Origin of the sequence: Rhizobium azibense (assembly GCF_004342325.1) — a bacterium.
Classification (GTDB): domain Bacteria; phylum Pseudomonadota; class Alphaproteobacteria; order Rhizobiales; family Rhizobiaceae; genus Rhizobium; species Rhizobium etli_B.
Window position 1 is genome coordinate 112105 of sequence record NZ_SMBJ01000004.1, and the last position, 55972, is coordinate 168076.

Annotated in this window: 56 protein-coding genes (2 of these 56 running past the window's edge); 30 read left to right on the forward strand and 26 right to left on the reverse strand. The window is 59.7% G+C overall.

Going from position 1 to position 55972, the window contains the following annotated elements; genetic code table 11:
• From EV130_RS10935 to EV130_RS10955, 5 genes are all read left to right on the forward strand, one after another.
• Positions 1-853: the 3' portion of a TadA family conjugal transfer-associated ATPase gene (locus tag EV130_RS10935; RefSeq protein WP_074060069.1), read on the forward strand. The gene continues 602 nt to the left of window position 1, outside the view; the window shows 853 of its 1455 coding nt (coding positions 603-1455); its start codon lies beyond the left edge, outside the window; its stop codon occupies positions 851-853.
• Positions 850-1803: a type II secretion system F family protein gene (locus EV130_RS10940; protein ID WP_074060068.1), complete on the forward strand. Its 954-nt coding sequence runs from the start codon at positions 850-852 to the stop codon at positions 1801-1803. Before EV130_RS10935 ends, EV130_RS10940 begins: the two co-directional genes overlap by 4 nt.
• Before the next feature lie 7 nt (positions 1804-1810).
• The gene (locus tag EV130_RS10945; RefSeq protein ID WP_074060067.1) at positions 1811-2755 is read left to right on the forward strand and encodes a type II secretion system F family protein; all 945 of its coding nucleotides are present in this window, start codon (positions 1811-1813) and stop codon (positions 2753-2755) included.
• A gap of 16 nt (positions 2756-2771) precedes the next feature.
• Complete coding sequence (locus tag EV130_RS10950; protein ID WP_132660274.1) at positions 2772-4076, forward strand: ATP-binding protein; 1305 nt, start codon at positions 2772-2774, stop codon at positions 4074-4076.
• 64 nt (positions 4077-4140) lie between these two features.
• A complete protein-coding gene (locus tag EV130_RS10955; protein WP_132660276.1) occupies positions 4141-4719 on the forward strand; it encodes a hypothetical protein in 579 nt (192 codons plus the stop codon).
• Positions 4720-4846: 127 nt separating this feature from the next.
• On the opposite strand, the gene EV130_RS10960 is transcribed toward EV130_RS10955, so the two are convergent.
• Positions 4847-5368 carry a tetratricopeptide repeat protein gene (locus EV130_RS10960; protein ID WP_074060064.1) on the reverse strand — a complete coding sequence of 174 codons (522 nt, stop codon included), beginning with the start codon at positions 5366-5368 and terminating at the stop codon, positions 4847-4849.
• 288 nt (positions 5369-5656) lie between these two features.
• Here EV130_RS10960 and EV130_RS10965 point away from each other — a divergent pair, with 288 nt between their 5' ends.
• The gene (locus EV130_RS10965; RefSeq protein WP_074060063.1) at positions 5657-6178 is read left to right on the forward strand and encodes a hypothetical protein; all 522 of its coding nucleotides are present in this window, start codon (positions 5657-5659) and stop codon (positions 6176-6178) included.
• A gap of 202 nt (positions 6179-6380) precedes the next feature.
• Here EV130_RS10965 and EV130_RS10970 read toward each other — a convergent pair whose 3' ends face one another.
• The 6 genes from EV130_RS10970 to EV130_RS10995 form a co-directional block, all read right to left on the reverse strand.
• A complete protein-coding gene (locus EV130_RS10970) occupies positions 6381-7262 on the reverse strand; it encodes an SDR family NAD(P)-dependent oxidoreductase (RefSeq protein ID WP_074060062.1) in 882 nt (293 codons plus the stop codon).
• Positions 7259-8047 (reverse strand): hypothetical protein, encoded by a 789-nt coding sequence (locus EV130_RS10975; RefSeq protein WP_074060061.1) that lies wholly within the window; start codon positions 8045-8047, stop codon positions 7259-7261. The genes EV130_RS10970 and EV130_RS10975 overlap by 4 nt, the downstream gene beginning before the upstream one ends.
• A 10-nt stretch (positions 8048-8057) precedes the next feature.
• Positions 8058-8645, reverse strand: coding sequence for a protein-S-isoprenylcysteine O-methyltransferase (locus tag EV130_RS10980; protein ID WP_074060060.1), 588 nt, complete (start codon positions 8643-8645; stop codon positions 8058-8060).
• Between the two features lie 77 nt (positions 8646-8722).
• The gene (locus tag EV130_RS10985; RefSeq protein ID WP_074060059.1) at positions 8723-9304 is read right to left on the reverse strand and encodes a hypothetical protein; all 582 of its coding nucleotides are present in this window, start codon (positions 9302-9304) and stop codon (positions 8723-8725) included.
• A 154-nt stretch (positions 9305-9458) separates the two neighbouring features.
• Positions 9459-9596, reverse strand: coding sequence for an ABC transporter (locus EV130_RS33310; RefSeq protein ID WP_074060058.1), 138 nt, complete (start codon positions 9594-9596; stop codon positions 9459-9461).
• 169 nt (positions 9597-9765) lie between these two features.
• Positions 9766-10353, reverse strand: a complete 588-nt coding sequence (locus EV130_RS10995; RefSeq protein ID WP_074060057.1) for a L,D-transpeptidase — start codon at positions 10351-10353, stop codon at positions 9766-9768.
• Positions 10354-10621: 268 nt separating this feature from the next.
• Between EV130_RS10995 and EV130_RS11000 the strand changes: the two genes are divergently transcribed.
• A complete protein-coding gene (locus EV130_RS11000) occupies positions 10622-11380 on the forward strand; it encodes an SDR family NAD(P)-dependent oxidoreductase (RefSeq protein ID WP_074060056.1) in 759 nt (252 codons plus the stop codon).
• 24 nt (positions 11381-11404) lie between these two features.
• On the opposite strand, the gene EV130_RS11005 is transcribed toward EV130_RS11000, so the two are convergent.
• Complete coding sequence (locus EV130_RS11005; protein WP_074060055.1) at positions 11405-12310, reverse strand: GntR family transcriptional regulator; 906 nt, start codon at positions 12308-12310, stop codon at positions 11405-11407.
• Between the two features lie 231 nt (positions 12311-12541).
• On the opposite strand from EV130_RS11005, the gene EV130_RS11010 reads away from it, so the two are divergent.
• The 7 genes from EV130_RS11010 to EV130_RS11040 all read left to right on the forward strand — a co-directional run bounded on the left by EV130_RS11010 (position 12542) and on the right by EV130_RS11040 (position 20505).
• The gene (locus EV130_RS11010) at positions 12542-14044 is read left to right on the forward strand and encodes a UxaA family hydrolase (protein ID WP_132660278.1); all 1503 of its coding nucleotides are present in this window, start codon (positions 12542-12544) and stop codon (positions 14042-14044) included.
• Between the two features lie 29 nt (positions 14045-14073).
• Positions 14074-15093: an aldo/keto reductase gene (locus EV130_RS11015; protein WP_074060053.1), complete on the forward strand. Its 1020-nt coding sequence runs from the start codon at positions 14074-14076 to the stop codon at positions 15091-15093.
• Between the two features lie 10 nt (positions 15094-15103).
• On the forward strand, positions 15104-15550 hold the full coding sequence (locus EV130_RS11020; protein ID WP_074060052.1) for an RbsD/FucU family protein: 447 nt from the start codon (positions 15104-15106) through the stop codon (positions 15548-15550).
• A gap of 208 nt (positions 15551-15758) precedes the next feature.
• Positions 15759-16745, forward strand: a complete 987-nt coding sequence (locus EV130_RS11025) for an ABC transporter substrate-binding protein (RefSeq protein ID WP_074060051.1) — start codon at positions 15759-15761, stop codon at positions 16743-16745.
• 118 nt (positions 16746-16863) lie between these two features.
• Positions 16864-18414, forward strand: coding sequence for a sugar ABC transporter ATP-binding protein (locus tag EV130_RS11030; protein WP_074060050.1), 1551 nt, complete (start codon positions 16864-16866; stop codon positions 18412-18414).
• Between the two features lie 29 nt (positions 18415-18443).
• On the forward strand, positions 18444-19418 hold the full coding sequence (locus tag EV130_RS11035; RefSeq protein WP_074060049.1) for an ABC transporter permease: 975 nt from the start codon (positions 18444-18446) through the stop codon (positions 19416-19418).
• 67 nt (positions 19419-19485) lie between these two features.
• Complete coding sequence (locus tag EV130_RS11040) at positions 19486-20505, forward strand: zinc-binding alcohol dehydrogenase family protein (protein WP_074060048.1); 1020 nt, start codon at positions 19486-19488, stop codon at positions 20503-20505.
• Here EV130_RS11040 and EV130_RS11045 read toward each other — a convergent pair.
• Complete coding sequence (locus EV130_RS11045; protein WP_074060047.1) at positions 20502-21221, reverse strand: copper homeostasis protein CutC; 720 nt, start codon at positions 21219-21221, stop codon at positions 20502-20504. The genes EV130_RS11040 and EV130_RS11045 overlap by 4 nt on opposite strands.
• 32 nt (positions 21222-21253) lie before the next feature.
• Positions 21254-22465 (reverse strand): LysR family transcriptional regulator, encoded by a 1212-nt coding sequence (locus tag EV130_RS11050; protein ID WP_132660510.1) that lies wholly within the window; start codon positions 22463-22465, stop codon positions 21254-21256.
• A 413-nt stretch (positions 22466-22878) separates the two neighbouring features.
• Between EV130_RS11050 and osmF the strand changes: the two genes are divergently transcribed.
• The 6 genes from osmF (at position 22879) to EV130_RS11085 (ending at position 29612) form a co-directional block, all read left to right on the forward strand.
• On the forward strand, positions 22879-23787 hold the full coding sequence (gene osmF, locus EV130_RS11060) for a glycine betaine ABC transporter substrate-binding protein OsmF (protein ID WP_074060044.1): 909 nt from the start codon (positions 22879-22881) through the stop codon (positions 23785-23787).
• Between the two features lie 61 nt (positions 23788-23848).
• A complete protein-coding gene (locus EV130_RS11065) occupies positions 23849-25015 on the forward strand; it encodes an ABC transporter permease (protein ID WP_132660280.1) in 1167 nt (388 codons plus the stop codon).
• Positions 25012-25956, forward strand: coding sequence for an ABC transporter ATP-binding protein (locus EV130_RS11070; protein ID WP_074060042.1), 945 nt, complete (start codon positions 25012-25014; stop codon positions 25954-25956). The genes EV130_RS11065 and EV130_RS11070 overlap by 4 nt, the downstream gene beginning before the upstream one ends.
• Entirely contained in the window at positions 25953-26702 is a 750-nt protein-coding gene (locus EV130_RS11075) for an ABC transporter permease (protein WP_074060041.1), read from the forward strand. The genes EV130_RS11070 and EV130_RS11075 overlap by 4 nt, the downstream gene beginning before the upstream one ends.
• A gap of 47 nt (positions 26703-26749) precedes the next feature.
• Complete coding sequence (locus EV130_RS11080) at positions 26750-27145, forward strand: VOC family protein (RefSeq protein WP_074060040.1); 396 nt, start codon at positions 26750-26752, stop codon at positions 27143-27145.
• Between the two features lie 10 nt (positions 27146-27155).
• The gene (locus EV130_RS11085) at positions 27156-29612 is read left to right on the forward strand and encodes a glycoside hydrolase family 2 protein (protein WP_132660282.1); all 2457 of its coding nucleotides are present in this window, start codon (positions 27156-27158) and stop codon (positions 29610-29612) included.
• 91 nt (positions 29613-29703) lie between these two features.
• On the opposite strand, the gene EV130_RS11090 is transcribed toward EV130_RS11085, so the two are convergent.
• A complete protein-coding gene (locus tag EV130_RS11090; RefSeq protein ID WP_074060038.1) occupies positions 29704-30096 on the reverse strand; it encodes a PRC-barrel domain-containing protein in 393 nt (130 codons plus the stop codon).
• A 230-nt stretch (positions 30097-30326) separates the two neighbouring features.
• On the opposite strand from EV130_RS11090, the gene EV130_RS11095 reads away from it, so the two are divergent.
• The 3 genes from EV130_RS11095 (at position 30327) to EV130_RS11105 (ending at position 35250) form a co-directional block, all read left to right on the forward strand.
• Entirely contained in the window at positions 30327-32030 is a 1704-nt protein-coding gene (locus EV130_RS11095) for a long-chain fatty acid--CoA ligase (RefSeq protein ID WP_074060037.1), read from the forward strand.
• Between the two features lie 138 nt (positions 32031-32168).
• Entirely contained in the window at positions 32169-33794 is a 1626-nt protein-coding gene (gene pgi, locus EV130_RS11100) for a glucose-6-phosphate isomerase (protein WP_132660284.1), read from the forward strand.
• A 520-nt stretch (positions 33795-34314) separates the two neighbouring features.
• On the forward strand, positions 34315-35250 hold the full coding sequence (locus tag EV130_RS11105) for a HEPN domain-containing protein (RefSeq protein WP_074060035.1): 936 nt from the start codon (positions 34315-34317) through the stop codon (positions 35248-35250).
• Positions 35251-35739: 489 nt separating this feature from the next.
• Here EV130_RS11105 and EV130_RS11110 read toward each other — a convergent pair whose 3' ends face one another.
• Positions 35740-36561, reverse strand: coding sequence for an alpha/beta fold hydrolase (locus EV130_RS11110; protein ID WP_132660286.1), 822 nt, complete (start codon positions 36559-36561; stop codon positions 35740-35742).
• 211 nt (positions 36562-36772) lie between these two features.
• Here EV130_RS11110 and EV130_RS11115 point away from each other — a divergent pair, with 211 nt between their 5' ends.
• Positions 36773-37240 (forward strand): hypothetical protein, encoded by a 468-nt coding sequence (locus EV130_RS11115; protein ID WP_132660288.1) that lies wholly within the window; start codon positions 36773-36775, stop codon positions 37238-37240.
• Positions 37237-38040 (forward strand): alpha/beta fold hydrolase, encoded by an 804-nt coding sequence (locus EV130_RS11120; RefSeq protein ID WP_132660290.1) that lies wholly within the window; start codon positions 37237-37239, stop codon positions 38038-38040. The genes EV130_RS11115 and EV130_RS11120 overlap by 4 nt, the downstream gene beginning before the upstream one ends.
• Position 38041: 1 nt before the next feature.
• On the opposite strand, the gene EV130_RS11125 is transcribed toward EV130_RS11120, so the two are convergent.
• Positions 38042-38968: a carbohydrate kinase family protein gene (locus tag EV130_RS11125; protein ID WP_132660292.1), complete on the reverse strand. Its 927-nt coding sequence runs from the start codon at positions 38966-38968 to the stop codon at positions 38042-38044.
• 90 nt (positions 38969-39058) lie between these two features.
• On the reverse strand, positions 39059-39748 hold the full coding sequence (locus EV130_RS11130; RefSeq protein ID WP_074060030.1) for an orotate phosphoribosyltransferase: 690 nt from the start codon (positions 39746-39748) through the stop codon (positions 39059-39061).
• 154 nt (positions 39749-39902) lie between these two features.
• Between EV130_RS11130 and EV130_RS11135 the strand changes: the two genes are divergently transcribed.
• Positions 39903-41174, forward strand: a complete 1272-nt coding sequence (locus tag EV130_RS11135; RefSeq protein WP_074060029.1) for an MgtC/SapB family protein — start codon at positions 39903-39905, stop codon at positions 41172-41174.
• Here EV130_RS11135 and EV130_RS11140 read toward each other — a convergent pair.
• Positions 41171-41836 (reverse strand): TetR/AcrR family transcriptional regulator, encoded by a 666-nt coding sequence (locus tag EV130_RS11140; protein WP_074060028.1) that lies wholly within the window; start codon positions 41834-41836, stop codon positions 41171-41173. The two genes, EV130_RS11135 and EV130_RS11140, sit on opposite strands and share 4 nt — an antisense overlap.
• A gap of 96 nt (positions 41837-41932) precedes the next feature.
• On the opposite strand from EV130_RS11140, the gene EV130_RS11145 reads away from it, so the two are divergent.
• A complete protein-coding gene (locus tag EV130_RS11145; RefSeq protein WP_074060027.1) occupies positions 41933-42757 on the forward strand; it encodes an NmrA family NAD(P)-binding protein in 825 nt (274 codons plus the stop codon).
• Positions 42758-42759: 2 nt separating this feature from the next.
• On the forward strand, positions 42760-43242 hold the full coding sequence (locus tag EV130_RS11150) for an anthrone oxygenase family protein (protein WP_132660294.1): 483 nt from the start codon (positions 42760-42762) through the stop codon (positions 43240-43242).
• A 92-nt stretch (positions 43243-43334) separates the two neighbouring features.
• Here EV130_RS11150 and pyrC read toward each other — a convergent pair whose 3' ends face one another.
• The 5 genes from pyrC to EV130_RS11175 form a co-directional block, all read right to left on the reverse strand.
• Positions 43335-44378: a dihydroorotase gene (gene pyrC / locus EV130_RS11155; RefSeq protein ID WP_074060026.1), complete on the reverse strand. Its 1044-nt coding sequence runs from the start codon at positions 44376-44378 to the stop codon at positions 43335-43337.
• 94 nt (positions 44379-44472) lie between these two features.
• Positions 44473-45099, reverse strand: coding sequence for a nucleoside triphosphate hydrolase (locus EV130_RS11160; protein WP_074060025.1), 627 nt, complete (start codon positions 45097-45099; stop codon positions 44473-44475).
• A complete protein-coding gene (locus EV130_RS11165) occupies positions 45096-45878 on the reverse strand; it encodes an ATP-binding cassette domain-containing protein (protein WP_074060024.1) in 783 nt (260 codons plus the stop codon). The genes EV130_RS11160 and EV130_RS11165 overlap by 4 nt, the downstream gene beginning before the upstream one ends.
• A 2-nt stretch (positions 45879-45880) precedes the next feature.
• Positions 45881-46945: an ABC transporter permease gene (locus tag EV130_RS11170; RefSeq protein ID WP_074060023.1), complete on the reverse strand. Its 1065-nt coding sequence runs from the start codon at positions 46943-46945 to the stop codon at positions 45881-45883.
• Between the two features lie 154 nt (positions 46946-47099).
• Positions 47100-48119 carry a sugar ABC transporter substrate-binding protein gene (locus EV130_RS11175; protein WP_022713541.1) on the reverse strand — a complete coding sequence of 340 codons (1020 nt, stop codon included), beginning with the start codon at positions 48117-48119 and terminating at the stop codon, positions 47100-47102.
• Positions 48120-48353: 234 nt separating this feature from the next.
• Here EV130_RS11175 and EV130_RS11180 point away from each other — a divergent pair, with 234 nt between their 5' ends.
• Positions 48354-49601, forward strand: coding sequence for an ROK family transcriptional regulator (locus tag EV130_RS11180; protein ID WP_074060022.1), 1248 nt, complete (start codon positions 48354-48356; stop codon positions 49599-49601).
• Positions 49585-50061, forward strand: coding sequence for an RbsD/FucU family protein (locus EV130_RS11185; RefSeq protein ID WP_074060021.1), 477 nt, complete (start codon positions 49585-49587; stop codon positions 50059-50061). Before EV130_RS11180 ends, EV130_RS11185 begins: the two co-directional genes overlap by 17 nt.
• Positions 50062-50064: 3 nt before the next feature.
• On the opposite strand, the gene EV130_RS11190 is transcribed toward EV130_RS11185, so the two are convergent.
• The 6 genes from EV130_RS11190 to EV130_RS11215 all read right to left on the reverse strand — a co-directional run.
• Complete coding sequence (locus tag EV130_RS11190; RefSeq protein ID WP_074060020.1) at positions 50065-51102, reverse strand: proline racemase family protein; 1038 nt, start codon at positions 51100-51102, stop codon at positions 50065-50067.
• Between the two features lie 11 nt (positions 51103-51113).
• A complete protein-coding gene (locus EV130_RS11195; RefSeq protein WP_132551102.1) occupies positions 51114-51824 on the reverse strand; it encodes an SDR family oxidoreductase in 711 nt (236 codons plus the stop codon).
• A 9-nt stretch (positions 51825-51833) separates the two neighbouring features.
• Complete coding sequence (locus EV130_RS11200; protein ID WP_132660296.1) at positions 51834-53084, reverse strand: NAD(P)/FAD-dependent oxidoreductase; 1251 nt, start codon at positions 53082-53084, stop codon at positions 51834-51836.
• A gap of 77 nt (positions 53085-53161) precedes the next feature.
• A complete protein-coding gene (locus EV130_RS11205) occupies positions 53162-54415 on the reverse strand; it encodes an alpha/beta hydrolase (RefSeq protein ID WP_425375568.1) in 1254 nt (417 codons plus the stop codon).
• 435 nt (positions 54416-54850) lie between these two features.
• Complete coding sequence (locus EV130_RS11210) at positions 54851-55486, reverse strand: TetR family transcriptional regulator (RefSeq protein ID WP_132660300.1); 636 nt, start codon at positions 55484-55486, stop codon at positions 54851-54853.
• A 15-nt stretch (positions 55487-55501) separates the two neighbouring features.
• Positions 55502-55972: the 3' portion of a class I SAM-dependent methyltransferase gene (locus EV130_RS11215; RefSeq protein ID WP_074060015.1), read on the reverse strand. It continues 192 nt past the right edge of the window; the window shows 471 of its 663 coding nt (coding positions 193-663); the start codon falls outside the window, past its right edge; the stop codon is at positions 55502-55504.

Below are 55972 nucleotides of genomic sequence, written 5' to 3' on the forward strand. Positions count from 1 at the left end.
CGTCGCCATCAGGCCGATCTCGGTCGACGGTCCACTCGTTTCCATCAGAAAATTTACCCGCAAGCCGCTGACGATGGAGCGCCTCGTGGAATATGGCGCCATGGCTAACGCCATGCGCGTCCTTCTCAGCGCCGCGGTCAAAGGCAAGGTGTCCATGGTCATTTCGGGAGGCACGGGTTCGGGCAAGACGACCTTGCTGAATGCGCTGTCGTCGCAAATTTCCCCGAAGGAGCGTTTGATCACCATCGAAGACGCGGCCGAACTCCAGTTGCAGCAGCCGCATGTCGGCCGGCTGGAAACTCGGCCGCCGACGCTCGATGGGCGCAACGAAATTCGCCAGCGCGAGCTTCTGAAAAACGCGCTGCGTATGCGTCCCGACCGCATCATCGTCGGCGAAGTGCGCGGCGACGAGGCATTCGACATGCTGCAGGCGATGAACACCGGTCACGAGGGTTCGATGACGACCATTCATGCCAACACGCCCCGCGACGCCGTCGGCCGGCTTGAACAGATGGTCGGCATGGCGGGGATGCCAATGTCGCAGCTGAGCATTCGCTCGCAGATCTCGTCCGCCATCACGATCATCGTTCAGGTTCAGCGCTTGAGCGACGGGAGCCGCAAGATCGTCTCGATTTCGGAAATCACCGGCATGGAAGGCGAAGTCGTGCAGATGCAGGAGATCATGAAATTCAAAAAGACCGGAACCGATGACGACGGGCGGATCCGCGGGGAATTTCGCGCCACGGGCATCCGGCCACGCTTTATCGAGGAATTTGCCGAACTCGGGATCGAGATTCCTGCGGCGATCTTCGATCCCGGTAAGCCGCTGCAAACGGGGCCTGTTGAACAATGACCCTGATCCTGCTTTACGCGGCCGTATTCATCGCAGCCCTTGTTGGCGTCGAAGCCATCGTGCGCGGCTACTTCAGGACATCGGAACGTCACCGCGCTCTGAACCACCGCCTGAGCCTGCTCGACGTCAGCGATGATCACCGAAAGACCTACCGGCATATGCTCAAGGAGCGCGGTGCCGACGGTAGCTGGCGGCAAATCCCCTCATTGCAGCGAATGCGGCAGTTCTACGTCCAGTCCGGCATCAAGTTCGATGCCAGGCGATTTGGCCTTTTCGCGATCGCCGGCGCACTTTTGATATGGCTGGTCGTTCAGTTTCTGGTGCCGAGCAATCTCGTCAGGGTACCGGTCTTTCTGCTGATCTGCCTTCTCATCCCTGTGCTCGTCGTCTGGCGCACCCGGGCGAGTCGCATGCGAAAGTTCGCACTGAAACTTCCCGAAGCGCTCGATGTCGCCAACCGCAGCCTGGCGGCCGGCCACCCGCTTCCTGCGGCGATTGCTCTGGTGGCGCGCGAGATGCCTGATCCGATCGGCAGCGAGTTCGGCCTTCTCTCGGACGAACTCACCTATGGAGTGGCCCTTGACAACGCCCTCGTAAACCTGGCCGACCGAGTGGGCGTCGAGGATCTGAACCTTCTCGCAATATCGCTGAGCGTACAGGCCGGAACCGGCGGCAATCTCGTCGAAATCCTGCAGAACCTTTCCAAGACACTGCGCGACCGGACGATGCTGAAGGCAAAGGTCAAGGCAATCTCCTCGGAAGGGCGCATCACGGCGATCTTCATGTCGCTCTACCCGTTTCTGCTCTACGGGATGATCAAGGCATTGTCGCCGACCTACTTCGATCCCCTCTGGGACAGCGGCCACGGAACCATCGTGGTGTGTGTACTGCTGGCCCTCATGGCGGTCGGGAATGTCATTCTCTACAAGCTGGTCAACTTCGAGTACTGAGGCCGTCATGTCGAGTGAATATGGAATTTACTTCATCGTCTTCTTTTCAGTGCTGATATTTTCAGCAGCGGCATCCGAACTGGTTTTTCGGCGACGCGAGGTCGGGGCGCGACTGTCGGAAGCCACGACGGCAGCAGGCGAGGAATTCCACCTTGGCGATACGACGATTGCCGACCTCGGCGAAGCGGAAAACCGCCTGATCCGTCGCTATTTCGAGATTACCCGGCGTGATACCAATCAGAACTCCACCCAGAACCGCCTGATCCGCGCCGGATTTTTCGACGCCAGCGCAGTAACAATCTTCCAGGTTGTTCGCGCGCTGATCTGTATCGGCGTGTTTGTCGCGGCGGTCTGGGCATTCAACCGCTTCGTGCCCGAGATGTCGGGGATCGCTACGCTGATCATCGCCATGTTTGCCGCCGGCGTGAGCTTTATCCTGATCAACATCTATATCGACCGGCGCGGCGGCGCCAAGGAGCGCGAGTATCGCCGGCTTTTTCCAGATTTCATGGACATGCTGATCGTCTGTCTCGATGCCGGGATGAGCATTGAAGCAGCCGCCAACCGCGTAGCCCGGGAATTCGTCGACAAGCAGCAGGACTTCGGCCTGCATCTCTCGATCATGATGCTGGAAGTGCGCGGCGGACGCCGCTTGCGCGATGCATTGGCCAATCTTGCGACACGATTGCGGATAGATGAGGCGCGGGCGCTTTCGGTACTGTTTCGCCAATCGGAGGAGCTAGGAACGAGCGTTACGCAGACGCTACGCGTCTACAGTAAGGAAATGCGCGATCTTCGCATCGTGCGGGCCGAGGAAAAGGCCAATGCCCTGCCGATCAAAATGTTGCTGCCGCTCGGAGCCTTCCTGTTTCCGGTGAGCTTGATCATCGTGCTCGTGCCCATTGTCATCCGTGTCGTCAGTATTCTCGTCGGCTTGAAGCCCGGCGGTTGAGCCAAGCGAGGTCCGTATGCAGTATTCGCCCGATCAGAATCGTCAAGATGTCGTAGTACCCCTCGATCCACGGATGCCGATGGCCCCGGCGAGCCTGGAGGCGACCGGCCTGGAATCGTCGTTCCTCCTAAGGCTGGCGGCAAAATGTGCGGCCGAGCAGGATACAGTCACTGCATCTCACCTGGCTGACCGCATGAAATTGCCGAAAGTGCTGGCCAATATCCTGATCAAGGAACTTGTGAAGCTCGCATTCCTGGAGGCTCGTGGCCTGGCCGGTGAGGATGTGAGATCCGATATTCGCTATACGCTTTCCACCAATGGCTTCGAATATGTCCGCGCGGCGTCGCGTCAATCCCAGTATGTCGGACCGGCGCCGGTATCGCTGGACGCATTTTGCCGACAAGTGGGGTTGCAATCCATCCATGACGAGCGCGTGACCCCAGAGCGGCTGATCGAGAGCCTTGAAGGGCTGGTGCTTTCGAATTCGCTGATCGAAAAACTAGGTCCGGCCATGAACTCGGGTCTCTCCATCCTGCTTTACGGACCGCCCGGAAACGGAAAGACGAGCATTGCCGAGCGGACGTCGCAACTGTTTCGCCAAACGATCTTTGTGCCCCATGCCATCGAGGTTGGTGGCCATGTCATCAGTTTCTTTGATGAAGCTGTGCATCAACGCGTTGCCGGGGCTGACGCAAAACCGTATCCGAAGGCCGATCAGCGATGGATCGAATGCCGTCGTCCGGTGGTCAAGACCGGCGGGGAATTGACGCTCGACCTGCTCGATCTCACCTTCAACGAAGGACCAAATGTCTATGAAGCGCCGGTGCATCTGAAGGCATCCGGCGGCGTTTTCATCATCGACGACTTCGGTCGCCAGCAGGTGGCGCCGCAAGCGCTGATCAATCGCTGGATCGTGCCGCTTGAGCGCGGATACGACTTTTTGACGCTGCACACCGGCAAGAAGTTCAAGGTTCCATTCGACGAGCTGGTCGTCTTTTCGACGAATATCGCCCCGAGGGATCTTTCCGACGAGGCTGGTCTGAGACGCTTGAAGTACAAGATCTTCGTGAACAACCCGTCGCGCGACGAATATATCCAGATTTTCAAGTCGTATGCCGGCGGTGCGGCGATAGATGTCAGTGGTATCGATCTGAACGTCTTTTATGATCGCAAGTACCACGGCGCCATGCTGGCGTCCTGCTATCATCCGAAGTATCTTCTCGACTTCGTCGGGTCATACTGCGATTTCAATGGGGTCCCTAAGGTCGCTTCTCTGGATATGCTGGAACGGGCCTGGGAAGGGGTGTTTGCTCTGGAATGAGTTGCCAGCGTTATTGAGGAATACCTGAAACAATGACCTGATGACGTGCGGGGGAGAAAAGCCAATGACCAGCATCCCGAATCTCGACGCCGAAGTGGACGAGGCAAGGCAGCGCGTTATGCGCACGACCGCAGAGCAGAGGCATCCAAGAAACGGGCCGCTCATCGCCATGGTCGTGATGCTTTTGCCGATCAACGCAGGCATCCTGATTTATACTGCCAAGAACGCAGGGGATCTGCGCGAGAGCCGCGAAACGATTGTCGCGCTCAAGAGGTCGATCGATGGTCTGAAGGCACAGGTAGACAAGCAGGGGCGCATTTTTGTAGAAAATGCAAAGGCTGATGACGTGGCAGTCATCCGCCAGCAGACTGAAAGCTTGCAAAAGACGATTTCCATCATGAATGAACGGATGCGCTCCGGTTCGTTTGCTTCGCGCGGTAGCGGAGCTTTGGTACTGAGTGCGCCTGGCAAGGAACCGACCCAGTTTTTCGCGCCATCGCCCGCTGCCCCGCCGGCTGGAAATCAGAGCCCGGATGGAGGTATAACGTCCATCGATGCTCAGGGTGTTTCGGTCGACAACCTGCCGCGCTACGAGCGAACGGTCTCGCCGGAAGGGAAGCTTATACTCCGGAAGGTGCAGTAAGCGGCGACTCCACCGAATCAGCGATGCAAACGCCGGCGACGCAGATCGTCGTTCTACGTGCCGGTTCGGCAACGATGCCAGTCCGTCGACGGAGTGTCGACTGGGAGCCCGGATTGGCGAAAGCCTATCACCGTTGTGCGAATTTCGTGCTGTTCTTCAACAATTCGAGGTTCCGGGCAGTCACCTCGTTTGCGGGATCGAGTTCGTAGGCTTTGAGAAAGTACCGCCTGGCATTGGGAAGGTCGCCGCGCAAGAGGTGCGAGTACCCAATGTTGTTGTAGTAAACAGGCGTCTTGCCGATCATCCTTGCGAGTTCCCGGTAAGCGCGGTCGGAAGTATCGAAGCGGCCGACCATGTCCGCAGAGGCGGCAAAGCCGAGCCAGGCGGCAGGATCTTCGGGAAAGACGTTAACCGCGCGCTTGTAAATGGCGTATGATTTTCCGTAGTTCTTTTCCTGAAACTGCAGCTTGCCAGTGGTGATCAGTTCGTCGTTCTTGTAAAAGGCGACGGCCGAATCATCCTCGACGGTCTTTGCGCTATCGCCGTAGGCAGCCAGGCTATCAAGGCCGGACGACTGGCATCCGACCAGGACCGCTCCACTCGCAAGCAGGAATGCAATGCACCTGATCTGAGCTCTAACCTGCAACATTAGCAATTTGATCCCCCGATTATTCAGGCATCCTAGCCAAGCATTCGGATGTGTCCACGAGAAATCTTCTTGAAAAAAAGCTAATAACTCAATAATTTAGGGAACCAGTCGCAAAATAGCGACAAATGCGCAGCCTGTTGTGAGGCAAAATGAGCCAGTTTTTGGACGCGCAGGATTCGAAAGACGCGCTTCGCGGATTGTGATTCGTAGAGTAAAAATTAATCGAACGTCACCTATATTGTTCCTGTCGGTCATCGCGTGACCGTAAGCCAAAGGACGAATTGTCATATGCGGACCGCTCTATTCACGCTGGTGCGACTGGGGCCATCCTTGGCTTATGCGACAGCGTCGGTCTTCCTCATCAGCATGCTGCTCTTGGAATATTCTCCCTCGAGCGCTTCCGCCTGGTGGCTATACATGACGATCCTTCCGATCATGCGCGAGCCCATCTACCTGCTTTTTGCGGTACCTGGAGTGGGGATCCGGATCGCTATCGCACTGCTGATACTTGCGTCCGTCTTCGGTATTCAACTTGCCTTGCAGCCTCAGCGGTACCTGCGGTCAGGTTTCATCCATGCGCATGTCGCGCTGATCGCGACCGGCCTGACCATGGGGCGGGCGGCCGTGGCGCACGCCGGCATTTCCAGCTTCTCATTGCCGCAATTGCTGCGGGGCGACTGGTCTTTCCTGCCGCTATCTTATTCACCGCTCGGAACCTTGCTATTTGTCCTCGTGCTGTCGGCCTGTATCTGCTGCCACTTGAGAATCCTCGGGCACACATATCGGTCGGGCGAAGAACAGGCGGATTGAGCGCGATTTGATGCCTCATGTCCGCGCCGTTTGCCCATTCAGCGTCTGCATTTCTTCGCGGTAGGGGTCTGTTTCTCGCTGTTTTGCGTCCGCCTGATGGAATTCGCGAGGGGGGCGGCTTGGCAGCGTTTGTCCGCTCTAGGTGTTGCTGCTCTATGCGCAGTGACCAGTTGCGTGCGTTCGCTCGCCTTGAGCTTGCCCCTCAGGGGCCTGCCGTCGTCACTGCGCGATGGCCAAGGCGGCGGCATTCCTTGAAGGTCTTTCCTGAACCGCATGGACATGGATCGCCGCTGCGCCGCTGCAGGCGGCCGATCAGAGGAAGCGTTGCTGCTGAAGGCAGCAGGGCGGCCACAAGGGCGACAAGCTTGGCCGAGATGCCAGGCACGACAAGCCGACGGCCGGATCTGAAGCCGCGCCAGGCGCACTCTGCCACAGTCTCCGAATCCAGTTTCGGCAATATCTTGAAAAGCTGTGCCCGGCCGGCGCCCGATTTTTCGAGGAACTCGGTAGACACCGGTCCCGGCGCAACGCATGTGACGGTGACGCCCGTGCCTTGCAGCTCCTGATGAAGCGCTTCCGAAAAGGAGCGCACGAAAGCTTTGCTCGCATAATAAAGGGCCATGTTCGGCCCCGGCGTGAAACCGGCGATGGAACCTAGATTGAGAACGCCGCCGCGCCCGCGCGCTGCCATTTCCGGCAGAAAGCGAAGGGTCAATTCACTGAGGGCTCGTATGTTGAGATCGATGATGCCAAGCTGATCATCGACCGGAAGCAGCGTCGCTGCACCGCGCAATCCATATCCGGCGCTGTTGACCAGAACATCGCAATACAATTCGTTTGCAGTCAGGAACTCCTGCAAGCGCGCCGAGGCATCGGCCGCAAGGAGATCCAATTCCAGCGTGAATGCTTCGCCGCCGGCCGCCCCCACCTCTGCCGCGGCGCCAAGCAGGCCTTCAGACGATCGCGCAACGAGCACAACGACAGCCCCGTGCTCCCGGGCGGCAACTTTGGCAATTGCCCTGCCGATGCCGCGCGACGCACCGATGACGACGGCGGCCGGACGAAACTCATTCTGCATGATCATATTGCCGTCCCTGAAGCCGTCTTATCGAGAGCGGCAGCACCCTGTGGGGCGATGCTCTTCACTTCGCTGGCGACTTCGCCGTTCAATATCTTTTCGAACCGTTCCAGCGCCCGCGCGACATTGGCACCATCCATGACCCTATGGTCGTAGTGGATCCGGACCGTGACCGATCCATCTGCCGAGATCGGGCCGTAGTTGAAGAGCGTGGTCAAAGGCGAAAGAGGGTTGAGGGACTCTGCCCCGAGACCGGAATAGACCGACAGCTGGAAAGTGCCGAACCGGCGGGCACGCTGCCGCCCGATGTTCAGCCCGAGCCACATCAACAGCCACCTCAAAGGCGCCGGTGCACGGGCGAACTTCAATGCACGCCGGAACTCCTTGATTTCCAGGACCGGGCGCGAGCGCGCCACCTGGATCAAGGCTTCGAGTTCGGCGATCGGCCGCCGCTCGGGGGCCTTGATGGAGCTCAGCAGGACGATCCGCTCGCCGTCATGTTCGCGCTCGTGGGCAATCGAGGCCACGCTTTCTGGATACTCGTAGAGCTGAGCTCTCGGGAACTTGATGTAAGCGCGCCTGAGGTCCGGTGTCTCCCGGGAGAGAAGCGCGTATCCCTTCAAGAAGAGTACGGTCCAGGACGGCCTGCTCGGCTGGGCCATTCTGGCCTTCTGAAGCGGGGCAAGGTTCATCTGCCGCTGCACGGTGACCCGTGGTACTCCGATCGAGAACCGCATCAGATCTCCGACAAGGCGCCGTGCCGCCGAAAGCTTGATGATACGGCCCCGCATCATGCCTCCTCTAGTAAAGAAAGGGAATAATCCGCTTGGTCCTGTCCATATAGGCGCGATACTGCGGACCGAAAATTTCCAACATCATACGCTCTTCCTTGTCCACCCGCAGAAAAAATAGGACTGCAAAGCCAACCAGGCCAGCCAGCCCGACGAACCAGTTCGACAGCAGAAAAGCCTGGCCGAGGCCCATCAGCAGGAAAGACGAGTACATGGGATGGCGGACGAAAGCGTAGGGACCGCTGGAAATCAGTTGATGCTGGTCGCGAATCTCCAGCGTGATCGACCAGTTGCGGCCGAGTTCCTTGTGGGTCCTGCGAAAGACCCACATGGCGGCGGCAAAGAGCACCGCTCCGACGGCCACCGCCAGGGCGCTGGCGGGATAATCGGCTGCTTGCGGCATGCCGGTGGCGACATAGAACCCCGGCACGATAGCAAGACCGAGCAGCGCCGAGGCAAGCCCGATCTTCTCGATGGACGAACGGCGGTGACTGACGACACGCACGCGCTTGGCGCGGCGCTCGAAAGGATATCGGATGACATACCAGGCAACGACGCCGAGCACCCACAGGATCTTGCCGACAACAGCTATGCTCAATTTAAGTCTCCAGAGCCCTTCTGCGTCCTGCAACCGACTGGATGGAGAATCGGTATAACAGCTTGCCCGCCTCGCACTTACGTATTCATTTCGCGAAGCTGCGTCACGAATTCTTGCGGACGGAGCCAGATGCTGGGGGCCTTATAGCCCATCGAGCGAGCGATTTCTGCTACGAAAGCATTGCAGTTGTAAACCGTAGCCTGCCAGAACTTGGATTTGGCCTTCAGCTTGCGGATGAAGGCAACGGTTTCATTGTATTCGGATGGAGTGAGAAGAACGCGCCAGCTCGCCGACCTGTAGGCCTCCTCCAGGTCGCCGTCACTGGCCCCGGTTTCGGCCGGTACCGGCACGAAGTGGCCGAGCACGTAGGGGCCGGTATCGTTGGTCGCCGGAGCAAGCCCCGCGACCTCCGGATTGACCATCCCGCCAGCTTTGTTCAACCGCCCGAATATCACGTAGGTGTGGCCGTAGCTCAGCGCGTAGCGCGAGCGGAATTCGACAAAGTACTGGCCATCTGTTTTCTGCGATGATTCGCTGACATAGCCCCCCCGCGCATCCGAAACGAAACGCGGCTGCGGTGGCTTGTCTTCTGTCTGGCATGATGTAAGCGCGAGAGCGAATAGAATTACAAGTGATAGACGGCCCTTTGCAAGCGTCATCGCTACACTTCATCTCCCGGTATCGAGCGAGCATCGACGCATGCCCCGCTTGACGCCAATCTTTGCGCTGCAAGCTGCAAGGCAGGTCCAGCCCGGACTGCACGACGTGGGGAAGGGCCACGAATGCCCCCTCCCATTCAGCAACAGTTAGTTGCTACTTATATACTGGTGCCGGTGCCGTTTCCGCTACGGGCGGCGGGGCTTTCCCCTTGCCCTTACCGATCGACCCGCAAGCGCTCAAGCTTGCAACGGAAAACAACGCAACTAGGCACATGATCAGAATTCTGCTCATCAGTAGTCCTCTCCTTAGCACGGAATAGGTTATCGAAGGCAACGCTTCTACTAATAGCCGCAAAATACGCCTAAGCCAAGTGCAGAAAGGACACACCTTGCCTCTGCGCAACCTCCAGCGCCCCATAATGCCTAACAGACCGTGGCGTTATCGTTGCAAAATGTAAGCATCATATGACCAATACTGGCGTGCCCACCGGAGTCCTGCTGTAGAGGTCTACGATGTCCTCGTTGGTCAAGCGAATGCATCCATTGGAAACCGCCTGCCCGATCAGCCAGGGCTCGTTCGTTCCATGCAGCCGGAACAAGGTGTCCTGTCCGCCCCTGTAGAGATAAAGGGCAGCGGCGCCAAGGGGATTATGGGGTCCGCCCGAAACACCGCCCGCATACTGCGCCAGGTGCGGTTTGCGCCGAATCATGCTGGCTGTGGGCATCCATGAGGGCCACTCCGCCTTCCGCCCGACGGTCGCCCTTCCCTTGAGCGTCAGCCCCTCCTCGCCGACTGCAACGCCATAGCGCAGGGCCTCGCCGCCGCCTTCGACCAGATAAAGGTAGCGCTCGTAGGTGTTGACCACGATCGTTCCAGGCGGCTCGCTTCCGTCGTATGGCACGCGCCGCCGCCGGTAACGAGAACTGATTCGCGGCGTCGACGAAAACATCGACCCCACCTGCCATCCCGTCGTTGATGCACATCCAGATACCATCAACGCCAGACCGCCCAGCAGGAGCCCCCGGCGCGCAACATGTTTTTTTTCCATCTCTACCTGCTAAGCAATCATCGACCCTGTTCTTGTCTTAACATCCCGGCGCCAGCCGGCCAAGCCTCGCGCCAAAGGTGAAAGCTGCAAACGCCCTCGTCCACCTTGAACCTGCGCCGCCGTCCCTCAAGGGGCCGGGGCGCTGACCAACCGGAAGCGTTCAGGGTGAAGCAGAACGGGCGGCTGCCGTTGCTTGCGCTCATGAAAGGTCTTGCATCGATGGCATGCCTCTGCTCGACTAGAGGCAGGGGAAATGAGGAGAAACATGATGACGACGCCTGACTTTACGGGGAAAGTCGCGCTCGTAACCGGCGGAGGGTCCGGTATAGGTGCAGCCATTTGCCGCCAGCTCGCCGACGAGGGAGCAGAAGTTGTCGTTGCCGACCTCGATGCTGACTCCGCACGCAACCTTGCCGCGGAGATTCGTTCGGTGGGTGGGCGGGCGCGTGACTTTGCCGTCGACGTCACCGACGCCGGGGCTGTGGAAAAGCTGATCGGCTACACTGTCGAGACGTGCGGCGGTCTGCATCTGGCGGTTAACAACGCAGGCGTAGACGGCCCCCGAAAGGCGACGGCAGACTACCCGCTCGACAATTGGCACAACCTGATGAACGTCAACCTGAACGGCGTTTTCTACTGCATGAAGCATGAGATCGCCGCCATGCTGCAACGCGGCGGAGGGGCCATCGTCAACATGTCCTCCGCCCTTGGTTCGGTTGGATTGCCATTCACAGCAGCCTATACGGCCGCCAAGCACGGGGTTGTCGGCCTCACCAAGGTCGCCGCGATCGAATATGCGAGATTTGGCATCCGCATCAATTCCGTCGGCCCCGGCTGGATCGAAACACCGCTTCTGACCGAGCACATTGCGATTGCGGGAAGCCGGCGCATGGAAGCGCTTCAACCGATGGGCAGGCGCGGCAGGCCCGAGGAAGTCGCAGCCCTCGTTTGCTTCCTTCTGTCCGAACAGGCAAGCTTCATCACTGGAAGCTACCATCTCGTGGACGGGGCCTATACCGCCCATTAGTTGCACGCGGGCGACAGCGCCTGCCTAAGCTGGAGACTGCCCGGCAGGATTTTGCGGCAGCGACTGAAGGAGGGTCTGGCGCGCAGAACGCAGATGCAGGCGGCAGGAAAAGTCGATCGCCGCCTGATCGCGTGATTCGAGTGCGGCGATATAGTCGAGATGCTCGTGAATGGCGCGTCCGTTGCGCTGGCGGGCGAAAGCCTTGTTCCACTGGTAGTGATAGTGGAAGATGATCGCGATCGCGTCATAGAAGTCGGCGATGAACCGGTTTTTCGCCGCACCGTGGATCAGGAGATGGAACCGCTCGTCGAGGGCTGAGAATTCCTTGTAGCGTGCGTCGAAATCGTCGAGCATCGCAAGATGCTCGGCCTTGATGTCGGCCAATGCCGCCCATGCTTCGTTTTCGGGCGGCAGCTTGCCGAATTCGGCGGCCGAATGGAGCTCGAACATTTCGCGGACATCGGCAAGTTCCAGTGCGAATTCGCGGGTGAAACCTTTCAGGATCCAGTGGCTGTTCGGTCGCTTTTCGATGAGGCCGAAGCGCGAGAAACGGATCAAAAATTCGCGCACGCTCGTCGTGCCGGTGCCGATCTCGCGAGCCAGTTCCAGCTCGTTGATCTGCATGCCGGGCGCGGCATCATCGGACAGGATGCGCTGCATGAAGCTGCGCTCGATGATATCGTGCAGCGAATCCGTCTCTTCGGACGGAAAGAAATCCTTTTCCGTGGGAACGCGCAGGACGATCTTCTGGCGCTTGTTCCAGCGGATGATGCCTTCATCGTTGAGGCGGGTCAAAATCGCGCGGGCCGTGCTGCGGCTGATGCCGAGCTGGGCGGCGATTTCGGGTTCGGAAGGCAAGGCGGCATCCGGGCGCAGTGCGGCAGCATACCTGTTATAGGCTTCCTTGAAGACCGTGTTCTGCCTTGCCATGCCACCCCGCTCTTTCCTCGCGTCTTTGAACTTTGCAAAACCGCAAAATCCCAAGCGCAGGAGCTACTCGAATGCGACCTTTATTCTATTTTCTGGCCATCTGCGGCTGTTTGCCTCCCTTGCCCACAGGAACAATATTCCCGTTGACTTGAAAATGTTTATTGTAGATAAAAAACAAAATCAATGCGCATTTTGCCCACGCAGCAGGCGCGTTTTTCAGGGAGAAGACAATTGGACAAACTGCCTTGGCTCATCCTGTCTGCGGGAGACAACGTCGCCGTCGCAACGGCCTCGATCGAAGCCGGAGCGACCGTCGCAGGTATCCAGACCCGGCAGAAAATCGAACCCGGCCACAAGGTCGCGATCGCCGACATCCCGCTCGGCACGCCCGTGGTGAAATATGGCCAGGCGATCGGCCGCACGACTGCCGAGGTGAAGGCCGGCGATCATGTCCATAGCCATAACCTGCATTTCGAGAACGACCGCCTGGCGGCAACTGCAAATTCGGCGCCGGAAGCGGCGAGCGCGCAAGACCGCGCGCGTACGTTTACGGGTTATCGCCGCGCGGATGGCCGGGCGGCCACCCGCAACTATATCGGCATCATCGCCAGCGTGAACTGTTCCACCACCGTCTGCCGTGCGATTGCAGACGAGGCCAATCGCACCATCCTGCCTTCCTACGACGGCATCGACGGCTTCGTGCCGATCGTGCATGACCAGGGCTGCGGCATGAGCTCGACCGGTGACGGCATGTCGGTCCTTCACCGCACGCTTGCCGGCTACACCCGCCATGTCAATTTCGGTGGCGTGCTGATGATCGGCCTTGGCTGCGAAGTAAACCAGCTGACGCTCTACGGCCAAAGCGGTGCCGGCAACGCCAAGCGGCACTTCAACATTCAAGACGCCGGCGGCTCGCGACGGGCCGTCGAACGCGCCATGGGGATGCTCCGGGAGATCGCCGCCGATGTCGGCAGGGAGCGCCGCACGCCGATCCCCATCAGCGAAATCATCATCGGCCTGCAATGCGGTGGGTCGGATGGCTTTTCGGGTATTACCGCCAATCCGGCGCTCGGCGTGGCAGCCGATCTGCTGGCCGCAGCCGGCGGTACCGCGATCCTTTCCGAAACCTCGGAAATCTACGGCGCCGAACACCTGCTGCGTAGCCGCGCGATCAACGAGGAGGTGGCCAAAAAGCTCGACGACAAGATCGCCTGGTGGGAGAAATATGTCGGACTGCATGGCGCCTCGCTCGACAACAACCCCTCGCCCGGTAACAAGCGCGGCGGATTGACGACCATTCTTGAAAAATCGCTCGGCGCAGTCGCCAAGGGCGGCCGGTCTCCGCTGACGGCAGTCTACAGCTATGCCGAACGTGTAACTGCGCCCGGACTCGTTTTCATGGATACGCCCGGATACGACCCGGTTTCGGCAACGGGTCAGGTTGCAGGCGGAGCGAACTTGATCGCGTTTACCACCGGCCGCGGCAGCTGTTTCGGCTGCCGTCCCGCGCCCTCGATCAAGCTCTCCAGCAACTCGGCGCTTTATGCTTCGATGGAAGAGGACATGGATATCGATTGCGGAACGATCGCCACCGGCGATGCGACGATCAGCGGCAAGGGGCGCGAAATTTTCGACCTGATCATCGATACGGCTTCCGGCAAGAAGACGAAAAGCGAGGAGTTCGGCTACGGCGACAACGAGTTTGTACCGTGGCATTTGGGCGCGACGCTCTAGCAAAGACCGGCTCTTCACGGGGAGGGAAGATGAAGACGAGGAAAATCGGCAAGACGGAACTCACGGTCACCGAAGTCAGCTTCGGTGCCGCGGCTCTGGGGGGCCTTTACCGTGCCTGCCCGCGCCAACAGGCAATGGAAACGCTGGAAGCGGCTTGGGAAAGCGGCATCCGCTATTTCGACGTGGCGCCCTGGTATGGCCTCGGCCTTGCCGAGCGTCACGTGGGAGATTTCCTGAGGGCAAAGCCCGAGAACGAATATGTGCTCTCGACCAAGGTGGGCCGGCTTTTGCGGCCCGTGCCGACTGGTACGGTGCCGGACTACAGCTATGTCGATCCACTCTCCTTCGACGCCGACTACGACTATTCCTATGACGGCATCATGCGATCGATCGATTTCAGCTATGCGCGGCTGGGGCTCAATCGCGTGGATATTCTTTACGTCCACGACATCGGCAGCTACACGCACGGTGCCGAAAAGAATGCGGTCCACCTGAAGAATTTTCTCAATTCCGGCATCAAGGCGCTGGAACAGCTGAAGTCATCGGGCGCGATCAAGGCTTTCGGCCTGGGCGTCAACGAGGTTCCTGTCTGTCTGGACGTCATGGGCAACGCCGACATCGACGTCATCCTGTTGGCCGGGCGGTATACCTTGCTCGATCGCTCCGCTGTGGCAGAGCTCCTGCCGCTCTGCCGCAGGAAGGGCACGTCTCTGGTTGTCGGCGGCGTCTTCAACTCCGGCATCCTTGCGACCGGCCCGGTGCCGGGCTCACATTTCGACTACATGCCCGCGACACCTGAAGTCCTTGCCAAGGTGGGCGCGATGGAAGAGATCGCCAGACGCCACGGCGTTGTGCTCGCCGCCCCGGCGCTGCAATTCCCGCTGCGCGAACCAGCCGTTTCTTCCGTGCTGATCGGTACGGCGAAGGCATCCAGCCTCAGGCGCAACATGGAGCTCTTCGAGCCCGCGCTGCCCGATGCGATCTTTCCTGAATTCGACCACCTGACACTCGTCGCGCCACCGCTTGGCCAAGACGCGGTGCGCGTTTAAGGACCAGACGATGCTTAAAGGAATTCATCCTGTCCTCAGCCCGGATCTTCTGCGTGCCATAGCGCGCATGGGGCACGGCGACGACATCGTCATCGCCGACGCCAACTTTCCCTCGAGCACCATGGGACCGGAGGTCATTCGTGCCGATGGCGTAACGGCGACCGAAATGGCCGAAGCGATCCTGGCGCATATGCCGCTCGACACTTTCGTTCCGGAAACAGCGTGGCGCATGGAGGTCGTGGGCGATCCCGGCGCCATGCCCGAGGTGTGCGTCGAGTTCCAGGAGATTGTAAGCAGGCGGGCCGGCGATTTCCGGATCGCCCCGCTTGAACGCTTCGCATTCTACGAGCATGCCAGGAAGGCGGCCTATATCGTCGCGACAACCGAATTCCGGCTTTATGGAAATCTAGTTTTGAAGAAAGGCGTCGTGCACCCGCATGAAGTCTATCGCGGCTGAGATTTTTTTAGAATGCAGTTTAATTTATTTAAAAACAGGAGCTTGAGAGTATAGTCGAAACAGCCGCAGCCGGCCTCTAACCACTTGCAATTTGCTACGGCCTCAGCTAGCTTCCTTGCGTAACTGTTTTTTATCGATAAAAAATCGTCCGCCTGCGTTCAGCGGTCTGGTTTCTTGGAGGAGAACGCAACCTGAGAGGAGAACCCACATGCGCATGAAATCCATTCTTTCTCGTCGAGCCTTCACGGCTCTCGCGGGCGCTGCCGTCATCGCAACTGCAATGCCGGTCCCATCCTTCGCAGCCGACGTGACGATCCCGATCATCGTCAAGGATACGACGTCCTTCTACTGGCAGATCGTGCTCGCTGGTGCCCGCAAGGCCGGCCAGGATCTCGGCGTCAACGTCCCGGAACTCGGCGCGCAGGCCGAATCCGACATCAATGGCCAGATCAGCATTCTCGAAAATGCCGTCGCCGGCAAACCAGCCGCCGTCGTCATTTCGCCGACCGAGTTCAAGGCGCTCGGCAAGCCAATCGACGAAGCCGCCAAGTCGGTTCCGATCATCGGTATCGACTCTGCCGCCGATTCCAAGGCATTCAAGTCGTTCCTGACGACGGACAACGTTCAAGGCGGCCGTATCGCAGCTGATGGTCTGGCTGCAGCCATCAAGGAAATGACGGGCAAGGAAGAAGGTGATGTGGTGATTCTTACCAATCTTCCGGGCGTCGGCTCGCTCGAGCAGCGCCGTGAAGGCTTCCTGGATCAGGTGAAGACCAAGTATCCCGGCCTGAAGGTCATTGCCGACAAATACGGTGACGGCCAGGCAACGACCGGTCTCAACATGATGACCGACCTCATCACCGCCAACCCGAACCTCGTCGGGGTCTTTGCCTCCAACCTGATCATGGCGCAGGGCGTTGGCCAGGCGATTGCTGAAAACAAGCTCGGCGACAAGATCAAGGTCGTCGGCTTCGACAGCGACGAGAAAACTGTCGGCTTCCTGAAGGAAGGTTCGCTTGCCGCACTAGTCGTGCAGGACCCCTACCGGATGGGCTATGACGGCATAAAGACTGCGCTTGCGGTTTCGAAGGGCGAAAAGGTCGAGGAAAATGTCGACACCGGCGCCAACCTCGTCACCAAGGCGAATATGAGCGATCCGAAGATCGACGCTCTGCTCAACCCGAAAATCAAGTAAGCACAATCCATGGCTGCGCGCGAGAAATCCCGCGCAGCCACTTCTTCACCTGTGTTATCGTTTTCTTAAAGAGCGCGGATCGCTGGTGAGGACAACAATTCGTGAGGAGGAAACGTCCATGAGCCTGGAAGAGGTCAGTCATCGCCACGACGACAGCGCGACACTGAAAGAGGCAACCCGCATTCCTGCGGGCTCACCGATCCTCGAGCTCAGGGCATTACAGAAGAATTATGGCTATGTCCAAGCGCTGAAACCCGCCACGATGACGTTCCTGGCTGGCGAAATTCACGCGATAGTCGGCGAAAACGGTGCGGGCAAATCGACCCTCATCAAGCTTCTGACCGGTGTGATCAGCCGAACCGCGGGGGAAATCTTCTGGTGCGGCCATCCCGTTGCACTCGCAACGCCGAACGAGGCGATTGCGCGCGGCATCAACGCCGTGCACCAGGAGGTGGTGCTCTGTCCGCACCTGACGGTTGCAGCAAATCTCTTTCTCGGCGACGAAGTCAACCAGTACGGCCTCATGCGAAAGAAGCAGATGGTCAAGATGGCACAGGCCGTCCTCGACGATCTCGGCTTCGGCCTGCCCGCAAATGTCCTCCTGAGTGCGCTCACCATCGGCCAGCAGCAGCTCGTTGCAACGGCACGCGCAGCCATGCGCGGCACGCAGTTCCTCATCTTCGACGAGCCTACGGCTTATCTTACCCGACAGGAATCTGCACAACTCTTCAAGCTCATCCGTCGCCTGCAGGGCGAAGGCGTGACGATCGTCTACATCAGCCACCGCATGGAAGAAGTCTTCGAGCTGGCCGATCGCGTCTCGGTGCTTCGCGACGGCACGCATGTCGGCACGCGCACGATCGGCGAGACCAACGAGGCGGAGCTGATCGCACTGATGATCAACCGCTCCATCGAACAAATCTATCACAAGGAAGAAATACCGATCGGCGACACCATCCTCGATGTACGTGGGCTTTCCGGGCCCGGTTTCGAGGACGTATCGCTGTCCGTGAAGGCCGGTCAGATCGTCGGGCTTTACGGCCTGATCGGGGCGGGACGTAGCGAATTCGCACTCGGCCTCTACGGCCGCGAAAAGACCACGGCAGGCGAGGTCCGCTGGATGGGCAAGCAGGTCGATATCAAGAACGAACGCACGGCGATGGAACTCGGGATCGCGCTTGCACCCGAGAGCCGCCGCGATCAGGGGCTCTGCCTCAACCTGTCCATCAGTCTCAACATCAACTTGCCGGTCTTCAAAAGGCTGAGCAAGGGCCCGGTCATCAGCCACAGCGAGGAATCGCAAAACGCCGACCGGCAGATTCGCAATCTTTCGATCAAGACCCCGAGCCGCCGTGTGCTCGCGTCCAGCATGTCCGGCGGCAATCAGCAAAAGGTCGTCATCGGCAAGTGGCTCAGCCACGGCGCGCGCCTGTTCATCTTCGACGAGCCTACGGTTGGCGTCGATGTCGGCACAAAGGCGGAAATCTACCGGCTGTTTGCCAAGCTCTTGAAGGACGGCGCAGGCATCATCCTGATCTCGTCCTACCTGCCGGAAGTCTACGAGCTTGCTGACCGGCTGCACGTGTTCCGCCGAGGCCAGTTGGTCGCAAGCCACGACTACCACGCCGCAACCCACGAAGAAGTGCTCGGCGAAGCGATCGGCGTCTGAGTAAAAGAACAAGAGGGAGAGAGAAAACCATGACTGTAACCCCCACGGAAATCGTCGCCCCGCCGCCGCGCCGAAAAGTGAACATCCTTTTCAGCCTGACCCTGATCGGGCTGCTTCTCTTCCTCTGGATCCTCCTTGGCATCGTCACCGTCAGCTTCTGGACGCCGCTCAACATCTCCAACCTGCTGCGGCAGGGTGCGATGACGGCAATCCTGGCGCTCGGCCAGACCTTCGTTATCATTACTGCCGGCATCGATCTATCGGTCGGAGCCATCGTCGGCTTTGCCGGCGTCATCCTCGCGTGGCTTCTGCAGGCGGGGGTGCCGGTGTGGGCATCCGTCCTCATCACGCTGCTGATCGGGGTCGGAATTGGGGCCTTTCACGGCTTTGGCATCGTCAAGATGGGTCTGCCGCCGTTCATCATCACCTTGGCGACGCTGACGTCGCTGCGCGGTATCGGGCTGCTCATCACCAACGGATCGACCATCAATATCGTCAACGAGCCCTTCACGAATTTCGCCCGCGCCGACTTTCTCGGCGTGCCGAGCCTCTTTTGGATGGTCATACTCGTTGCGGTTCCGTCCTTCATCTTTCTGCATCTGAGCCGATGGGGCCGCTATCTCTTCGCCGTCGGCTCCAACCGCGAAGCTGCCCGCCTTTCCGGCGTGCGCGTCGACGGCATGATCTATCTCGCCTATATTCTCTCGGCGACCTTCGCCGCCTTTGTCGGCGTGCTGCTCGCCTCGCGCATCGCGATCGGCAACGCGACTCAGGCCGACGGTTGGGAACTGCAGGCGATCGCCTCTTCCGTCATCGGCGGCACCAGCCTTTTCGGTGCGATCGGCTCGGTTCACGGTCCGTTGATCGGCGCCTTCATCCTTGCCACGATCAACAATGGCGCAAACCTCTTGAACGTCAATTCGTTCTGGCAGCGCATCATCACCGGTCTGCTGATCATCGTGATCGTCTATTTCGATCAGTTGCGCCGCCGCCGGAGCCAGTAAGAGCAAGAAAAGATCGTGAAGCCGGTGCCGTGGCCGGCTTCTTCATGTTCTGAATGCGAGACACATCATGAAAGCAGTGCTTTGCCAGAATCCCGGAGTGCTCGAAACGATCGAGCGCCCCTCCCCCGGAACGCCTGCCCCGGGCTGGGTCCGGCTTGCCGTCAGTCACGTGGGCATTTGCGGCACGGATTATCACATCTTCGAAGGCAAGCACCCCTTCCTCGAATATCCGCGGGTCATGGGCCACGAAATCTCGGCGACCGTGCTCGAGGCAGGTGACGGTGTCACGATGACTGCCGGAACGCCAGTGATCGTCAATCCGTACCTTTCCTGCGGCAACTGCGTTGCCTGCCGGCAAGACAAACCGAACTGCTGCACGAATATCAAGGTGCTTGGCGTCCACACCGATGGGGCGTTCTGCGAGGAAATCGCCGTTCCGGCCGGCAATCTCTATGCCGCGAAAGGCTTGAGCCTGGAGGCGGCAGCAACCGTCGAGTTCCTGGCGATCGGCGCACATGCCGTGCGCCGATCGATGGCGCCCGCCGGCTCGCGCTCGCTTGTCATAGGCGCAGGGCCGATCGGGCTTGGCGCTGCAATCTTCTCACGGATTGCCGGACATGACGTCACGCTGCTCGACACCAGTGCCGAACGTTTGCAGATGGCTTCGGAGCGGTTCGGCTTCGTCTCCGGTATTGTCGCCAATGACGAAACCGCTAAAGCCGTGATGGCAAAGACCGACGGCGACGGCTTCAATGCCGTATTCGACGCGACGGGCTACGGTCCTTCAATGGAAAAGGCATTCGGTTTCGTGGCGCATGGCGGCGCACTCGTGCTGGTCAGCGTCGTCAAGGACGACATCCGCTTTTCCGACCCGGAATTCCACAAGCGCGAAATGACGGTCATCGGCAGCCGCAATGCGACGCGGGCGGACTTCGAGCATGTCGCCGATTCGATCGCCAGAGGTCTGGTGCCGGTCGACAAGCTGATCACGCACCGCACCACTCTTGCCGACGCGCCGCGCGACCTCCCGCGCTGGACGCATGAAAAGACCGGCCTGATCAAGGCCGTCATCAAAGTGGCCGCTTAAGCCGCGTCGATCGCCTGACGCATCTGCCGGACGACCGCGACATCGGTTTGATTGGAGACCGGTGCCGCGAAACCGAAAGAGACCGAGCGCGGATCGATCTTGGCCGGCGAACTGCACGAGCCATGGACCTCCCGGGCACCCGTGATCTGCAGAATTTGCACGACATTGCCGTGGCGCACGCCGCTTCCGGGCATGATCGAAATCCGGCCGCCGGCCTTTGCCGAGATACGCTTCAGCGTCTCGAGGCCATCCATCGCCTTGGGCGCGCAGCCGGAGGTGAGGATGCGCTCGCAGCCAAGCTCAATGGCCTGCTCCAGCGCAACATCAACATCCGGTACGAGGTCGAAGGCGCGATGCAGCGTAGAGCCTAGACCGGCAGCATGCTGTTTCAAGCGGTGTATGAGCGGCATGTCCAGCGTCCCGTCGGGCCGGTTTGCGCCGATGACGACGCCGGCGAGGCCGAAAGCGCGGACGGCATCGATATCGGCCACCATTGCATCCTCGTCGGCTGCATCGAAGATGAAAGGCCCGGAATGGGGCCGGATCATCGCGTAGACCGGGATCGGTGCTGAGGCTGCGGCTTTCATGAGACCCGCGACCGGCGTCAGGCCACCCAGTTCGAGCGCCGAGCAAAGTTCGATACGCCCTGCGCCGCCCTCGATTGCGGCAGCAAGGCCTCTCGGGCTGTCCACGCACACTTCAAGCAAAGCCGCCATCTTTCAATCTCCTACATCCGCCCACAGCCTCTTTAGGCGACAGCAGCGGTTTTCGCGACGGGCTCCGAGATGATTTTTTGCACGGCTGCAGCAATCATGGCGCAGGCATCCGCCGATGCTTTTCGATGATTGAAGGCGACATGATAGGAAATCGGGATGTGTTCGGCGAGTTCGACGATACGGACGCGATCGGCGATCGGCAGCGCGCTGACGCGTCCTAGGAACGAGACATAGCCGTGGTTCGAAACGAGATCGACGATCACGGGCAGTGAATCCGCCGCCATGATATCCTGGCTGCGGAAGCGGCGGCTTGCAGTCGGCTCGTGGCTCAATGCAGTTGCGGCATCGCCCAGACCGGTTCGCTCGCTCGGCGTGCAGATGGGGTGCTCGGCCACCAGATCTGCGACGGTCAGCCCGGTACTTTCCGGAGGCGCGATTGCGACCAGATCTGTGCGTAGGAGCTCGCGATGTCCGAAGCTTTCCAGCTCGAATACAGAATCCAGGATCGCCACGTCGATGCGGCCAGATTTCAGGGCTTCCCGCAGATCATCGGCGGTCATGGAGATCAGCGAGATGGCATTCTTGCTGCGCCCCGCATTCCAATCGGCCACCAGAGCGCCCAGGCAGCGCGCGACCCAGCTTTCCGCACCCGTCGGAATGATCGACCCGATACGAAGCGAACGCGCCGCGCGCCGGTATCGTTCGTCGGCCGCCGACTTGAGATCGTTCCAGGCTTGGCTCACAGCCGAAAAGATCCCGTAAACCCGCCTTCCCTTCTCGGTCAGCGTCGAGCCCTGGGCCTTACGTTCGAAAAGCTGGTGACCGACGAACTTCTCAAGGTTGGCGATCTGCAATGAAAGTTGCGGCTGGCCAAGCTGAAGGCGCCTAGCGGCACGATTGATGCTTCCTTGGTCGGCGACCTCCAGAAAGCGCTCGATCGTCACGAGCTTGACCGGAATGCGCGATGCCCAGCTTTCGAAGGCTTCGGCGAGGTCGCCGACGACTTCATAAAGCTGCTCGAGGCCGAGCATGATGGGCTGCAGCGCATCACGAACCTTGCCGCTGGCAATCAGCTTGACGAGTTCACCGGAACTGCGCTTGGTCAGCTTGATGGCAAGCTCGCCCTCAAGATTGGTGACCGCCGCCGACACCGTAGAGGCCGCGAGCGAGAAGCGCCGCGCCGTTTCGCGAACCGAACCCGAGGCGAGAACGTGGCTGGCGACAAAAATGGCACCGAGATGCAAGGCATTCTCCGGAAATGACTGAAAAACCGGACGATATGATGTGTTCACGAAAAAAGATATCCCTGTTGCGGGATTGCCGGGCTATCGTCTTTATCGAGAACAAATCCGGGCGCGGCAGGAGAGCCGACAAGCACCGGAAAATTGCGGAAACACGCAAGGGGACAAAAACAAATCGCAGCGGCCTTGCAAAAAGGAAATGCGATTTCGCGCGCGGTGATCCTTTCACGGCCATAATCGCGCCGCGACTGCAGATACTGGAGAGGGGTTGCATCGATTTTTCGAGAGCGCACACTATTTCCATGGTGCTCGTATGTCCGGCATGATCGCTTAGGCGCTTTGGCCGGCGGATTTCATGCGCGAAGGTTCCCGCCGGGCCTCGCGACGGTCAAACGGTGTAACCAAGGGGACACTCCATGCTCAAGAAACTCGCGCTTGCCGTCTCACTTTCAGCTTTTTTAGCGGGTGCGGCCCATGCTGCCGACGTCGTGGTCTCGTCGAAGATCGATACAGAAGGCACGCTGCTCGGCAACGTCATTGCACTGGCACTGGATGCCAACGGTATCAAGACGCAGGACCGCATCGCATTGGGAGCGACGCCGGTCGTGCGAAAGGCGATCACGGCCGGCGAAATCGACATCTATCCGGAATATACCGGCAATGCCGGCTTCTTCTTCAACAAGGCCGATGATGCGGCCTGGAAGAACCTCGAGCAAGGCTATGAAATGGCCAAGAAGCTCGACTACGATGCCAACAAGATCGTCTGGCTGGCCCCCTCGCCTGCCAACAACACCTGGGCGCTCGGCATTCGCAACGATGTCGCAGGTCCAAACAACCTCAAGACCATGTCCGATTTCGGCAAATGGGTCGCCGGCGGCGGCGATGCGAAGCTTGCAGCTTCCGCCGAGTTCGTGAACTCGGCAGGTGCGCTTCCCGCCTTCCAGAGCACTTACGGCTTCCAGCTGAAGCCCGAACAGATGGTCGTCCTTTCCGGTGGCGATACCGCAGCCACGATCAAGGCCGCCGCCGACCAGACGAACGGCGTCAACACCGCCATGGTCTATGGCACCGACGGCGCAATCGAAGCGGCCGAACTCACCGTCCTTGAAGACGACAAGAACGTGCAGCAGGTTTATGCGCCGACCCCGATCATCCGCGAGGACGTGCTGAAGGCAAACCCGAAGATCGAGGAAATCCTCGCTCCGATCTTCAAGAGCCTGACGGCCGACGAACTGAGAAAGCTCAACGCCAGGATCCAGGTCGAGGGCGAGCCGGCAAAGTCTGTTGCCGAAACCTATCTGAAGGAAAAGGGCTTTCTGAAGTAGTCTTCTCCCGCTTCGCCCTCATCGCAGGGCGGAGCGGCTGCTTTCCAGACAGGATGGATCGATGGAAGAAACCTTAGCGGTCCGCAAATTGGATCGGCTTGGCGTGGTTCTCGTGGTTGCCGGCATCATCGCCACGGCCCTTTTGCCCTTCATCTATGTGAAGGCAAACCGCATTGCCTCCGGCAAGCCGATGCTGCTTACGCAGCTTCTCGACCAACCTTCCATCATCATTCTCGCCATTCTGCTGGTCGCTACGGCATTTGCCACACTCCTTGCACAAAGCGCCCCGTTGCGGCTTGCGATCGCCACGCTCGGGCTGGCCGCACTCGTGGCGGCGATCGGTCTCGTCGCCGCAGCGTTTACCCCGCCCAACAGCAATGCGGCGCGCATGACGCCGGGAGCCGGTTTCTGGGTGCTGCTTGCCGTCGTCGGTCTCATTATTTCGGATGCACTCGTCAAGGTCCGCCTCACGCCGTGGATGCGGGTCGGCGCGCTAATCGGCTATACTACGCTCTTGGCCGGTTGCCTTTCTTCCGGCCTGCTCGACAGCCTGTCGATCATGAAGGAGTTCTCAACGCGGTCTGCGCAGTTCTGGTCCGAGGCGCTCGCCCATTCGCTGCTTGCACTCGGTTCGCTTGCGATCGCGATCGTCATCGGCCTGCCGCTCGGCATCTTGTGTTTCTGGGTTCCGAAGCTGCGTGCTGCCGTGCTGCAGGGCCTCAGCCTGATCCAGACCATCCCGAGCCTTGCGCTGTTCGGCATCCTTATGCTGCCACTCGGCTATATCGCAACGCATGTGCCGCTTGCAGCGGACCTCGGTATTCGCGGGATCGGCACGGCGCCGGCGCTGATTGCGCTCGTGCTTTACTCCCTGCTGCCGATCGTAGCCAATACGGTCGTCGGCCTTGAGGGCGTTGATCCTTCAGTGCGCGATGCGGCCGCCGGCATGGGACTGACGCGCCGGCAAATCCTGACCGGCATCGATATGCCGCTTGCCTTTCCGGTCATTCTTACCGGAATCCGCATCGTGCTTGTACAGGCCATCGGCCTCGTGACGATCGCAGCGCTCATCGGCGGCGGCGGCTTCGGCATCTTCATTTTCCAGGGCCTCGGGCAGACCGCCATGGATCTCGTGATGCTCGGGGCGGTGCCGACCGTCTTCTTCGCCTTTTCATCGGCCGTCATCCTCGATGCGGTCATCGACAGCATACGGGGATCGGCCGCATGACCATGATCGAAATCAGGAACGTCACCAAACGCTACGGCGCTGCAACCGTGGTCGATGGTGTCTCAATGAGTGTCGAAAAAGGGTCGATCACCGTCATCGTCGGCACGTCCGGTTCGGGCAAATCGACGCTGATGCGGATGATCAATCGGCTGGTGCCGATCACCGAAGGGCAGATCTTCGTCGCCGGGCAGAATGTCATGGACGTGCCCGCAACCGACCTCCGCCGCAAGATCGGCTACGCAATCCAGGGTCACGGGCTCTTTCCGCACCGCACCGTGGCCCAGAATATTGCAACCGTACCGGAATTGCTGGGCTGGGATGCCGCGCGAACCGCCGGACGCGTCGACGAGCTCCTCGGTCTATTCAATCTCGACCCGTCAAGTTTTGCCGAAAAGTACCCCCATCAGCTTTCCGGCGGTCAGCAGCAACGCGTCGGTGTGGCCCGCGCGCTTGCCGCCGAGCCAGAACTGCTGCTGATGGACGAGCCCTTTGGTGCGCTCGATCCAGTTATCCGCGGAAAGGCGCAGGACGATCTTCTGGCGATCCAGAGGCAGTTCGGCACGACCGTTGTTCTTGTGACCCACGACATGGACGAGGCCTTCCACCTCGGCAACCAGATCGCCGTCATGAGCGAGGGCAGGCTGCTGCAGTGCTCGACGCCGGAAAAGATACTGACCGAACCAGCCGACCCATTCGTCCAACAGTTGACCGGTACCTCCGACAGGGCCTTGAAACTGATGTCGCTGCTGCCGCTCAAGGCAAGCATGGCGCCGGCCAAGACAGGGCTGCCTTACGCGCTGCCGCAATCGATCAGCCTTCGTGACGCTCTCGCGGAAATGATCTGGCAGGGGGTCGAGGAAGCAGCTGTACAAGATGCCGACAGGGCTCCGGTCGGCTCGATCTCCATGACGCGGCTCCTCGAACTGGGCCGCAAGGCATGAAGCTTATCGTTGCCAACCTCTTTCGTTTTGCAGCACTTGGGCTGCTCCTGGTCCTGCTTTTCAGGACCGATTGGCTTTCCTTCATACTGGTGCCACTGACCAACAACAACGCGCCGCCCGTCTACACGCAAAACAGCCTTCCATCGCTTGCCTTCGGCCACCTGGAACTGGTGGTCGTCTCGATTGTCGGCAGCGCCATTCTGGCGGTACTTGCCGGTGTCTTCGTGACGCGGAAAAGCGGCGAGGATTTCCTTCCGCTCTCGCGCGCCATCGCCAATGCCGGGCAGACCTTCCCCCCGGTCGCCGTGCTGGCGCTTGCCGTTCCGGCCACAGGCTTCGGTGCCGCTCCGACGCTGATTGCTCTTTTTCTCTATGGCCTGCTGCCGATCTTCGAGAATACCGTCTCCGGATTGCGCCAGGTTTCGCCGTCTGTTCTTGATGCCGCCGACGGCATGGGAATGGATGCGACACAGCGGCTTTTCCGCGTTGAACTGCCGCTTGCGCTTCCGCTCATCCTCGAGGGACTGAAGGTCGCAACCGTCATCAATATCGGTACGGCGACGATCGGCTCGACGGTTGCGGCAAAGGGACTTGGCGAGGTCATCATCGCCGGCCTGATTTCGGACAATACAGCCTTCATCCTGCAAGGCGGTCTCATCGTCGGACTGATGGCCGTGCTGATCTACGACGCAATGGGCCTCGTCGAAAGCGCGATCACGCAAAAAATTGGCTTGCGCCCCGCATAGCGGGAAAGCTACCAAGGCTGCCGCAATACCGGCAATGGGAGGCCGCCTTGGCAAAGATGATCCACTCCATGATCCGCGTACTCGACGAGGCGCGCTCCGTCGATTTCTACGGCAAGGTTTTGGGCCTGATAGTCGCCGATCGGGTCGATTTCGAGACCTTCACCCTGATCTATATGAGCAATGCCGAGACCGGATTCGAGCTGGAGCTGACGATCAACAAGGGCCGTACAGCATCCTACGACCTCGGCAACGGCTATGGTCACCTCGCCGTTTCGGTCGATGAGGTCGCCGTCGAACACGAGAGGTTGACGAAAGCCGGTCTCAATCCCGGCGAGCTTGTCGAACTCAACCGCGATGGAAAGCTCTTCGGCCTGTTCTTCTTCATCACCGATCCCGACGGCTACAGGATCGAAGTTCTGCAGCGCCACGGTCGTTTCCGGTAAGAGCATTCCCATGATCGAAAAAGCCGAACTTCAAAGCGGCTGGACGTTTTCCTGCAACGATACAGGGCGTCCCGACCTGTCCGGATCCATTCCCGCAGCCGTTCCCGGCTGCGTGCATCTCGACCTTCTGGCAAACCGTCTGATCGTCGACCCCTATATAGACGTCAACGAGATCAGCAACGACTGGATCGGCAGGACGGAATGGACCTATCGATGCAGCTTCGAAGCCGCTGCCGATGAAGGCAAGGTTCATGAGCTGGTTTTCGACGGGTTGGATACGATCGCGACGATCCGCTTGAACGGCAAGGAGGTGGCGCGAACCTTCAACCAGCATCGCACCTACCGCTTCGATGTTTCAGCGTTGCTGAAGGCCGGCGTCAACGAACTCACCGTCACCTTTCATTCCGCCTATGCGTACGGTGCGGAGATGGAGGAGCATTATGGCTACCGGCCCAACAATTATCCCGGGCCGGGCAACCTCATGCGCAAGATGGCATGCAATTTCGGCTGGGACTGGGGACCGACCTTGGTGACTGCGGGGATATGGAAGCCGGTGCGGCTGGAAAGCTGGGATCGGGCACAGCTCTTCGAGACGCGGGTATCGGCAACGCTTGCAGGTGGCGATGGCCTGGTAAAGGTCCATGCAAAGCTGGCGCGGCATGGCGCATCCGGTGCCTGCAGGATCGTCGCCGAGATTGCGGGCGTATCCCATACGGTCGAGATTGCGCAAGATGCCGCAGAGGCCAGCTTCGACATCAGTGTTTCATCTCCGCGGCTTTGGTGGCCGCATCATCTCGGCGCCCAGCCACTCTATCCGCTGAAGATCGAGTTGCGCGACAGCGTAAGCGATGACTTACTCGATAGCTATTCCAAGGAGATCGGTTTTCGTTCTGTCCGGCTTGATACTTCGCCGGACGCAAACGGCTCAGCCTTCGCCTTTATCGTCAACGAGGTGCCGCTTTTCATCTGCGGCGCGAACTGGATTCCCGACGATTGCTTCCCCTCCCGTGTGACTTCGGACCGCTATGTCACGCGCATCGGCGAGGCAAAGGCAGCAAACATCAATATGCTGCGCGTCTGGGGCGGAGGCATTTTCGAGCGCGATGAATTCTACGAGGCGTGCGACCGCGCCGGGATGCTGGTCTGGCAGGACTTCCTGTTTGCCTGCGCTGCCTATCCGGAGGAAGAGCCGCTTCTAAGCGAAGTTGAAGCCGAGGTACGTGATAATGTCGTGCGGCTGATGTCACATGCTTCGCTCATCGTCTGGAATGGCAACAACGAGAATATCTGGGGGTTCGACGAGTGGGGCTGGCGCCCAATCATCAAGGAGGGCGTTACCTGGGGGCTTGGCTATTATCTCGATCTGCTCCCGAAGCTGTGCGCAGAACTCGACCCTGATCGTCCCTATTATCCCGGAAGTCCATATTCCGGCACGATGGATATCGCGCCCAATGCGGACGAACACGGCTGCAAGCATATCTGGGATGTGTGGAACGACGTCGGATACGAGGTTTATCGCGACTACATCCCACGCTTCTGCTCCGAATTCGGCTGGCAGGCGCCGCCGAGCTGGACGACTCTTGAAGAAAGCGTGCATGACGATCCGCTGACGCCGCAATCACATGGCGTCTTTCATCATCAAAAGGCGACGCATGGAAACGAACGGCTGATTCGCGGGCTTGCCGGGCATCTGCCCGTGCCGAAGACGATGGCCGACTGGCATTTCGCCACACAGTTGAATCAGGCGCGCGCCATCCGCTTCGCCGTCGAGCATATGCGCTCGCATCGCGCCATCTGCAAAGGTGCAGTCGTTTGGCAGTTCAACGATTGCTGGCCGGTAACCTCCTGGTCCGCACTGGATTCTGCAGGCCGGCGCAAGCCTCTCTGGTACGCCATGCAACAGGCTTTTGATCCGCGCCTGCTGACGATCCAGCCGCGGGGAGACAAGCTCGCCGCCATAGCCGTCAACGAGCAGACGCTTTTCTGGCGGTCGAAAATCAGCGGCAGGCGCGTGAAGCTCGACGGAACGGTGCTTGCCGAATTCGAATTCTGGCGACTGCTCTGCGACAGGTTCGAAGCCAAGGAATTCATCCTGCCGGACGATATCGCTTCTCCGGATGCGGCTGATGACGAGGTGATCGTCGTGCAGATGCTCGACAAACGCGCTTTCCATTATTTCGTCGAGGATGTCGACTTGAAGCTGCCGAGGCCGCAGTTCGACGTCGCGGTAACCCGGGTTGACGACGGATGCGAGGTGAAGGTTACGGCCAGAAGTTTTCTGAAGGATCTTTGCCTGATGGCCGACCGGCTCGATCCGACTGCAGTGGCAGATTCGATGCTTGTCTCCCTGCTGCCGGGCGAGAGCCACGTTTTCACAATGAGCACGAAAAGGCCAATTTCTCCGGAAGAAATCGTGCCGGGCGTCGTTCTTCGCTCGGCCAACGATCTCCTCTCAAGATACGATTAAGGCCCCGCCAGCTGAGCGATCCGAAAAGTTGAGATCAACCTTCGGGGGTCAGCGCTGCGGGGCCCGTTCCGGCTCATTCGCGCGAACGACGTTACATCCAGTAGGGTGGCACGCCGTAGTAGTCATAGATCCGGCGGCTGTTATCGTTGTACCAGTTGTCGTCGTCATCCGCGTAGCTTGGCGCGTTTTCGATCTGCTCCTTCGTGAGATCGATACGGTAGCCATCAAGCTGCGTGTCGTAGTTCAGCTTTTCCCAAGGCAGCGGGTAGTGGTCATTGCCAATACCAAGGAAGCCGCCAAAGCTCATCACCGCATACGCCACGCGGCCGTCCTGCTTTCCGATGATCAGGCGCTCGATCGAGCCTATATGCCTGCCATCGGCGCCATAAACACGAGTGCCCTCTACACGGTCACTCGCAATCAGCGACGGCGTATCCCTTACATCGGGATCGCGGCGGCTGACATCAGCTTCTTCATTGAGCATTCTGCTTCTCCTCACCTGTCAGTCATGGAGATAAAACGCATCTTCGGATTCAAAGGTTCCCCGATTATCGAAGCGTGAACCACGTTGACGTTTACGTCAAAGTTAGTGTAATTCTTAATCCGGCTTGAACCGTTCAAGCATTGGCATAAGCTGCTCTTCGGAGGATGGAGGATCATCCGACCGGCAGCCGCAGAGGCCGGCAGCCATTGCCGGACAGGGAGAGAGACACGATGAGCAGCAGCATTTCCGTCCATCCAGGTGGCGCGAAGCGGGAAAAGCCTTGGCTTGCCTCCTATCCCGCGATCGTTCCGGCCGAACTGCCGCCACCGGAACATGAATCGCTGGTGGATCTGCTGGACAAGTCCTGCAAAACCTATGCGAATCGTGTTGCCTTTTCGAGCATGGGCAAGACGCTCACCTATCGAGAGCTCGGAGAGCAGACACGAAAGGTCGCAGCCTGGCTGCAGGGCATCGGTCTTCAGAAAGGCGATCGGGTCGCCGTGATGATGCCGAATGTGCTGCAGAATCCAATCACAGTCTACGGCATCCTGCGCGCCGGTCTGGTCGTCGTGAATGTCAATCCGCTCTATACGCCGCGCGAACTGGAACACCAGCTGCGCGATTCAGGCGCCAAGACGATCTTCGTGCTGGAAAACTTCGCCCGCACAGTCGAACAGGTGCTGGCAAAGACTGATGTACGCAATGTGGTGGTGACCTCGCTTGGCGAAATGCTGGGTCCAAAGGGGCTGATTGTCAATTTCGCCGTTCGCAAAGTGAAGAAGCTGGTTCCCTCCTGGTCGATCCCACAGCACAAGACATTCAAGGAGGTGCTGGGCGAAGGCGCACGCAGACCGCTGCAACCACAGGCCATCAAGGGCAGCGATATCGCCTTTCTTCAATATACAGGCGGTACGACAGGTGTCGCTAAGGGCGCGGTCCTGACGCACCAGAACCTGCTTGCCAACAAGCGGCAACTGCAGCTTTGGCTGAATTCCGCTTTCGAGCTAAAGAAGCAGCCGGACGTGCTCAACTTCATGTGCGCATTGCCGCTTTATCACATCTTCGCGCTGACGGTGAATTCGCTGATGGGTATGTCGCTCGGCGCGCACAACATCCTGATACCCAATCCGCGCGACATTCCAGGTTTCGTCAAGGAATTCGGCAAGTCGAACATCCATATCTTCCCCGGCCTCAACACGTTGTTCAACGCGCTGATGAACAATGCCGATTTCGCCAAGCTCGATTTCTCCTCGCTCATCATGTCGCTCGGCGGCGGCATGGCCGTACAGCGGCCGGTCGCCGAGCGCTGGCTGAAGATGACAGGCTCGCATATTACCGAGGGCTATGGCCTTTCCGAGACCTCGCCGGTGGCAACCGCCAACCGTTTCGATTCGCCGGAATTCACCGGCTCGATCGGCTTGCCCCTGCCCTCCACCGAGATCGACATTCGTGATGAAAACGGCAATTCCCTGCCGCTCGGCGAGATCGGTGAGATCTGCATCCGCGGTCCGCAAGTAATGGCCGGCTACTGGCAAAAGCCAGAGGAGACGGCGAAGGTGATGACGGCCGACGGCTTTTTCCGCAGCGGCGACATGGGCTTCATGGATGAGCGCGGCTACACCAAGATCGTTGACCGCAAGAAGGACATGATCCTGGTTTCAGGCTTCAACGTCTATCCGAACGAGATCGAGGAAGTGGCCTCCATGCACCCGGGCATCATCGAGGCCGCCGCGATCGGCGTGCCGGATGGCCACTCCGGCGAAGCGGTGAAACTCTTCGTGGTGCGGAAGGACCTGGCTCTGACCGAGGCCGATGTGAGGGCTCATTGTGCCGCCAACCTCACAAACTACAAGCGGCCACGCCATATTGAATTCCGCACTGAACTGCCAAAATCGCCGGTCGGCAAGATCCTGCGCAAGGACCTGCGCGGCTGATTTTGACATTCGCATGAAATTGAAGCCATCCGCCTGTGCGCGGATGGCTTTTTTGCATTCCGGCAGTGGCTGAACTTGATTTACGCCCTACAAAGCGAATAGTTTCCGCAACTCTTTCCGCCTTCAAAGGAGCCTCCAATGAATGTCACCGTCGAACAGCTGAAGAGCACTGCGGCCGCCACGAAGGCAACCGATATCCGCGCCGCCTTCGCGGCCGATCCAAAGCGCTTCTCGCGATTTACCGCCTCACTCGACGACCTTTTGATGGACTATTCAAAGACTGCCGTGAACGACGAGATCCTCGCGCTTCTCGTCAAGCTCGCAGAAGACGGCGGTGTCGAGAAGAAGCGCGAGGAAATGTTTTCCGGCAAGGCGATCAACTTTACGGAAGATCGCGCCGTTCTACACACTGCGCTTCGCAACCGATCCAACACGCCCGTGATGGTCGACGGCAAGGATGTGATGCCGGATGTCAACAGTGTCCTCGCCGCCATGGGTGGGTTCGCCGGGGGCATCCGCTCCGGCGCTCTCAAGGGCGCGACGGGCAAGCAGATCACCGACGTCATCAATATCGGGATCGGCGGCTCGGACCTCGGACCGGTCATGGCGACGCTTGCGCTCGCGCCCTTCCACGACGGCCCGCGCCCGCATTTCGTCTCGAATATCGACGGCGCCCATATCGCCGATATCCTGAAGCAGGTCCAGCCAGAAACGACGCTCTTCATCATTGCCTCGAAGACCTTCACCACGATCGAGACGATGACCAATGCGCAGACAGCACGCAACTTCATTGCCAAGACGCTGGGTGAGGCTGCAGTGCAGCACCATTTCGCGGCCGTCTCGACGGCGCTCGACAAGGTCGCCGCCTTCGGCATCGACAGCGAACGCGTCTTCGGCTTCTGGGATTGGGTCGGTGGCCGCTATTCCATCTGGTCTGCCATCGGGCTGCCGCTGATGATCGCGATCGGGCCGGAGAACTTCGGCAAGTTCCTGGACGGTGCTCATGCAATGGACAACCACTTCCGTAAGGATCCGGTTACCGAAAACCTGCCAATGCTGCTCGGCCTCATCGGCTTTTACCATCGCAATGTGCTGGGTTATGCCACCCGTGCGATCCTGCCCTACGACCAGCGCCTGGCGCGCTTCCCGGCATACCTGCAGCAGCTTGACATGGAATCCAACGGCAAGGGTGTGACGATCGACGGCACGCCGGTCGAGAGCAATTCCGGCCCGGTGGTCTGGGGCGAGCCGGGGACCAACGGCCAGCACGCATTCTTCCAGCTCATCCACCAGGGAACGAGCATTATTCCCAGCGAATTCATGATCGCCGCCAACGCCTTCGAGCCGGAACTGCGCCATCAGCACCAATTGCTGATGGCCAATTGCCTGGCACAGTCCGAAGCGCTCATGAAGGGCCGTACTTTCGAGGAAGCCAAAGCGCAGCTCACAGCCAAGGGGATGGACGACAAGAAGGCCGATTTCATCGCACCGCACCGGGTCTTCACCGGCAACCGGCCGTCGATCACCTTCGTCTATGACAGCCTGACGCCCTATGCGCTTGGCCGCCTGATTGCGCTTTATGAGCATCGCGTATTCGTCGAAGGCGTTCTCTTCCGCATCAACTCGTTCGACCAGTGGGGTGTCGAGCTCGGCAAGGAACTGGCGACCGGCCTGCTGCCGGTCATTGCAGGCAAGGAGAGCGCGGCAGGACACGATAGCTCGACCCAGGGGCTCGTTGCAGCATTGGCGAAGCTTGCCACGTAAGATCACCCCGATCCTTCGGGTTTGCGCCCCTCAGCGATAGCTGTCGGATCCTCCTCCCAGCCGCACATGTGGGGAGGCATCTCGCCGAGCGGACTGGCGTCGATCACAACCGGAAGAGAAGCCAGCGAAAGCTGGATTTTGCGCCGGAGACAAGGATATCCCTCTTCGCTTTGCGGGGAGAGATGTACCAGCGACATGGAATATCCGGCGATCTGGCCGACATCGCCAGCTTCGTCAGGCAGGGCCTAATGTGGCTCGGGACGCTCACTATGCCGTGTTACGGCAAATGGCATCGGGGTTCCCGACGCGAACGGCCCGACGCCGGGACTGTTCTGTCATAGTTTTTCGAAGGTTTTAGCTGAGTTCATAACTCTCTAGGAGGTTCGCACGCATATGCAGTGCAACAAACGTGGATCGTAACTGGTCGACCGAAGGACGGGCTGACTGCCACGATTTGGTTGCAATCCACAACACCTGCGCGTAAAGAGTTTAGATGCGCAACAACCGATGAGCCGCTACGATGGATGCGATTCCCACCGAAGGCTTCGACGCGGCAGTGACCCTGACAGACCATCTCGACCATCTGCCCGACAAGAAGCGCCGGGAGCTCGCCCGTATTCTGCAAATCCTGTTTTTCGAGGTCGAGCAGTTTCGCGCCACCAAGCTGTCCGGTAAGAAGGCCGCCGGCAAAGTCCTCAAGGTCATCCTTTACGGCTCCTATGCCCGCGGCGACTGGGTCGAGGATCGCGCAAGCGGCTACCGCTCCGACTATGACCTTCTGATCGTCGTCAACACCAAGAGCTTTGCCGAGGAGCACGAGCTGTGGGAGGCGCTGGAGGAACGGCTGCTGCAAGAGCAGATCAGCCACCGGATCGAAACGCCGGTGATTCCGATCGTGCACTGCCTTTCAGACGTCAACGATCAGTTGGCACGCGGCCGGCCGTTCTTCACCGACATCGCCAAGGACGGCATCGTGCTCTACGAGGAGCCCGGTCATCCCCTCGCCCAGCCGAAAGCGCTGACATCAGAAGACGCCAGAGCCGAAGCGCAGCGGCATTATGACCAGTGGTTTGTAAGCGCTGCGGAGTTTCTCGACGGTGCTGAATTTTACTTAGGTCGGGGCAGCATGAACAAAGCGGCTTTCTTGCTTCATCAATCATGCGAGGCGTTCTACCACTGTGTCCTCTTAGTCCTAACCCTCTACAGCCCAAAATCGCATCGCATCAAGGTGCTGCGCTCGCAAGCTGAAAGCGCTGATGCGCGGCTCGTTTCCGCCTGGCCGCGCGACACTCGCTCTGCCCGCCGCTCATTCGAACTGTTGTCCCGGGCTTATGTCGAGGCGCGATACTCGTCGAAATACGCGATCAGCAATGATGATCTGCAATGGCTTGTCGCGCGCGTGAAGGACCTGCAGGCGCTTGTGGAGACGATCTGCAAGGAACGTCTTCGCGGATGAAGCCAGACCTCGCACGAAAAGCGCAGTTCCAAACGAAGCGCTGCCCCTAACCGCAGACGAAAGAGCTCCGCACATTGAGAAAGCCAGCCGCGCGCTCGAAAAGCTCGTCGATCGGATCGAACCCGAGAACGAAAGCCTTACTCGCAAACTGTGGGGCCCCGGCGACGACATCGACAATCATTTCTTCCAAGATGGGATGCTACCGATGACGCTGGATTAGACTACTTCATCCATGCATTCCTTGTACATCGTGTGATCGATATAGCTGTGGAGGCCGACAAGCGGCCGACCTGCCATCGAATTTCTGAACACGACACCGTCTGTCACGCCGGGAAACCAGGTTTCAAGTGTCTCAGACAGCGGCAATGGAATCGATTGGTGACCTGCTGTAAGGTAGGACATCGCACTCCCGGAAGGACCGGGCATGAGTTCGCTGTCGTGAAATGAGATTGTCGATCTGACCAGCAAAATGGGTGATGCCAGAAGCGGTCACGGACGCTTCAGAAAGGTCAAGATCAAGTGGGCCACCTTCTCAGGGGCTTCCCAATGGATGTTATGGCCTTGGCCGGGAAGAGAAATGAACTCGGCGCCGACGATCGCATCTTTCATCTGGGCCTGATGCTCTTCAGTCGCGATCATGTCCTCCTCGCCCCGCAGGATGAGCGTCAGCGCGGAAATATCCTGCAGCAGCGGCGACGGATCATAGGCAAGCTGCTCGTAATAAATCGAATGCCAGATTCGTGACGGCACCGCGGCGCTTTCGCGTCGCGCATGGGCGAGAAAATTCTCGTCGACCGGGACTGCGCCAGAACACCATTCCCGGATGAATGCGCTTTCTGGATCGATCGGATCGCGGAGCATGTGGATGTTTTCCCACAACCACCCCCGACGTTCGCGCAGCGCGGCGGATGTGGACATAAGAACGACTTTTCGGACGAGATGGGGCCACCGCTCAGCAATCGCTTGCGCAAGCCGCCCTCCAAGCGAATGGCCGACCACGTGCGTCGGCACAAGGTCCAGAACCTCTATGAGAAACCGGACATCATTCGCCATCTCGGGAATAGTGTAGCAACCCTCAGGCTTGTCCGAATTCCCATGACCCCGCAGGTCTGGCGCTACGACGCGAAAACCCGTCGCCAGATACGGCGCGGTGAGGCTCCAGCTTCGGGCGCTGTCCGTAAACCCGTGTAGCAAGAGGATGGGCACGCCGCTAGGGTCGCCCAACTCGATGTACGCGAGCCGGAGCCCGTTCCCCAGCACGACAGCACGCTTAAGCCCTGAAAAATGCTCTTGGGAAATCGGTTCAACCACACTTTCACCTTCAATGTTGAATTCATGTTGTTTCCGTGACTGTGGCGATTGTAGCGTCCGCTTCGGGGCAAAATCGGGACATTCCGTCTGCCCCCTCATCTGTGACCGCTTAGGTCCGCCACCTATTCTGATTAGGTGTGGCCAGCTGGCATCTTGCTCCGTTTGTCGCTCCCTCAGGCCCAGCCGGATTTCCCCGTGATCTAATGGCGGCGTGATCGACCTGATGGTGCAGGAGTTCATACTGCCCTTCGGTCGAAAACGCGAAGAAGGGGTCGGGGGCCGGCTGTCGCACCACTTCCCAAAGGTAGCCGCCAAGAGCATCTGCCGCCGCGACCGATGCCTTGGCGCGGGACATCTCCGGCTCGAAGCCGTTCGTGAAGAGAACGATCTGGCTGACAAGACTGCGGGTGTCGCCGTAGGGGATGAAGCGGAGGTAGCGCAGCTCGAGGTCTACGCTAGCCTGCCTATTGTCCGCGAATTTTTCTGGCTGCAACTGCCCATGCCGCCGAACTTCACTTGCATCGTGCCGACCTGGCAGGCGTTATGTCAGATTATAATTCGACAGCCTGCTTCGAAGGATTCCGTGCCTCAAATCTCGGATGGGATTTGTGATTTCTCATTGAAGCTGTCGAAACGCGCCACATTTGATCGTCTGTATCAGGAAGGGAGAGCCGGATGAGCGTGATGGACGACGACCTCAAGATCTTTGAGGCAGAGGGCGCGCCGCCGCTGCCGGCCGCAGCATCCGCAGGTTTCGTCGAGCATGATGGTGCCAGCATCTGGTACGCGACCTACGGGAACGGTCCAGCGGTGATCCTGCTGCATGGCGGGCTTGGTAACAGCGGCAATTGGGGCTATCAAGTGCCGGCATTGATCGATTCCGGCCGGCAGGTTGTGGTCATCGACAGCCGTGGGCATGGCCGCAGCACGCGCGATAGCCAGCCGTATGAGTACGGGTTGATGGCAACGGACGTTCTGGCGATCATGGATCATCTAGAGCTTTCCAAAGCAGCCCTCGTCGGCTGGAGTGATGGAGCCTGCACGGCACTCATCCTTGCCGATCAGCATCCGGACCGCGTCTCCGGCGTCTTCTTCTTCGCGTGCAATATGGATCCGAGCGGCACGAAAGAGTTTGTCGCGACACCGGTCATCGATCGGTGCTTCAGCCGGCACAGGAAGGACTATGAGGCTCTATCGGCAACACCCGATCAGTTCGATGCCTTTGTTCGAGACGTCAGCAGGATGATGGCGACCGAGCCCAACTACACAGCGAGCGATCTCGCGCGGATCAAGGTGCCAGTCGCGGTCGTGCTGGGTGAGCGCGACGAATTCATCAAGCCCGAGCATGCCGACTATCTCGCGCGCAATATCCCTGATGCCGAGCTCATCCTGCTGCCCGATGTCAGCCACTTCGCGCCCCTGCAGCGGCCCGAGCACTTCAATCGTGAAATTCTCAGCTTTCTTGATCGGCTCGCCTAGTTCAAAGGCCGATTTCGTGCGCCCAGGGCGGGTTGGCGCCGGCGCGCGAAACGGTCACGGCCGCGGCCTTTGCCCCAAGCGACAGGGCATTGTGCAGCGCCGTTTCGTCGAGGGAGGCAACCTGCGCCTTGGTCAGCAGATTGTCCATCTTCAGTGAAGCGAGGATGCCCGCATCGAATGTATCGCCAGCTCCAACCGTGTCGACCACAGTGACGCGCTGGCTCGGCACAACGACCTTGCGATCCTTGGTGTAGCCCGATGCGCCTTCCGCGCCCTTGGTGATGACGACGAGCTTGGCGCCATGCTTCAGCCAGTGGGCCGCCAGATCGTCATGGCTGCCTTCAAGGCCAAACCATTCGAGATCTTCGTCGGAAAACTTGACGATATCGGTTTTCGCCGCCATGCGCTTGATGCGAGCCATGTGGGCTTCCTTGTTCTTGATGAAGCCGGGGCGGATGTTCGGATCGAGCGAAATGACACGCTTTGCAGCCTCGCGATCGAGCAATGTCTCGTACGTCTCGCCGCAGGGACTGGGAATCAGGCTGATCGCGCCGAAATGTAGCGCCTCGCAGTCGTCGTCGAGGACCGGAAGGTCGTCTGTGGTGATCATGCGGCCGGCCGTGCCTTCATCGTAGAAGGCATAAGTCGCCTGACCGTTCACAAGCTTAACGAATGCGAGTGTCGACGGGCGGGGCGATATGGCGCAAAGGCTGAAATCGACGTTGCTGGCGACCAGCGTCTCGCGCAGAATATCGCCCATCATGTCATCGGCGATGCCGGTAAAGAAAGACGTCGGAACGCCAAGCCTGCCGAGCGCAATCGCCGTGTTGAAGATCGCTCCACCGGCATAGGGGGCAAAACTCTTCTCGCCGAGCGTCGTCTCCCGCGGCAGCATGTCGATCAACGCTTCGCCACAGCACAAAATCATTCGGGCCTCCCAACGTATCGGTGAATTTCGGTCTTCAATCGATTAAATAATTTCGTGACAAAAGCAAAGCCGCACTTTGCCTATCTGTCCTTAAAGCGACGAAACGCCGCCGTTGCGGCCCGACCAGGCAAGCGGCGCGTCGAGAAAGGCTTCCACTTCGCCAAGCGTCTTCTCGTCGAAAAGCTTCTGCGTTTTCGCAACGGCCAGAACGTCACGCCAAGTGGCGATGTAATGCAGCTTCACCTTCCCATCGGCAAAGCGTAGCGCGCCTTCGTCAAAGATGCCGTAGTAAAAGAGTGCAATGCCGTGATCAACGATGCCGCCAGCCGCGCGGATGGCATCGATGAACTTGAACATGCTGCCGCCCGCCGTCGTCAGATCCTCGATGACAAGGACACGCGAACCCTCCGCCATATTGCCTTCGATCTGCGCATTGCGGCCATGGCCCTTCGGCTGCTTGCGCACATAGATCATCGGCAGGCCGAGACGATCGGCAAGCAACGCGGCGAAGGGAATCCCTGCCGTCTCGCCGCCGGCAATGCAGTCGAACTGCTCGAAACCGGCGTCACGAAGCACGACGCCCGCGGCGAAGTCCATCACCGTGGAACGGATTCGCGGGAACGAGAGCAACTTGCGGCAATCGATATAGACCGGGCTCGCCATGCCGGATGAGAGCTTGTAGGGCTGGGCGGCGTTGAAATGGACCGCCCTGATTTCCCAGAGCATCTTCGCCACCAGTTCGGCCATGACGGCGCGGTCGGGAAATGTCGTGTGGATCATCGCTCTCTCCTTCGCTTGAATCCATGGGGCAATAGCAGCAAGCGCCAAAAGATTCCAGAACTGCGAGGGTCCGGCTTCAAGAATAGCAACGAATGCGTCAACTCGTCCAAACATTTCCGATTGTGCGATGGCATGACAGGAATATCGTAAGACCATGGAACATACCGAAATCTTTCAGCGTCTGGGCGTGGCGCTTGCAATCGGCCTGCTTGTCGGCGTCGAGCGGGGCTGGCAGGAGCGCGACGTGCGGGCGGGCGGCAGAACAGCAGGTATCCGTACATTCGCCCTCACCGGTTTTCTCGGCGGAATAGCCGGGACGCTGCACTCTATGATAGGTCCCTTCCTGCCGGCTACGATCGCGGCGCTGCTTGGCCTCGTCTATATAGCGGGGAACTGGCAGGAGACGCAGGAAGACGAAGATTACAGCATAACCTCGGTCGTGGCTGCGCTGGCGGTTTTCGGGCTTGGCGTTCTTGCGGCTGTCGGGGACATCGTGACTGCGGCTGCGAGCGGCGTCGTGATGACCATCATTCTTGCGGCACGCCATAGCCTGCATGGCTTTCTGAGAGGTCTGACCTGGCCGGAGCTTCGCTCCGCGCTGGTGCTGCTAGCCATGACCGTGGTTGCCCTACCGCTGCTTCCGGACAGGCCCCTCGATCCTTGGGGCGCGCTCAACCCTTTTTCCCTTTGGGTGCTCACCATTACCATCGCCGCACTTTCCTTTGCCGGCTATCTCGCCATCAAACTCACGGGCACGAGCCGCGGCATCCTATTGGCAGGTGCAGCCGGGGGATTGGTTTCCTCCACTGCGCTGACGCTCTCCTTCGCCCGTTACTCCAAGCAGGCGCCGCAAGGTTCGACACACCTGGCCGCCGGAGCGGCTGTCGCCGGCGCCTTGTCCTTTGCGCGTGTTCTTGCCATCGGCAGCGCCTTGTCGCTCGACTTGCTTCCTCTGCTTTCGGCCGGTCTGGTCCCGGCGATCATCGGCTTTCTGATTGCGGGCTTCTTCTGGGTCTGGCGTTCCGGTGCCGCGAAGGAGGTGCCGCAAATTGAGTTGAAGAACCCGTTCGAACTTCGCATGGTCTTCTCCTTCGCCGCGCTGCTCGGGTTGATCAGCCTGATATCGAAGATGGCCATCGACTATATCGGCGCGTCGGCACTTTACGCCGTGGCCGCGATCTCCGGGCTGGTCGATGTGGACGCCATCACACTTTCGACGGCGCGCCTCATGGGCACGGCGATCAATGCCAAAACCGCCGCCGACGTCATCCTCATAGCCGTCGCTGTCAATGTCGTGACAAAGGCAGGGCTGGCCTTTACCGCCGGCAAGCGGGAATACGCCATAGCCTTGGCGTTGGCGTCAGCAGTCGCGATCGCCATGGGAGGCATCGCATATTTCATGCTTCGCAGCTTCATGCCCGACTAACACGACGGGTTGTCGAGAAGCCGGCCGATATCGGCCGGCAACATTCTCTTGTAGAGCGCGATCGCGCTTCGCCCCTCTTCCTCGCTGACGGAGATCGAATAACGTACCGCCGCTGCAAGCAAATGCATCGTCAGCCGCGCAATCGCCAGCAATTCGCCTCCTTCGCGAGCCGGCCACAGTTTTTCCAAGACATGGAACAGTCTTTGCGAGTGAAACTCCATATCCTCGGCATCGACCTGCTGCAGCAGCTTGTCGGCCTGCGTCGCATGCCAGATATCGCGCATGACCGGCTCTCTGCGAAAGAAATCGAAATATTGATCGACGATGTTGCAAAGCGCGAGCTGCAGTGTTGCGGTGCTCGTCACCTTGGCGAGCTCTTCTTCTACGCAGTGCCTGCCCTGCTCGTTGAAGCGTTCGGCGAGCGTCCGGATGATGGAGCTCTTGTCCGGGAAATACTGGTAGAGAGCGCCGAAGGAAAGCTCGGCCTTTTCAACGATTTCGCTCATCTTCAACGCGTCGCTGCCATTCTTTTCGATCAGTTCCGTCGCCACCGACAAGATCTTCTCGAAGCGTTCACGACCCCGCTTCTGGCGCGGGATGCGTCGGGGCTGACCGGCCGTTTGCAATCCTGGTTTACGCCTTACCACGGTCTGTTCCGGCATCCGGCACTCCATTTTTCTATTGACGGGCAAAATAAGAGAGTTTATCTCATTATGCAAATACGAGAATTTCTCTTGTTTTGTGGAAGGAGCAGTCAAATGCAGAATTCCGAAATCATCGTAGTCGGCGGCGCGGGAAAAACAGGCGGGCGCGTCGCTTCCCGCCTCAAGGAGCGCGGCATCAGGTCGCGCTTGGCTTCGCGCTCCACGACACGTCCCTTCGATTGGGAGAATCAAGCAACCTGGCCAGCGGCGCTCAAAGGCGCCACCAGCGCATATGTCACCTTTCAGCCCGATCTCGCCGTCGCCTGGGCGGCCGACGCAATCGGCGCCTTGGCGAAAATGGCCGTCGATTGCGGTTTGCGCCATATCGTACTCCTCTCCGGCCGCGGTGAAGACGGTGCCGAGCGCAGCGAAGAGATGCTCAAGGCCGCCGGCATCGGCTACACGATCCTGCGAGCATCCTGGTTCTGCCAGAACTTCAGCGAAGGCGCGTTCAGGGATTCGATCGCTTCGGGAGAGCTCGTCCTGCCCGCGGGTGAGATCGAGGAGCCCTTCACCGATGCCGACGACATCGCCGATGCTGCCGTTGCCGCGCTGACCGACCAGCGGCACCTCGGCAAAACATACGAATTGACGGGGCCGAGCGCGCTTACCTTCCGCGAAGCGGTATCGGAGATCGCAACGGCGACCGGCCGGACCATCCGCTACCGCAAGGTTTCCATGGATGACTTCAAGGTCGGGCTCTCTTCGGCCGAGCTGCCGGCAGCAATGATCGATCTTCTCGAAGAGCTCTTCGGCAAGGTTCTCGACGGGCGCAATTCGCGCGTCATGAACGGCGTTGCCGAAATCCTCGGCCGGCCGCCGAAAGACTTCAGCCAATATGCCCGCGAGACAGCGGCGACCGGCATTTGGGGGACATGAACATGGGAATGATCCTCAACGTCACCCTTGTCGCCGCTGCAATCGGCAGCGGCCTTGTCGCCGGCATCTTCTTTGCCTTCTCGACCTTCATCATGCCCGCATTTGCCCGCCTTGCGCCGGAGCAGGGCATCGCGGCAATGAATTCGATCAACGTGACGATCCTGCGCTCGCCGTTCATGCTCGTCTTCATTCCAACTGCCGTCCTGTCCGTCCTGATCGCCGTCCTGGCGGTCATCGACTGGCGGGGTAGCGCAGGCATTTGGATGCTGGCTGGCGCCGGGCTTTATGTTATCGCATCCTTTATTTCGACGATCGCCTTGAACGTGCCGATGAATGACGCCCTGGCAAAGGTCAGCGGCAATGGCCCGCAAGCCGTCAGCGTCTGGAATACCTATCTGAAGGATTGGACCTGGTGGAATCACGTCCGCACGATCGCGTCCCTGCTTTCGGCAGTTGCCTTCGTCCGGGCCGTGATGATCCTCTGATGGAAGCGTCTGGACGCATTCACCTTAGCGCTCGCAGGCGACGAGACGGCTGGCCGCGTCCTGCCTGAAACGACCCTAGAAAAATCGAACGATCAAGAGCGCTCGACGTCCCAGTGCAGCGGGAACATCGGATCGAACACCGTCACCGTACCGGCACCGGTTTCGATCTTCGTCGGAAACGCCACGGGCGCTTCACGCTTCATCAGCGTGACGCGCTCGTCGTTCGGCAAAAGGCCGTACCAGGCCGGGCCATTCAGCGAGACGAAGGCTTCGAGCTTGTCGAGCGCACCCTCCTGCTCGAAGACATGGGCAAGGCAACTCATCGTATTGATGGAGGTATAAATGCCGGCGCAGCCGCAGGCGCACTCCTTCAGTGGATCGATATGCGGTGCAGAATCAGTGCCGAGGAAGAAGCGCTTGTCGCCGCTCACTGCGGCTGCACGCAGCGCCAGGCGATGGTTTTCGCGCTTGGCGACCGGCAGGCAATAATAATGCGGCCGCACGCCGCCAACCAGGATTGCATTGCGGTTGATGATCAGGTGGTGTGTCGTGATGGAGCCTGCGAGATTGGCTTTCGACGACTTGATGTAGTCGATGCCGTCTGCCGTCGTTACGTGCTCCATCGTGACTTTCAGATCCGGCAGGCGCCTCAGCAGAGGATCGAGCACCGTTTCGATGAATATGGCCTCACGGTCGAAGATATCGACCTCAGGCGTCGTAACTTCACCGTGCACGCAAAGCGGCAGGCCGATCTTGGCCATGCGCTCCAGCACCGGCATGGCCTTTTCCATGTCGCGCACGCCGCTATGGGAATTGGTGGTCGCACCCGCCGGATAGAGTTTCACAGCCGTGATGAGACCGCTTTTTTTGCCTTCCTCGACATCGTCCGCACTCGTATGCTCCGTGAGGTAGAGCGTCATCAGCGGCTCGAAGCGATCGCCGGTCGGCAATGCCTCGATGATGCGCGCGCGATAGGCTTTCGCGTCCGCCGTCGTCACCACCGGCGGCACGAGGTTCGGCATGATGATGGCGCGGGCGAAATTGCGGCTGGTATCGCCGATCACACCCTTAAGCATCGCGCCATCGCGCAAATGCAGGTGCCAGTCGTCAGGGCGGCGGATGGTGATGGACTGCATGCGCTACAACTCCGGCAAGGCGGCCTTCAAGGATTTCGCCCCGCGCATTATCATCCCGGCACGGCTCATGGCAAACATTTTGCCGCTTCAATCGTCAGGCGATCTCAAGCGTCACATCCGCGCGGCGGCGGTTTTCCAGGACGAGCCTGCCATTCGGCAGGTCATTGCCATAGACCTTGGCACTCGCCTGCTCTTGCGTCAGCTTGTAGCCGCGCCAGCGGGCCAAGAGCCGCTCTTCGAGCACCTCGATGGGCGGTGCAAGCATGATGGAGTAGTCGAAGATATCCTCAAGCTCCGCCCACTTGCCCTGGCTGAACAAAAGGTAGTTGCCCTCGACGATGATGAAGCGATGTTCCGGCGAGACGACGCGGGCCGATGCGATCGCGATCTCGCGCAACCGGTCGAAGACCGGGATCAGCACTTCCTGGTCGGCTGAACGCACGGCGCGGATGATGTCTAGAAAGCCACGGACGTCAAAACTCTCCGGCGCGCCCTTGCGGGCGAGCAGACCGCGCTCGCTCAGAACTGCATTGTCCATATGAAAGCCATCCATCGGCAGCACTTCGGCAGTTTCTCCGCGCGCTGTTATCGCATCGGCGAGACTGTCTGCCATGGTCGACTTGCCGGCGCCGGGCGGACCGGCGATGGCGATCAGGAAGCGCTTGGCGTCGCCGGCGCGGGTGACCACCTCGCCGGCGATTTCTGCGATGGTCATGCTCATGCAGGAACCGGATCCGTGGGGACCGTCTTGGCGCCGGTCATGAATGCCACGGCGTCGGACATGGTATATTCCTTCGGGTTGATAACCGTCAGGCGGCGGCCAAGCCGGTGGATGTGGATACGGTCCGCGACTTCGAAGACATGCGGCATGTTGTGCGAAATAAGCACGATCGGCAAGCCACGGGAACGCACGTCGAGGATCAGTTCCAGCACGCGACGGCTTTCCTTCACTCCGAGTGCGGCTGTCGGCTCATCCATGATGACAACCTTGGAGCCGAAAGCGGCCGCGCGTGCAACCGCCACACCCTGGCGCTGGCCGCCGGAGAGCGTTTCGACCGCCTGATTGATATTCTGGATCGTCATCAGGCCCAGTTCAGAGAGTTTGGATCGGGCGCGTTTTTCCATCGCCGGCCGATCGAGCATGCGGAACCAACTGCCGAGCACGCCCGGCCTCCTGATCTCACGGCCAAGAAACATGTTGTCGGCAATCGACAAGGCGGGGGAAAGCGCAAGGTTCTGATAGACGGTCTCGATGCCCGCCTCTCGCGCCTCCATCGGCGACCTGAAGTGGACCGACTTGCCCTCCAGCGTGATCTCGCCCTCGTCGGGAGTAACTGCACCGGAAATCGCCTTGATAAGCGACGACTTACCCGCGCCGTTGTCGCCGATGACGGCGAGGATTTCGCCTGGATAGAGGTCGAAGTCTGCGTTGTCGAGCGCGGTGACGCGTCCGTAGCGCTTGACGAGGCCGCGGGCGGTAAGGATGGGTTCAACAGCCATGATTACACCGAAACCTTTCTGATCCACTGGTCGATTGCGACAGCGGCGATAATGAGCACGCCGGTCAGCAGGACTTTCCACTGGGGGTCGGCTCCGAGCATGTTGAGCCCCATGGACACGACGCCGACGATCATCGCGCCGAACAAGGTGCCGAGGATGGAACCGCGGCCGCCAAAGAGCGAGATACCGCCGATCACGGTGGCGGTGATCGCCTGCAGGTTAAAATCGGTGACCGCAGAAGACGGCGAGATGGATCCGTTGCGGCCAATCGATACCCAGGCTGCAAAGGCTGCGATGACGCCCGAGATTGCATAGACAGTGAGCAGTACGCTCTTGGTCTGGATGCCGGAGAGCTTTGCCGCCTCCGGATCATCGCCGACCGCATAGACGTGCCTGCCCCAGGCCGTGTGGTTGAGAACATACCAGAGTCCAAGCACCAGCAGCACCATGGCAATGACGCCGAGCGTCAAGACCGCATTGCCGACCTTGAAACTGAGCGCGAAGAAATGCAGCAGCGGCGCTTGCGCATCCACGTCCGCATCGCGGATCGTCTCGTTTGCCGAGTAGATGAAGTTCGTCGCCATAACGATATTCCACGTGCCGAGCGTCACGATGAACGGCGGCAGCTTCATGTAGGCGACGAGAAAACCATTGAGCAGCCCGCATAGGCCGCCGACCAGCATGCCGAGCATGACGGCAATCGGCGTTGGAATTCCGTAGGTGATGGCACAGTTGCCCATGATCACGGCGGAAATGACCATGATGACGCCGATCGAAAGATCGATGCCGGCGGTCAGGATGACCAGCGTCTGCGCCGCGCCGAGGATGCCGACGATGGCGATCTGCTGCAGGATGAGCGTGAGCGTGTAGGACGAGAAGAACCGCCCACCGATCGCCATGCCGAAAATGATGATCGCCAGCACCAGCACGATCAGCGGCACCGCTGCCGGCGTCGAGTGCAGGAAGTGCTGCGCACGTTTCAGAAATGAGATGTCCTGGTGTTCGAACGACGCGACATTCTTGTCGCTGCCGTCAAGAACCCGTTCGAATTCCTGTGCTCCGGTCATTTTTTCTCCTCCGCTTTCGCGCCGAACCGCGCGCGGAAGCTATTGCCCATATTGCTCCGGTCTTCGTACGCCGGTTCATGAGGCAAGAGCTTATCGTCTGTCGAAAACGGCCGAGGATCAAGCCCCGGCCGTCGTTATGGCTAGATAGCCAGGCTCAGCCCCAGCACTTGTCGGTGCCGACCTTGGTATCGATCGATTCGACGCCGGAAACCGGCTTGTCTGTGACGAGCGAAACGCCGGTATCGAAGAAGGACTTGCCTTCGGTCGGCTTCGGCTTTTCACCGCTATCGGCGAACTTCTTGATCGCCTCGACGCCCAGAGCCGCCATCATCAGCGGATACTGCTGGGAGGTGGCGCCGATTACGCCATCCTTGACCGACTGGACGCCCGGGCAGCCGCCGTCAACCGATACGATCAGCACATTGCTCTCCATTCCCACAGCCTTCAGCGCCTGGTAGGCACCAACGGCGGCCGGTTCGTTGATCGTGTGGATCACGTTGATGCTGGGATCCTTCTGGAGAAGGTTTTCCATGGCCTTGCGGCCGCCTTCTTCGTTGCCGTTGGTCACGTCGTGGCCGACGATGCGCGGATCGTCCTCGTCGCCGATCTTGTTCGGATCCTTGGGGTCGATGCCGAAGCCCATCATGAAGCCCTGGTCGCGCAGAACGTCGACGGTCGGCTGCGACGGCGTCAGATCGAGGAAGCCAACCTTGGCATCCTTGGCTTTGTCGCCCAGCGTTTCCTTGGCCCACTGACCAATCAGCTTGCCGGCGAGCAGATTGTCGGTCGCAAAGGTCGCGTCAGCGGCATCGGCGGGATCGAGCGGCGTGTCGAGGGCGATGACCAGCAGGCCAGCGTCGCGCGCTTTCTTGACCGACGAAACGATGCCCTTGGTATCCGATGCAGTGATCAAAATGCCCTTAGCGCCATCGGCAATGCAGCTTTCGATGGCAGCAACCTGGCTTTCGCTGTCGCCGTCGATCTTACCGGCGTAGGACTTCAGCGTAACGCCGAGTTCCTTCGCCTTGGCCGTCGCGCCTTCCTTCATCTTGACGAAAAACGGATTGGTGTCCGTCTTGGTGATGAGGCAGGCCGAAACATCCGCGGCCATGGCCGGAGCGGAAAAAGCAACGCCGAGTGCAAGCGCGCCGAAAGCCAGAACTGATTTCTTCATGAACTCCTCCCAGAGATTAGCCGGAACGCCCCATGGCATACCGGAATTGAGACACGGGACGACACCTCAGAGTCAGTCAAGGCCTCCTCCGAAGCCGTCCCACACTGTTGACGACCGCAATTAAGAACGAAAAGAAATTCGCTTGTCAATAAATAAATCCAATTGAATTATTAATTCCATGTGGCATGTTGATCCCAAATCAGGCATAGGCCAATGAACGGGAGGAGTGGGCCAATGTCGTCCTTGGACGGTCCGACGCACGCGCCGGGCACACCACCTATTCTAAATCCGGCGGGAGGCGCGAACCAGGTCAGGGTGCGCGCCTATAACGAGCGGCTGGTCCTTTCGCTGGTGCGCCTTTACGGCTCGCTTTCGAAGGCCGACATCGCCCGCCGCAGCGGCCTTTCTGCTCAAACCGTTTCCGTCATCATGAGGGAACTGGAGAGAGAGGGGTTGCTTTCAAGAGGCGAACCCGTTCGCGGTCGCGTCGGACAGCCGTCGATCCCGATGCACCTCAATCCCGACGCCGTCTATTCCTTCGGTGTAAAGATGGGCCGGCGCAGCGCCGATCTGGTTTTGATGGATTTCGTCGGGCGCATCCGCATGCAGTTGCACCGCACCTATGCCTATCCCCTGCCCGACGAAATTCTCGCCTTCATCATTTCCGGCATCCGGGAGCTTGAAAGCAAGCTCGAAGAGAGGCAACGGAGCCGGATCGCAGGCATCGGCATTGCCGCGCCGTTCGAGCTTTGGAACTGGGCAGACGAGGTCGGTGCGCCCGCCGGCGCGATGGATGTCTGGCGCGGGTTCGACCTGCAGGCCGAAGTTGCCGCCAGCCTTTCACATCCGGTCTATCTGCAAAACGATGCCACCAGCGCCTGCGGCGCTGAGCTCGTCTTCGGCGTCGGCCCATCCTACCCGGATTTCGTCTATCTTTTCATAGGCTCGTTCATCGGCGGTGGCATCGTCCTCAACTCGGCGATCTTCTCCGGCCGAACCGGCACTGCCGGCGCGATCGGCCCGCTTCCGGTGCGCGGCAAGAATGGCGAGAACCGCCAGCTTCTCGACATTGCCTCGATCTTCGTGCTCGAAAACATGCTGCGCGAGAAAGGCATCGATCCTCAGCCGCTCTGGTATTCCGCCGATGACTGGGTGGACTTCGGCCCGCCGATGGAGACCTGGATCCAGGATACCGCGAAAGCCCTTGCGCAGGCGATCGTTGCCGCCGCCTCGATCATCGATTTCAGCGCAGCCGTCATAGACGGCGGCTTCCCCGGCTGGGTGCGCAAGCGTATCGTAAGCGCAACAATCCGCGAGGCCGCGAAACTCGACCTGCAGGGTGTTGTGATGCCAGAAATCATCGAGGGTGCGGTGGGGGCGCAAGCGCGCGCGATCGGTGGCGCGAGCCTGCCGATTTTCGCGCGCTATCTGACCGACCAGAATGTACTATTCAAGGAGATCGAAAATGCTGAAGGGACTTGATCCGCTCTTGAGTCCGCAACTGCTTTCGACGCTGCGCGAAATGGGCCACGGCGACGAGATCGCCATCGTCGACGGCAATTATCCGGGCCTCGAGCATGGGCGGCGCCTGATCCGTCTCGACGGCCATGGCATCATACCGGTGCTCGATGCGGTTCTGAGCGTGCTGCCGATCGACGATTTCGTGCCGGAAGCAATCTTCCGCTCGACAGTCAAGGCCGAGCGCGAAAAGCTCGATCCCGTGCACGAGGAGATCATCGACTGCTGCGCCAGGCACGAGCCGCATCGTCAGGTGACGCCGCTCGTCGGACAGGATTTCTATAACCGCGTTCGCGCCGCCCACGCCGTCATTCAGACTAGCGAGCCGCGTCTCTACGCCAACGTCATCCTGCGCAAGGGCGTCATCTACCCGAAGGCTGCCGGCGAAGGCGCCAGGGCCGAGGTCGAGCCATTCGACTATTGACCCTTAAATCTCGCCCGCCTGCGGCCCCCAGACATCCGTCAGCGCAAAGCCGTGTGGATGCGGATCGAAGGGGTCGAGCGCCACCTGCGACAGGCCGAAGGTGAAACCGCGGCCTGTGATCGTCGGGATAATGGCCGGGCGGCCTGCAACTTCGGTCACCGCTTGCAAGCCTACCTCGAATTCCGAGCCGATGATCGAGCGCGACCTGAAGATATCGCCGACCTTGGCCTTGCCGCGTGCATGGAGCGCAGTCAGGTTCGCCGAGCTGCCGGTGCCGCAGGGCGAGCGGTCGACGCGGCCCGGCCACATGGTCGTGCAGGTGCGCACCGCGCCATCCGCCTCGATATCGCGGAACATCACATAGGCAACACCCCAGATGGCCGGTATTTCCGGATGTATGACCGAGATCTCGCGATTGATGATCTCCTTGAGGATCATGCCTGCCTGAACGAGGCCTGCGGCATTCGTCTTCTCAATCGTCAGGTTGATCTGGCGGACGTCGATCAGTGCGTAGAAGATGCCACCATAGCAGATGTCCGCTTTGACCTTGCCCCAATGCGGCGTTTGGATCTCGACGTCCAGTTGATGGACGAAAGCCGGAACCATGGTGAGCCGCACCTTTTCGCAGCGGCCATCGTGGCAGGTTGCCACCGCCCTTACCAGACCGGCCGCAGTCTCCAGTGTGACGACGGTTTCAGGTTCCTTCATGTCGACGATGCCGGATTCGAGCAACGCGGTCGTGACGCAAATCGAATTCGAACCCGAACTCGCATGCGCCTGATCCGGCTGCAGAATGACGAAGGCTGCATCGGCATCGGGATGCTTGGCCGGCAAGAGCAGATTGACGGAGCCGATCGGCGCGCCGCGCGGCTCGAGGCAGAGGAAACGGCGAAGCTCGCTGCCCTTGGGATCGGTATTCAACCAATGAAGCTGCTCGGCAACGGTTTCGCCGGGAATTTTCGGCACACCGCCAATTGCGACCTTGCCGATCTCGCCTTCACAGTGAACGTCCAGAAGCTGGATGGTACGCTTCCACCTCATTTTATCTCCTATCAAACGTGACGGGTGACGCCGCCATCGACGCGGATATTCTGACCCGTGATGTAGCCCGCGCCGTCGGAAAGCAGGAAAGCCGCGGTCTTTGCGATCTCTTCCATGTGGCCGATGCGCTTCATCGGAATCTTGTCGGCGGTTTCAGGCTTGTGGTTAAGGCTGTCGATATAGCCGGGCAGGATGCAGTTCATGCGGATATTATCCGCAGCATAGCGATCCGAATAAAGCTTGGTAAAGGCGCCTGCCGCCGCGCGATAGGTGCAGGAAACGGGGAAGATCAGTGACGGTTCATAAGCGGCGAAGGTCGTGATGTTTACGATAGCGCCCTTGCCCTGCTTGAGCATGACGGGGGTCACGAGACGGGCCATACGCACCAGCGACAGGATCATCATGTCGGAACCAAGCGTCCACATCTCATCGGTGATGTCCAGGAGGTCACCCTTCGGCGGATGACCTGTGTGGTTCACGACAGCGTCGATGCGGCCATAAGTCTCCATCGTCAGGTCGAAAATCGCCTGGAGGTCTTCGGCCTTTTCCGCCACGCCGCGAGAGGCAACACCGCCAAGCTCGAGGGCGAGCTTTTCGCAGCTGTCGGAGGGCGACATCAAGGCCAGAAGATAGCCCTGCGCGGCCAGCTCGCGGGCAATCGCCTCGCCCATCCCGCGGCCGCCACCGGTAATCAGCGCTACAGGCTTCGTATTATCGGACATCGGTTCCTCCTAATATCGGTTTATACGGAAGGGGATCATGTCGACCGTTGGTTCGCGCCCCATCACCATATCGGCGATCAGCTGCGCTGTCGTCGCCGAAAGCGTCAGGCCGAGATGGCCATGGCCGGTTGCATACCATATCCCCGGCATCTTCGATGAAGGCGAGATGATCGGGATCGTATCCGGCAGCGCCGGGCGATGCCCCATCCATTCGGTTGCCTCTTCGATCTTCAAACCCGGCAGCGCACGCTGCGCATGGCGCACGAGCAATCGCGGGCGACGGAAATCCGGCGGCGCGTCGAGCCCCGCCAGTTCGACGTTGCCGCCGACGCGAATACCGCCGGCCGTCGGCGTCACCATGAAAGCCCGATGCGGCCAGATGACCGAATAGCGCATCGAGATTCCGGGCTTCATGATCTGCGTGTGATAGCCGCGCTCGGTCTCCAGAGGGATCGGCTCGCCAAGTTTTGCGGCAAGCTCGCGCGTGTGCACGCCGGCTGCCAGGATCACGGAATTAACCTCGATGCGGCCGCCGTCCTCGAGCAGCACGACAGCATTGCCCGCCGATTTGCGTTCGATATTGCGCACGACACCTGGGACAAAACGCGCGCCGGCCGCCTGAGCGGCGTCCGCAAGGTTGACCACCAATTGGTAGGGATCCCGGATCGACTTGTTGTCCGGCAAGAGCACGGCCTTGGCGATCGAGGGCGAAAGTTCCGGCTCGTAGTCGCGGATCGCTCCGCTGTTCAAGATCTCGAAATTGAAGCCGTAGCGCTGCATCAATTCGATATGGCCGTGGTCGGCAGAAAATTCGGCTTCCGTCTCATAGACGGCAAGGCAGCCCTCCTCCGTCATGAGATCCGGTGCGCCGATTGCCGAAAGCATGATCCGGAAATCGCCCAGCGCCCGGCGGGTCAGGCTCATGCCTGCATCTTCGATCCGGCGCAAACGGGACGGGCGGCCAGCAGCGAGGAAACGCAGGAACCACGGAAGTATTTTCGGTGCGTAAGACGGACGCAACCAAACCGGCCCTTCGGCATCTATCAGCCAGCGGGGGATTTTCTTCCAGGTCGCCGGACCAGAACCGGCGGCGAAATCGAGAGCGATGCTCGCCATATTCCCGTAGGACGTGCCACGGCCGGGCTCGCCCTTGTCGATCAGCGTCACCTGAAAACCGCGTCGCTGCATTTCGAAGGCGATCGATGCGCCGATTACGCCTGCGCCGACAACGGCGACCGTCTGCTTCCTTTCATTCGTCATATCATCATCCATCAACGCAAGGCCGGCATGACCTGCGTTGTGATATATCAGAAAGAGGTGAATGCCTATGAGGAATTTTATTGTGTCGGCAAACCGGCACCGACCGTATCGCCGACCGAGCCCGCGGTATTTTCCACCGACTGGCCGAAGCGCTTCAACTGGGCATCATAGTTGCGGCGGGTGCGTGGATCGAAGATCGCGATCGGGGTGCTCACGGCAACGCTGGCTGCGCTGCCGACCGTCTGCGCAGCGCCGATCGCAACCGCACCAACGGCTTCGCCAAGACCGACTTGCGAATCGGTGATCGTCTGGCCGGCGATCAGCCGGTCGCCGATCAGCTTCACGACTTCCGGACTTTCGGCGAATTTGCCGTGATTCAGCCTGTCGCCGCCCTTGAGCTTGGTGAGATCGAGGACGGTTATGCCCGCCGCCTCGAGCTTGCTGCGATAGGGTTCGGCAGAAGGATCGATCTGGCCGAGGCGATCGATATTGCCGGAGATGCGGCGCGAAAGCGCGAGCGCCCGGTCGTCGCGCGAAACGAAGATGGTAAAATGCGGTCTCTCCTTGCCGAGGCTCACGAATTGCCGCCCGAAAACATCAACGTCGAGATCGGGCGAGGCAAGGATGACGTTATTGATCTTGCTTGCAACATGCCCATCCCGGATTGCCATCTGGCGCAGCGCCTCGACGGTCAGCCAGGTGCCCATCGAATGCGCCATGATGGTGATATCGCTGACGGCTGGGTTCTGAGCGGTGCGGCGCAGCAGCTCTTCCAGCGCATCGCGGGAATAATTGGTGCTTTCCTTGTCGTAATTATAGTCGAAGATACTTCCACGCGACGGCCAGGTGAAGACGACCGGCGCCACGTCGGCATGCGAATCGTGAACGATCTGCGCGAAACGGTAAACGGAATCCTCGTAGAGATTGTTGAAGCCGTGGACGAAGACCAGCACGCGGCGGCTCTTCGGCATGTGATTCTTCAACCAAACCTCGCCTGCCCGCTCTCCTTCGAGCGGATCGACCGACACTGTGACGAAATCGCGAAGCGGATCTGCCGGCAGGCGCTTCGGCCATTGCACCTGACCTGCCTTGCGATTGGCATCCGGCGGTATCGAAACCTTGACCGCATTGACCATCAGGCCGGTGCCGCGCTCGCCGGAAAAGAGGACGGAGGGATCCTTGTCCTGTGCGCGCGTTGTTGCGACGAGAAGGTCGACTTTCGACGTGCCCGGCAGCACGGATCCAACCGGCGTCATCACGCCGATGTGCCGTCCGCCGCAGGCCGATAGCAGCAAGGCAGCAAGCGTCAGGCTCGCAAGCATCTTCCGCATGGCCCCCGATCCGTCAAACATCCCTACTCCAACATCGACACCTGGCTGAACGCTCTACGGCTGCCGCTCAAATAAGCCGCGGGCGCAAGGGGAGTCAAATAAGGCACATAGCCGGTTCGCTTCGCAAAAGATGGGCAGGGCGTTTTTCGGGGCTGAAAATAGAAAAGAGCCCGGCGCGGGAGGAGGTGCACCGGGCTCTTGATCCTGACTGGCAACTGGGAGGAGGAGTGTTACCAGTCTGCGTAAGAGCGCTGGGAGGAGGAGTGCGCTGCTTACGAAGCTATAAATAGCCGATTGATTTGATCGAGAATAGGGTTATTACCGCAATGCAGCAATGCACGCCACGCATGGCTCCCTATATGGCATCACGAAGACGCCTCATTTTGCAGCAATTTTGATCAATTGGTTAAAAATCATTCTGTCAAGTGCAGCTGGCTAACGCCGATTTTTCGCTTCGTCGCCGAAATCCGCCAGCGTCTTCCAAAGATCGGCAAAAAGCTCCCTCGCAAAAGCCTCGAGCTGGCCTTCTGGCGGACGTTCCTGCCAACGTTCTCCGCCGACACGCAATGCACCGATGACAATCGCAGAGAGAAGGCGCATGCGCGCCCGGACGTCCTTGCCTTCGCCGCCTCTTGCGACCATGGCTTCGGTCAGCTTGTGCTCAAGTTTTGCATATTTCATCTGATCGCGCGCTTTTAGCACGGGCGTGCGACGGATGAGTTCACCAAGGGCGAGACCACGTTCATTGGCGGAAGCGGCGACCGTTTCCACGATTGCTTCTTCAACGACCTTGAGCGGCGAGTCGCTCTTCGGCCTTGCGGCGATGGCAGCCATCAGCCGGTCGGCAAAGGAGTCCTGCCAGGCGAAAACGACCTCTTCCTTGGAGGGAAAATAATCGAAAAAGCTGCGCTTCGACACGTCGGCTGATTCCGTGATGTCCTCGATCGTCGTGGCGTCAAATCCACGTTCGAGAAACAGCGTCATTGCCGCCTGCTCGATACGCTCGCGCGTCTGGCGTCGCTTGCGCTCGCGGCGCCCTTCGGCGGTTCTGGTCTGTTTCGATTCAGCCATCTGCGTTCGATTGCATCAGCCGCCAATCTCCCCAGCGGCCGTTTTTACCTCCGCTTGCCTGCTATGATATTTGCAGCGCTCCCGCGACAGCTCAAGCGGCTTGCGGCGCGAAATTCTGTAGACTGCGGCAGGCGGCAGGTTCCGCATCGTGCCGCCGATATGCGTTGCCTTGAGTCCCATCCGGTCGAGGATTGGCCGCGGCACAGGGCAGCGTGGCCCGTAAGTGAATTGGTAAAACGCACCGCCTGGCCGCATGTAGCTGAAAGCGCCAGCGAGAATGGCGGTGATCTTGCGCGGCGACATCGAAAGCAACGGCAAGCCGCTCACCACTGCCCCAACTGGCTCGCCCTGGAAGATTTCGGCCTGTGCCAGATGCCCCGCATCCATCTGCAGGACACGGGCGGCCGGAAAGCGGGCCTTGAGGCCATCGATGAATTCCGGGCCATACTCGATCAACGTTAGATCCGCCTCTTTGAGGCCGCGCGC

What these genes read in the sequence shown, in the direction of transcription:
- EV130_RS10940 (WP_074060068.1), top strand. Translation starts at nt 850, where the DNA reads ATGACCCTGATCCTGCTTTACGCGGCCGTATTCATCGCAGCCCTTGTT.
- EV130_RS10945 (WP_074060067.1), top strand. Translation starts at nt 1,811, where the DNA reads ATGTCGAGTGAATATGGAATTTACTTCATCGTCTTCTTTTCAGTGCTG.
- EV130_RS10950 (WP_132660274.1), top strand. Translation starts at nt 2,772, where the DNA reads ATGCAGTATTCGCCCGATCAGAATCGTCAAGATGTCGTAGTACCCCTC.
- EV130_RS10955 (WP_132660276.1), top strand. Translation starts at nt 4,141, where the DNA reads ATGACCAGCATCCCGAATCTCGACGCCGAAGTGGACGAGGCAAGGCAG.
- EV130_RS10960 (WP_074060064.1), bottom strand. Translation starts at nt 5,368, where the DNA reads ATGTTGCAGGTTAGAGCTCAGATCAGGTGCATTGCATTCCTGCTTGCG.
- EV130_RS10965 (WP_074060063.1), top strand. Translation starts at nt 5,657, where the DNA reads ATGCGGACCGCTCTATTCACGCTGGTGCGACTGGGGCCATCCTTGGCT.
- EV130_RS10970 (WP_074060062.1), bottom strand. Translation starts at nt 7,262, where the DNA reads ATGATCATGCAGAATGAGTTTCGTCCGGCCGCCGTCGTCATCGGTGCG.
- EV130_RS10975 (WP_074060061.1), bottom strand. Translation starts at nt 8,047, where the DNA reads ATGCGGGGCCGTATCATCAAGCTTTCGGCGGCACGGCGCCTTGTCGGA.
- EV130_RS10985 (WP_074060059.1), bottom strand. Translation starts at nt 9,304, where the DNA reads ATGACGCTTGCAAAGGGCCGTCTATCACTTGTAATTCTATTCGCTCTC.
- EV130_RS33310 (WP_074060058.1), bottom strand. Translation starts at nt 9,596, where the DNA reads ATGAGCAGAATTCTGATCATGTGCCTAGTTGCGTTGTTTTCCGTTGCA.
- EV130_RS10995 (WP_074060057.1), bottom strand. Translation starts at nt 10,353, where the DNA reads ATGGAAAAAAAACATGTTGCGCGCCGGGGGCTCCTGCTGGGCGGTCTG.
- EV130_RS11000 (WP_074060056.1), top strand. Translation starts at nt 10,622, where the DNA reads ATGACGACGCCTGACTTTACGGGGAAAGTCGCGCTCGTAACCGGCGGA.
- EV130_RS11005 (WP_074060055.1), bottom strand. Translation starts at nt 12,310, where the DNA reads ATGGCAAGGCAGAACACGGTCTTCAAGGAAGCCTATAACAGGTATGCT.
- EV130_RS11015 (WP_074060053.1), top strand. Translation starts at nt 14,074, where the DNA reads ATGAAGACGAGGAAAATCGGCAAGACGGAACTCACGGTCACCGAAGTC.
- EV130_RS11020 (WP_074060052.1), top strand. Translation starts at nt 15,104, where the DNA reads ATGCTTAAAGGAATTCATCCTGTCCTCAGCCCGGATCTTCTGCGTGCC.
- EV130_RS11025 (WP_074060051.1), top strand. Translation starts at nt 15,759, where the DNA reads ATGCGCATGAAATCCATTCTTTCTCGTCGAGCCTTCACGGCTCTCGCG.
- EV130_RS11030 (WP_074060050.1), top strand. Translation starts at nt 16,864, where the DNA reads ATGAGCCTGGAAGAGGTCAGTCATCGCCACGACGACAGCGCGACACTG.
- EV130_RS11035 (WP_074060049.1), top strand. Translation starts at nt 18,444, where the DNA reads ATGACTGTAACCCCCACGGAAATCGTCGCCCCGCCGCCGCGCCGAAAA.
- EV130_RS11040 (WP_074060048.1), top strand. Translation starts at nt 19,486, where the DNA reads ATGAAAGCAGTGCTTTGCCAGAATCCCGGAGTGCTCGAAACGATCGAG.
- EV130_RS11045 (WP_074060047.1), bottom strand. Translation starts at nt 21,221, where the DNA reads ATGGCGGCTTTGCTTGAAGTGTGCGTGGACAGCCCGAGAGGCCTTGCT.
- osmF (WP_074060044.1), top strand. Translation starts at nt 22,879, where the DNA reads ATGCTCAAGAAACTCGCGCTTGCCGTCTCACTTTCAGCTTTTTTAGCG.
- EV130_RS11065 (WP_132660280.1), top strand. Translation starts at nt 23,849, where the DNA reads ATGGAAGAAACCTTAGCGGTCCGCAAATTGGATCGGCTTGGCGTGGTT.
- EV130_RS11070 (WP_074060042.1), top strand. Translation starts at nt 25,012, where the DNA reads ATGACCATGATCGAAATCAGGAACGTCACCAAACGCTACGGCGCTGCA.
- EV130_RS11075 (WP_074060041.1), top strand. Translation starts at nt 25,953, where the DNA reads ATGAAGCTTATCGTTGCCAACCTCTTTCGTTTTGCAGCACTTGGGCTG.
- EV130_RS11085 (WP_132660282.1), top strand. Translation starts at nt 27,156, where the DNA reads ATGATCGAAAAAGCCGAACTTCAAAGCGGCTGGACGTTTTCCTGCAAC.
- EV130_RS11090 (WP_074060038.1), bottom strand. Translation starts at nt 30,096, where the DNA reads ATGCTCAATGAAGAAGCTGATGTCAGCCGCCGCGATCCCGATGTAAGG.
- EV130_RS11095 (WP_074060037.1), top strand. Translation starts at nt 30,327, where the DNA reads ATGAGCAGCAGCATTTCCGTCCATCCAGGTGGCGCGAAGCGGGAAAAG.
- pgi (WP_132660284.1), top strand. Translation starts at nt 32,169, where the DNA reads ATGAATGTCACCGTCGAACAGCTGAAGAGCACTGCGGCCGCCACGAAG.
- EV130_RS11105 (WP_074060035.1), top strand. Translation starts at nt 34,315, where the DNA reads ATGGATGCGATTCCCACCGAAGGCTTCGACGCGGCAGTGACCCTGACA.
- EV130_RS11120 (WP_132660290.1), top strand. Translation starts at nt 37,237, where the DNA reads ATGAGCGTGATGGACGACGACCTCAAGATCTTTGAGGCAGAGGGCGCG.
- EV130_RS11125 (WP_132660292.1), bottom strand. Translation starts at nt 38,968, where the DNA reads ATGATTTTGTGCTGTGGCGAAGCGTTGATCGACATGCTGCCGCGGGAG.
- EV130_RS11130 (WP_074060030.1), bottom strand. Translation starts at nt 39,748, where the DNA reads ATGATCCACACGACATTTCCCGACCGCGCCGTCATGGCCGAACTGGTG.
- EV130_RS11135 (WP_074060029.1), top strand. Translation starts at nt 39,903, where the DNA reads ATGGAACATACCGAAATCTTTCAGCGTCTGGGCGTGGCGCTTGCAATC.
- EV130_RS11140 (WP_074060028.1), bottom strand. Translation starts at nt 41,836, where the DNA reads ATGCCGGAACAGACCGTGGTAAGGCGTAAACCAGGATTGCAAACGGCC.
- EV130_RS11145 (WP_074060027.1), top strand. Translation starts at nt 41,933, where the DNA reads ATGCAGAATTCCGAAATCATCGTAGTCGGCGGCGCGGGAAAAACAGGC.
- EV130_RS11150 (WP_132660294.1), top strand. Translation starts at nt 42,760, where the DNA reads ATGGGAATGATCCTCAACGTCACCCTTGTCGCCGCTGCAATCGGCAGC.
- pyrC (WP_074060026.1), bottom strand. Translation starts at nt 44,378, where the DNA reads ATGCAGTCCATCACCATCCGCCGCCCTGACGACTGGCACCTGCATTTG.
- EV130_RS11160 (WP_074060025.1), bottom strand. Translation starts at nt 45,099, where the DNA reads ATGAGCATGACCATCGCAGAAATCGCCGGCGAGGTGGTCACCCGCGCC.
- EV130_RS11165 (WP_074060024.1), bottom strand. Translation starts at nt 45,878, where the DNA reads ATGGCTGTTGAACCCATCCTTACCGCCCGCGGCCTCGTCAAGCGCTAC.
- EV130_RS11170 (WP_074060023.1), bottom strand. Translation starts at nt 46,945, where the DNA reads ATGACCGGAGCACAGGAATTCGAACGGGTTCTTGACGGCAGCGACAAG.
- EV130_RS11175 (WP_022713541.1), bottom strand. Translation starts at nt 48,119, where the DNA reads ATGAAGAAATCAGTTCTGGCTTTCGGCGCGCTTGCACTCGGCGTTGCT.
- EV130_RS11180 (WP_074060022.1), top strand. Translation starts at nt 48,354, where the DNA reads ATGTCGTCCTTGGACGGTCCGACGCACGCGCCGGGCACACCACCTATT.
- EV130_RS11185 (WP_074060021.1), top strand. Translation starts at nt 49,585, where the DNA reads ATGCTGAAGGGACTTGATCCGCTCTTGAGTCCGCAACTGCTTTCGACG.
- EV130_RS11190 (WP_074060020.1), bottom strand. Translation starts at nt 51,102, where the DNA reads ATGAGGTGGAAGCGTACCATCCAGCTTCTGGACGTTCACTGTGAAGGC.
- EV130_RS11195 (WP_132551102.1), bottom strand. Translation starts at nt 51,824, where the DNA reads ATGTCCGATAATACGAAGCCTGTAGCGCTGATTACCGGTGGCGGCCGC.
- EV130_RS11200 (WP_132660296.1), bottom strand. Translation starts at nt 53,084, where the DNA reads ATGACGAATGAAAGGAAGCAGACGGTCGCCGTTGTCGGCGCAGGCGTA.
- EV130_RS11205 (WP_425375568.1), bottom strand. Translation starts at nt 54,415, where the DNA reads ATGCGGAAGATGCTTGCGAGCCTGACGCTTGCTGCCTTGCTGCTATCG.
- EV130_RS11210 (WP_132660300.1), bottom strand. Translation starts at nt 55,486, where the DNA reads ATGGCTGAATCGAAACAGACCAGAACCGCCGAAGGGCGCCGCGAGCGC.